Here is a 57,040-nt window from a genome sequence, read left to right as displayed (position 1 = left end):
CGACTTCCTCGTCGACGGCGGAATCTCGGGAGCGTACGTCACCCCCCTGTAGAGGGCACCTAGAGTGCCCGCATGAGCATGACGCCCCCACCCGGCTGGTACCGCGACCCCAAGGCCCCCCATCTGGAACGCTGGTGGGACGGATCCGCCTGGACCGACCACCGGCGCGTCCCCGAGGAGACCCTCGCGGTGCAGCAGGCCGCGGGGGCCTCCGGGCGGGCCAGGGCCGTCGCCGTCACCACGGCGGCGGCCGTGCTCGTGGCGGCCATCGTCATCGGCGCGGTGGTGCTCGGGCAGGACTCCGCCGACGACGACGGCACGCGGACCGTCACCGCGCCCGCGACCTCCGGGGCGGCACCCACCACGGGCACGCCGTCGCCCTCACCTTCCGAGAGCGACCCGGGCGTGGTCGTCGACGAACTCAACGGGATCACCCTGCCGCTGCTCGACGGCTGGGTCCGGCCCGAACACGTCACCCAGGACGACGTCGTGATGACCACCGACGGCACCTACGACTGCCCCGGCGACGACGGCGTCTGCCGCAGCGGCCTGGTCATCTCGCGGACGGTCACCTCGAACGACGAACGCTCACCCCGGGCCCTGGCCGAGGAGGACATCGAGGACGCCGCCGACACGGCCTACGACCGCGACGCCGTCGGCGGGCGCCCCTACGGCGGCATCGAGTCGCACGAGGTCGTGAAGTCCGGCCCGGTCGCGGTCGCCGGGCGCGCCGGGTACTTCGTGCGCTGGCGGGTCACCACGGCCGAGGGGCCCGGCGGCTACGTCCAGTCGACGGTCTTCTCCTCCAGCGTCGGCACCGAGTCCCCGGTCTGCGTCCGCTTCGTCTTCGACGCGGGGGCGGACGGTCCGCCGCTGGCCGACATGGACCGGATCACCAGGGGCATCCGGTCCGTCGACGACCCGGACGGCGGCGGAGGCGTGGGCAGCAGCGTGGAGCCCGGCTAGCCGGCGGTCCTCAGAGGAACGTGTGGCCCTCGCCCCGGTACGTCGGTACGGTCGCCGCCACCGTGTCGCCCTGCACCAGGTGCAACTGCGCGAAGCGCTCGCACAGTTCACCCGCCTTGGCGTGCCGGAACCACACCTTGTCGCCGATCAGCAGGTCGTCGGCGGGGGAGCCGAGCAGCGGCGTCTGCACCTCGCCCGGCCCCTCCTGCGGGTCGTAGCGCAGCCCCTCCGGGAGGTACGGCACCGGCAGCCGGTCCGGCCCGGCGGCACCGGAGGCCGGATAGCCGCCGCCCAGCACCGTCACCACGCCCACACCCGGCCGGCGCACCACGGGCTGCGCGAACAGCGCGGCCGGACGCCCGGTGAACGACGTGTAGTTGTCGAACAGCCGAGGCACGTAAAGACCCGAACCGGCGCCGATCTCCGTGACGCAGTCCTCGGCTGCGGTGAACTGCACACTGCCCGTGCCGCCACCGTTGACGAACTCCAGACCCGGCGCGACGGCCCGCAGCGCCCGCACCACCTCCGCGCGGCGCCGGGCCAGCTCCCGGCGCGCGGTGGACTGCATCAGCCGCACCGCACGCGAACGCAGCGGATGCCCGGCGACGGCGTCCCCGACACCGGCGACGTGCCCCTCGTACGCCATGATCCCCACGACCTCGAACCCCGGCCGGTCGGCGACGACCCGGGCCAGGTCGGCGACCTCGGCGGGGGAGTGCAGCGGCGAGCGCCGGGCGCCGACCCGGACCCGGCCCCCGAGGAGCCGCAGCGAGGTGTCCAGCTCCAGGCAGACCCGGACCGTCTCGCGCCCGCCGTCCCGGGCCTCGTCGATCAGGCGCAGCTGCGCCGGGTCGTCGATCATCACGGTCACGGCGGCCGCGAGCTTGGGGTCGGCGGTCAGCTCGGCGTACGCGGCGCGGTCCGCGGACGGGTAGGCGAGGAGTACGTCGTCGAAGCCGGAGCGGGCCAGCCAGAGGGACTCGGCGAGCGTGAAGGACATGATCCCGGCGAAGCCGTCCCGGGCCAGAACGCGTTCCAGCAGGGCACGGCAGCGTACGGACTTGCTCGCGACGCGGATCGGCTTGCCGCCCGCCCGGCGGAGCAAATCCTCCGCGTTGGCGTCGAAGGCGTCCAGGTCCACGATCGCGAGAGGGGCGTCGAGATGGGCGGTGGCCCTGTCGTAACGGGCCCGGTCGGCGGCGCGCGCAGTCATGAACGAAGCCTGCCAGACCTGATTACCGCAGGGTAGAGGGACGTTCCGGGCTAAAGCCCCGGGCTCGTGGACTGGTTCCCGCCGGACCGGCGTCAACCCGTAGAGTGACGCGCACGCCCATCGGGGCCGCACCCGCGCGGGATGCCGGCCCGGTCGTGCGGGTAGATGTGCCCGGAACACCGGCCGGGGGCGGCGGACGGGGCCCGAGGACGACGGACGGCCCGGGCGACAGGAAACGGGGGCGGCGCATGAACACCGACGCGCAACGCGCCTCCCACTCCCCGGACCAGCCGCCCGCGGACGAGGAGAACCGTCACTCCGCCCCGGAACGCCCGGCGGCCCCCGGCTTCCCGTCCCTCGGCCCCCCGCCAGGACGCGCCGACGCCCCGCCGGCGCACGCCGACACCCCGCCGGCGCACGCCGACACCCCGCCACCGCCCAAGGCATCCGCACGCTTCCCGGACACGGCCCCCGCGACGGGATCCCCGGACCACCCGGCCACGGTCCCGGCCACGGTCCCGGGCACGGCCCGGCCGGCCTCGCCTCCCGGCACGGCCCGGCCGGCTGCGGCGGAGCGCTCGGCCCGCGAGGCCGCGACGGACGGTACGGCGCAGGGTGCAGCGGCGACCCGGGCCACGGGGCGGCCCCCGGGCCCGTCGGCGTACACCGGAACTCCTCCGCGGCCCGAGTCGGCCCCGCGGGTACCGGCCGCGGTACCTCCGCGCCCGGACGCGGCCCCGCCCGCCGACACCGGTGTGCCGACCGGCCCGGCCTCGGCCGGGGTTCCCCGGCGCCCGGAGCAGGGTCCGTCGACAGCCGACGGCATACCTCCCCGCCCGGACTCGGGCCCGTCGGCCTCCGCCGGGAATCCTCTGCTCCCTGGGGCGGCCTGGTCGGCCGAAGACGACGTACCGGCCCGCCCGGCCTCGGCCCCGCCGGCCTCCGCCGGAGTCCCCCCGCGCCCCGAGTCGGCACCGTCGGCCTCGGCCGGGGCTCCGCCGCGCCCGGACTCGGCGCCCATGCCTTCCGGCGGTACGGCGTTCCGCGGCACCGACCTGCCGCCCGTACCCGGCGCCTCGTCCTCGCTCGACACCCCGTCGCGCCCGACCGGTACCCCGTCCGTTCCGTCCCGGCCCACGGGTACTGCATCCGTTCCGCCCCGGCCCACGGGTTCCAGGTCGATCCCGTCCCCGACCGAGCCCCGGTTTGTCCCCTCGCGGCCGACCGGCACTCCGCCGGCCCCTTCGCACCCGCCGACTGCTGACCCGTCGGTCCCGCAGCGGCCGACCGGCACACCGTCGGCTCCGTCGCCGGCCGGCGCCACGTCCGCCTCGTCGCCGACCGGCACCACGTCCGCCCCGTCGCGACCCGGGGCCACTCCCTCCGCCCCGTCGCGCCCCGCGGGCACCTCTTCCGTCGTCCCGCCCCGCCCTGACGCCCCGGCCGGTGCGACACCCCGCTCCGACACTCCCGCCGCCCCGCCTCATCGCCCCGGCGCCCCCGTGCCCGGCATACGCCCGGCCACGACCAGGGAGCGGCCCGCGTTCCCCGGCCCGCCCCGCGAGCCGCAGGCCCCGTCGGCGTTCCAGAGCCCGGCGCGGGAGCCGCAGGCCCCCTCCGGCCCGCCCCGCGAGCCGCAGGCCCCGTCGGCGTACCGGAGCAGCCCGCCCCGCGAGCCGCAACCCCCCTCCCTCTTCCAGCGCCCCGCGTGGGAGCCGCACACGGCCGCGGAATCGTCGCCGTACCCCCGGCCGGCCCGGGACGGGGCGGAGCCCGCCGGGGAGCGGGCCGCGTTCCCCGTCGCCGTACGCCCGCCGCGGGAGCCCGCGCCGCGGTACCCGGGACGGCACGGTGCGCTGGACGAGGCTCCCGTCGAGGCCCCCGCGGAGACCACCCGGCGCCTGCGGCCCGTCGTCGTCGAGCCCGAGGAGCGGGAGGCCACGCCGCCCCTGACGCCCGACCCCGCCCTCTCCTGGAGCGCGCCCGTGAGCCCCGCCGCCGGGCGGCCCGTCGTGTCGTTCGGGGAGCCCGAGGGCTACGACGGCGACGCGCGGCCCAGAGCCCTCCGCGGCCGGGGCCGGTCGCGGCTCGCCGCGGTGGCCGCCTGCCTCGTGCTCGGACTCGGGCTCGTCGGGGGCGCCGTCACGGGCAGCTGGCTCATCGGCGACTCCGAGGCCGCCGGGGCCGAGAACAGCTTCGTAGCCGCCCGGAGCCTGTGGCACAGCGTGCCCGTCGACCAGTTGTTCCCGCCCAGCGTCGCGGGCAGGGGCGCCGGACCCGGCGGAGCCGACCGCACCTGGACGCGGATCGCCGTAGCCCCCGACAGCGGCTGCAAGGACGCCTTCGACCCCCTGCTGCGCAAGGCGCTCGCCCCCGTCGGCTGCCAGCGGCTGCTGCGCGCCACCTACACCGACGCCACCCAGACCCACGTCACCACCGTCGGCCTGCTCTTCACCAAGGCCGAGGCCCCCGCCATGGTCTCCCTCGCCAAGCGCTTCACCGACGAGGGCCTCGACCGCCGCACCGACCTGATGCCCCGCCCGTACGGCCCCGGCTTCAAGGCCGGCCAGCGGGCCTCGTGGACGGTGTCCGTGCTCACCGACGCCCCCGTCGTCGTGTACGCCGTCTCCGGCTGGGCCGACGGCCGGGCCGTCGACGACCCGCAGCCCGCCGAGGACGCCATGGAGTCCGGCGCCACCACGGCCCCCGCCCAGGCCGGCCTCGGGCACGAGGCGAAGGGCCTCGCCGACCGCGTCGAACGCGCCCTGCGCAGACAGGTCGGCCCGTACGCCACGGAGCGGCCCTCGTGACCACCACCCGAGCCCGCCGCACGGGCCTGCTCAGCGTCCTGCTCGCCGCCGCCCTCGCCCTGGTCCCCTCGACCGCGGCGCACGCCGACGGCATACGCGCCCAGCAGTGGGGGCTGGAGGCCATGCACACCGCGGAGGCCTGGCGGACCACCAAGGGCGAGGGCATCACCGTCGCCGTCCTCGACACCGGCGTCGACGACGAACACCCCGACCTCGCCGGGAACGTCCTGGACGGCAAGGACATGGTCGGCTTCGGCGCCGAGCGCGGCGACGCGGCCTGGGCCGGCCACGGCACCGCGATGGCCGGCATCATCGCGGGCCACGGACACGGCTACGCCGACGCCGACGGCGTCATGGGCATCGCCCCCGAGGCCAAGATCCTCCCCGTCCGCGTGATCCTGGAGGACGACGACTCCGCCCGCGCCAAGGCCCGCACCACCCGGGGCAACGCCCTCGCCGACGGCATCCGCTGGGCCGCCGACCACGGCGCCGACGTCATCAACCTCTCGCTCGGCGACGACTCCAAGTCCGCCCACCCCGAACCCGCGGAGGACGAGGCCGTCCAGTACGCCCTGCGCAAGGGCGTCGCGGTCGTCGCCTCGGCGGGCAACGGCGGCGAGAAGGGCGACCACATCTCCTACCCGGCCGCCTACCCGGGCGTCATCGCCGCCACCGCCGTCGACAAGTTCGGCACCCGCGCCTCGTTCTCCACCCGCCGCTGGTACGCCACGGTCAGCGCGCCCGGCGTCGACGTCGTCATCGCCGCGCCGGACCGCAAGTACTACCAGGGCTGGGGCACCAGCGCCGCCGCCGCCTTCGTCTCCGGCGCGGTCGCCCTGATCAAGTCCGCGCACCCCGGACTGACCCCCGCGCAGATCAAGAAGCTGCTGGAGGACACGGCCCGCAACGCCCCGGCGGGCGGCCGTGACGACTCCCGCGGCTACGGCTTCGTGGACCCGGCCGCCGCCATCAAGAAGGCGGCCGGTCTCAAGCCGGAGAGTCTGAGGTCGAGCGCGTACGGCGACAAGTACTTCGGGGACGGCCCCGACGCCGCGCAGGCCGACGACGGAGCCACCGACTGGGCGGCGCCCCTCGCGGGCGGTGCCGGCGGCGTCCTGCTGGTGGCGTCGGTGATCCTGTGGCGCGGCCGCCGCAGGAACACCGAGGACTTCTAGGTCCGCCCCTCCACCGACGCCCCCGCGTCCGTCCCGAGCACCGACACCGCGGCCCGGGCCGCCGCCTCGACCAGGGCGATGCCCCCGTCCTTCGTCGCGTGGCCGTCCGACAGCACCGCCACCAGGCAGTCCCGGCCGTCCACGGTCACCCGCCCGACGCTGTTGATGTCCCACAGCCCGGTCGCGCTCCGCGGCAGCCAGCCGTTCTTCAGCGCCCACCCCGAACCGTCGGCCGCGGCCGACACCCCCCACCGCTGGCCGACGGCTATCCGCTCCATCAGCCCCCGGAGGTACGCCCGGGAGTCCTCGCTCAGCTCCGAGTCCTCCCCGAACACCTGCCGCAGCAGGGTGATCTGGTCCGCCGCCGTGGTCTGCGTCAGCCCCCACAGCATGCCGTCGCCGCCCTCGGTGTCCGTCAGCCCGAACCGCTCGTTCGCCGCGGCCAGCCCCTCGGCCCTGCCGATCGTCTCCCACAGCGCGGAGGTGGCGGCGTTGTCACTGTTCTCGATCATCGCGGTGGCGTACGCCTTCTCGGCCGCCGTCAGCGACCGCCCGTCGTCCTGCGCCCGCAGCAGCAGCGCCGCCAGCACGTCGACCTTCACCACGCTCGCGGTGTCGAAGGCGCCGTCCCCGTACGAGGCGCTCTCACCCGACTCCAGGTCCAGCACCGCCACCGACACCTCGGCGCCCTCCGCCACGGACACCGACCCCATCGCCTCGGCCAGCAGCGCGTCCCGGTCGACCTTCGGCCGTGCCACAGGTTCCACCGACGCCTCCCCGCCCACCGCCCCCACCGAGGGCGTCGCCGACGACGATACGGCGCCGTCGACGGCCCCGGGCGAGTGCGCCCGGGCCTGCACGTACACCGCCCCCGCGGCCGTACCGCCCACGACGGCGATCACGGCCACGGCCAGGTGCACGAGGGGAGGACGGCGGCGCCGGCGCGCTCTGGAGGACTCCATGCCCGCGATGCTCGGGGCGCCGGCTGTGCCCGCTGTGAGACGGAGGTTAGATCCTGGTCAGGGAAATCTGAGATTCCCGTGAACGGCGTCACGCGGGTGTTTCCGGGCCCGCACAGGCGCAGCGGCATCCCCCCTATAGGGTCGGGACCGTGGCGAACAAGAACATTCCCGACTCCCCCTTCTCCGACGACGACGGCACCGCCGACCCCCGGCTCGGCGCGGCGCTCGCCGCCTGGGCCGAGGACCGCGCCGCCGTGGCCCCGGTGCTCGAAGCACTCAAGGAGGCCCGGCTGCTCGTCCCCGTGGTGGCCGTGCTCGGCGAGGTCGAGGAGGACGAGAACGGGCTGCGCCGCGAGAAGACCAGCGACATGGCCGTACCCACCCTGCGGGCCGGCGACCGCAAGGCGCTGCCCGCCTTCACCTCCACCGACTCCCTCGCCCGCTGGGACCCGGCGGCCCGCCCCGTCGCCGTCGCCCTGCACCAGGCGCTGGAGGCCGCCGCGCACGAGAAGGCGGACACGGTCGTACTGGACCTGGCGGGCCCGGTGGCGTTCGAGCTGACCGGACCGGCGCTGCTGGCCCTCGCCGAGGGCCGCACCACGGCCGATCCGCTCGCCGACCCCGCGGTGGTGGAGGCGGTCCGGGCGGCCGTCGCCGCCGAGCCGTCCGTGCTCCGCGCCCATCTAGGCCCCGGGCAGGCCGACGGCACCCTCGCCCTGGTCCTCGACCCGGCCGTCGCCCCGGCCCCGGCCGCCCGGGCGGTGGCCGAGCGCATCGCCGCCGACGAAACACTGAGGGCCCGCCTGGTGCGCGGCCTCGACCTGGCACTTCTGCCGGCCGGAGCGACGCCCCCGGGCGAGCCCCTCTACGTGCGGTGACCGGCTAGCCGTAGATCGGGCCGGTGTACTTCTCGCCCGGCCCCTGGCCCGGCTCGTCCGGGACGAGGGACGCCTCGCGGAACGCCAGCTGGAGCGACTTCAGTCCGTCCCGCAGCGGCGCCGCGTGGAAGGAGCTGATCTCGGTGGTGCTCGCGTCGAGCAGCCCGGCGAGGGCGGTGACCAGCTTGCGGGCTTCGTCCAGGTCCTTGTACTTGTCGCCCTCCTCGGTCAGACCGAGCTTCACGGCGGCGGCGCTCATCAGGTTCACGGCGACCGTCACGATCACCTCGACGGCGGGGACCTCGGCGATGTCGCGGGTCATCTCGTCGAAGTCGGGCGTCTCGGGGCTGTCCGAGGGGGAGGTGTCACTCATGACGCCCACGATAGGCGCACCGCGGGCGCGGGCCCGACAGTGCCTCGGTTAGCTCCTCCCGACGGGAGCTGCTAACCTTGGGTGACGACCGGCTGGATACGCATGTGTCCGGCCCACAAGTGGAGGCTCCGAACTCCCACCCGACCGCCCTCCGGGACGGCGGGTCACCGGTCAGGCGGCCACCACCGTTCCGTACGGACGGTGGAGTCGCCCGATATCGCGCCCCGCGGCCACCGTGGCGGTGCTCCGGAATCATTGGAGCCCCTGCCTGTGTCCCGTCCGGGGCATTTTTCATGGCCTCCGACGGTTGGTCCAATGTCAACCAGACATGCGCGGCTGTCCGCCAGACGGTCGTGTGGTGCTATCGAGGAGGATCCATCAGCGCCGAGCCCCGCATCAACGACCGGATTCGCGTTCCCGAGGTGCGACTTGTCGGTCCCAGTGGCGAGCAGGTGGGCATCGTCCCGCTGGCCAAGGCACTGGAGCTTGCGCAGGAGTACGACCTGGACCTGGTCGAGGTCGCGGCGACCGCCCGTCCGCCGGTCTGCAAGCTCATGGACTACGGGAAGTTCAAGTACGAGTCGGCCATGAAGGCCCGTGAGGCGCGCAAGAACCAGGCGCACACGGTCATCAAGGAGATGAAGCTCCGGCCGAAGATCGACCCGCACGACTATGACACCAAGAAGGGTCACGTCGTCCGGTTCCTCAAGCAGGGCGACAAGGTCAAGATCACGATCATGTTCCGTGGTCGCGAGCAGTCCCGGCCCGAGCTGGGCTACCGACTGCTGCAGCGTCTCGCGGAGGACGTCCAGGACCTCGGTTTCGTCGAGTCGAACCCGAAGCAGGACGGCCGGAACATGATCATGGTTCTCGGTCCGCACAAGAAGAAGACCGAGGCGATGGCCGAGGCCCGACAGGCGCAGGAAGCCCGCAAGGCGGACGCGAAGGCCAACCCCGGCCGCTCGCAGAACGCCGCGGACGCCGACGCCGACGCCGCCGAGCCCGAGGCCGCCGAGGCCCCTGCCGAGGCATCCGCCGAGGCGTGATCCCCAGGGACGAGAGTCCCCGAGGATGTAACCCATACAAGAGCGACGCTCCACCGTGCCCGGTTTAACGACCGGGCACCGGAGCGCCACCGACGAGGAGATAACGGCGCTATGCCGAAGAACAAGTCGCACAGCGGTGCCAGCAAGCGCTTCAAGATCACCGGCTCCGGCAAGGTGCTCCGCGAGCGCGCTGGCAAGCGCCACCTGCTCGAGCACAAGTCGTCCCGCGTGACGCGTCGCCTCACCGGCAACGCCGAGATGGCCCCGGGCGACGCCGCGAAGATCAAGAAGCTTCTCGGCAAGTGACGTGACCGGCGCCCCGCGGGGCGCCGCACGTCAGGACCGGGACCCAATCGATTTCGGGCCGTGTGAGTCCAACCACGGCCCCGCTACAAGGAGTTAAACAAGTGGCACGCGTCAAGCGGGCAGTCAACGCCCACAAGAAGCGCCGGGCGATCCTCGAGGCGGCCTCCGGCTACCGCGGTCAGCGTTCGCGCCTGTACCGCAAGGCCAAGGAGCAGGTCACCCACTCGCTGGTCTACAACTACAACGACCGCAAGAAGCGCAAGGGTGACTTCCGCCAGCTGTGGATCCAGCGCATCAACGCCGCTGCCCGCGCCAACGGCATCACGTACAACCGCTTCATCCAGGGTCTGAAGGCCGCCAACGTCGAGGTCGACCGCAAGATCCTCGCCGAGCTGGCCGTCAACGACCCGAACGCGTTCGCCGCGCTCGTCGAGGTCGCCCAGAAGGCCCTCCCGAGCGACGTCAACGCCCCCAAGGCGGCGTGACACCGCGCAGGCTCTGAGCCGACGTGACCGAAGGACCCGCAGGTCTCACCGCCTGCGGGTCCTTCGTCGCTGTCCCCAGGGGGCGGCGGTCCCCGACGAGTGAGAACGAAGGTGAGCTCCACATGTCCCCCGTCAGCCCCGAGCTGATCTCCCCACGCTCCCCGCGCGTCTCGGCCGCCCGGCGGCTCGCGCGGCGGAACTTCCGGGGCAAGGAACGGCTGTTCCTCGCGGAGGGGCCGCAGGCCGTGCGGGAGGCCGCCGCACACGGCGAGGAGACCCTCGTCGAACTCTTCGCCACCGTCGAGGCCGCCGAGCGGTACGCCGACATCATCGGGGAGGCCAGGACCGCCGGCGCCCGCGTCCACCTCGCCGACGAGCAGGTCATCGCCGACATCTCCACGACCGTCACCCCCCAGGGCCTCGTCGGCGTCTGCCGGTTCGTCGACACACCGTTCGAGGAGATCCTGGCCGCCCGCCCCGCACTCGTCGCCGTCCTGGCGCACGTCCGCGACCCCGGCAACGCCGGCACCGTGCTGCGCTGCGCCGACGCCGCCGGCGCCGAGGCGGTCGTCCTCACCGACGCCTCCGTCGACCTCTACAACCCCAAGGCCGTACGCGCCTCCGTCGGCTCCCTGTTCCATCTGCCGGTCGCCGTCGGCGTGCCCGTCGAACAGGCCGTCGCCGGACTCAGGACCGCCGGGGTGCGCGTCCTCGCCGCCGACGGCGCGGGCGAGGACGACCTCGACGCCGAGCTCGACCACGGCACCATGGGCGGGCCCACCGCCTGGGTCTTCGGCAACGAGGCGTGGGGGCTCCCGGAGGAGACCCGCGCCCTCGCCGACGCCGTCGTGCGCGTACCGATCCACGGGAAGGCCGAGAGCCTGAACCTCGCGACCGCGGCGGCCGTATGTCTCTACGCGTCGGCCCGTGCACAGCGCGCCTCCGGAGGGTGCCGCTCCGTCACCGAGAGCTAGTAGGGTGGCCAGCTCGGGGCCCCTCGGGCGACTGAGAGGTGGGGTACGGGGATGAGCGTCGGCACCAGCAGAGCGCCGGGAGCACGGGAGGTGCCACGCCCGCCCGCGCCCCGGTCCGACGACCTGGCCGAATCCGGTGTGAACCCCGACGACCTCCCCGACGGCCTCGTCGTCGCCGACGAGAACGGCCGCGTCGTCTGCTTCAACGCCGCCGCGGAGCGGATCACCGCCGTCCCCGCCGCCGAGGCGCTCGGCAGCCGGCTGGAGAAGGCCCTGCCCCTGGAGGACCTGGAGGGCCGCCGCTGGTGGCAGCTGACCGATCCGTACGGCGGGCTCGCCATCCGGGTCCGGCAGCCCGAGCGGAACCTGCTGCTGCCCGGCGGACGCGAGGTCCTCGTCTCGGTCCGCTACGTGAGGGCCGAACCCACCGGCCCGGTCCGCCGCGTCGTCGTCTGCCTGCGCGACACCGAGGCCCGCCGCCGCACCGAGCGCAGCCACGCCGAGCTGATCGCCACCGTCGCCCACGAGCTGCGCTCCCCGCTCACCTCCGTCAAGGGATTCACCGCGACCCTGCTCGCCAAGTGGGCGCGCTTCACCGACGACCAGAAGCGGCTGATGCTGGAGACCGTCGACGCCGACGCCGACCGGGTCACCCGGCTCATCGCCGAGCTGCTGGACATCTCCCGCATCGACTCCGGGCGGCTGGAGGTCCGGCGCCAGCCCGTCGACATCGGCGCCGCCGTCGGCCGGCACATCCAGGCCTACGTCGCCGCCGGCCAGCCCGCCGACCGCTTCCTGCTCCGCCTGGAGCAGCCGCTGCCCGCGCTGTGGGCCGATCCCGACAAGATCGACCAGGTGCTCAGCAACCTGCTGGAAAATGCCGTGCGGCACGGCGAGGGAACCGTCACGATTGACGTCACGCCCACGGCGTCCCCCCGCGAGGGCGAGGACACCGGCACGTCGGTCACGGTGAGCGACGAGGGGTCCGGCATCCCGGAGGAGTCCATGAACCGCGTCTTCACCCGCTTCTGGCGGGGCAGCAAGCGCGGCGGCACCGGGCTCGGGCTCTACATCGTCAAGGGCATCGTCGAGGCCCACGGCGGCACCATCACGGTCGGCCGTGCGCCCGGCGGCGGCGCCGAGTTCCGATTTACGTTGCCCGTGGCCGCTCCGGCGTATCTCGCCTGACGGGCCACGGGCGCATCCGCACACCCTCACCCCGTTAGACTCGGCCTTTGGCACCTTTGTGTCCTGCACACGGCCCGCAGAAGAGTCTCAGCGCCGGTCACGGGGACCATCCGCCAGCTAATCGGAAGCACGGGAAGAGATGTCGGCACCGAATAAGTCGTACGACCCTGTCGAGGTCGAGGCGTTGAAACCGGAAGAGATCGAGCGCATGCGGGACGAGGCGCTCGCCGCCTTCGCCGCCGCGGACTCCCTCGACGCGCTCCAGGAGGCCAAGGTCGCCCACACCGGCGGCGCCTCCCCGCTGGCGCTCGCCAACCGCGAGATCGGCGCCCTGCCCCCGCACGCCAAGGCCGCGGCCGGCAAGCTGGTCGGCCAGGCCCGGGGCGCCGTCAACAAGGCGCTCGCCGGCCGCCAGAGCGAGCTGGAGGCCGAGCGTGACGCCCGGGTGCTGGTCGAGGAGGCGGTGGACCTCACCCTGCCGTACGACCGTGTACCGGCCGGCGCCCGCCACCCGCTGACCACGCTCTCGGAGCGCATCGAGGACATCTTCGTGGCCATGGGCTACGAGGTGGCCGAGGGCCCCCAGGTCGAGGCCGAGTGGTTCAACTTCGACGCCCTCAACATCGGCCCGGACCACCCGGCGCGCGGTGAGGCGGACACCTTCTTCGTCGAGGGCCCCGAGGGCGGCACCGAGTCCGGTGTGGTGCTGCGCACCCACACCTCGCCCGTGCAGATCCGCTCGCTGCTCGACCGCGAACTGCCGGTCTACGTGATCTGCCCCGGCCGCGTCTACCGCACCGACGAACTGGACGCCACCCACACCCCGGTCTTCCACCAGGTCGAGCTGCTCGCGGTCGACGAGGGCCTGACCATGGCGGACCTCAAGGGAACCCTGGACCACATGGTCCAGTCCCTGTTCGGGGAGGGCATGAAGACCCGGCTGCGGCCGAACTTCTTCCCGTTCACCGAGCCGTCCGCCGAGATGGACATGGTGTGCTACGTCTGCCGCGGCGAGTCCGTCGGCAACCCCGACCGGCCCTGCCGCACCTGCTCCAGCGAGGGCTGGATCGAGCTCGGCGGCTGCGGCATGGTCAACCCGAAGGTGCTGGCCGCCTGCGGGGTCGACCCGGAGAAGTACAGCGGCTTCGCCTTCGGGTTCGGTATCGAGCGGATGCTGATGTTCCGCCACAACGTCGAGGACATGCGAGACATGGTCGAGGGTGACGTCCGGTTCACCCGGCCGTTCGGGATGGAGATCTGATGCGGGTCCCGCTTTCCTGGCTGCGGGAGTACGTCGACCTGCCGGCCACCGAGACCGGCCGCGACGTGCAGGCCAAGCTCATTTCGGCCGGCCTCGAGGTCGAGACGGTCGAGCAGCTCGGCGACGGCCTCAAGGGCCCGCTCGTCGTCGGACAGGTGCTGACCATCGAGGAGTTGGAGGGCTTCAAGAAGCCGATCCGCTTCTGCACCGTCGACGTCTCCACCGCCAACGGCACCGGTGAGCCGCAGGAGATCGTCTGCGGCGCCCGGAACTTCGCGGTCGGCGACAAGGTCGTGGTCGTGCTCCCCGGCGCCGAACTGCCCGGCGGCTTCGCGATCGCCGCGCGCAAGACGTACGGCCGCACCTCGCACGGCATGATCTGCTCCAGCGACGAACTGGGCATGGGCGACGACGGCACCAAGGGCATCATCGTCCTGCCGCCGGAGACCGAGGTCGGCAAGGACGCCGTCGAACTCCTCGAACTCGTCGACGAGGTCCTCGACATCGCCGTCACCGCCAACCGCGGCGACTGCCTGTCCATCCGCGGTGTCGCCCGCGAGACCGCCATCGCCTACGGACTGGCCCTGCGCGACCCGGCGTTGCTCGACGTGCCGGCGCCGAACGCCTTCGGCTACCCGGTCGAGGTCTCGGACCCGATGGGCTGCGACCGCTTCACCGCCCGCACCGTCACGGGGCTGAGCCCCGAGGCGCGGTCCCCGATCTGGCTCAAGCGCCGGCTCCAGAAGGTCGGCATGCGCCCGATCTCGCTCGCCGTCGACGTCACCAACTACGTGATGATGGAGCTCGGTCAGCCGCTGCACGCCTACGACCGCGGTCTGGTCGAGGGCACCATCGGCGTCCGGCGCGCGGCGGAGGGCGAGAAGCTCAAGACCCTCGACGGCGTCGAGCGCACCCTGCACGCCGAGGACCTGGTCATCGTCGACGAGCGCGGCCCCATCGGCCTCGCCGGTGTCATGGGCGGCGCCAACACCGAGATCGCCGACCACGACGACGTGGAGAACGCCACCGGCGACGTGGTCATCGAGGCCGCGCACTTCGACTCGGTGTCGATCGCCCGTACGGCCCGCCGTCACAAGCTGTCCTCCGAGGCGTCCCGGCGCTTCGAGCGCGGCGTGGACCCGGCGGCCGCGTCGGCCGCCGCCCAGCGCACGGTCGACCTGCTGGTGCTGCTCGCGGGCGGTACCGCCGAGGCCGGGGTCACCGAGGTCGTCGCGCCGTCCGCTCCGCACACCGTCACGATGGCCGCGAACCACCCGGACAGGGTCGCGGGCGTGGTGTACGGCCGCGAGACCGTCGTACGCCGCCTCCAGGAGGTCGGCTGCGACGTGTACGGGCAGGACGAGCTGATCGTCACCGTCCCGTCCTGGCGGCCCGACCTCCAGGAGCAGAACGACCTGGCCGAGGAGGTCATCCGGCTGGAGGGCTACGAGAACCTGCCCTCCACGCTGCCGAAGCCGCCGTCCGGCCGCGGTCTGACGCACCGCCAGCGGCTGCACCGCCGCGTCGGCCGCGCGCTCGCCGGAGCCGGTTACGTCGAGGCGCCGAACTACCCGTTCATCGGGGAGCAGGTCTTCGACCAGCTCGGTCTCGAAGCCGACGACCCGGCCCGCCGGGTCGTGAAGCTGACCAACCCGCTCAACGACGAGGAGCCCGCGCTCCGTACGTCGCTGCTGCCCGGCCTGCTGGGCGCGCTGCGGCGCAACGACGGACGGGGCTCGCACGACCTGGCCCTGTTCGAGACCGGTCTGGTCTTCCTGCCCCGCGAGGAGCGGGCGGCCGCCGCGCACCTGCCGGTGGACCGCCGTCCCACGGACGAGGAGATCGCCGCGCTCGACGCGGTGCTGCCCGAGCAGCCGCGCCATGTCGCCGTGGTCCTCGCGGGCGCCCGCGAGCAGGCCGGCTGGTGGGGTGCGGGCCGTCCGGCCGGCTGGGCCGACGCGGTGCAGGCCGCGCGGGCCGTCGCCGCCGAGACGGGCGCCGAACTGGTCGTCCGGGGGGGCCAGTACGGGCCCTGGCACCCCGGCCGCTGTGCCGAGCTGGTGGTCGTCGCGGACGGCGTGGAGACGGTCGTCGGCCACGCCGGTGAGCTGCACCCGCGGGTGCTGAAGGCGCTGAGCCTGCCCGCGCGCACCTGCGCGATGGAGCTGGACCTGGACGCGCTGGAGCGGGCGGGCGACGGTACGCCGCAGGCGCCGAGCATCTCCTCGTTCCCGGTCGCCACGCAGGACGTCGCGCTCGTCGTCGACGTCTTCGTGCCGCACGCCGAGGTGGAGGACGCGCTGCGCGAGGGCGCGGGGTCCCTGCTGGAGGCCATCCGGCTGTTCGACGTGTACGAGAACGCGGAGCAACTCGGTGACGGGAAGAAGTCCCTGGCCTACGCGCTGCGCTTCCGCGCGGGGGACCGGACGCTGACCGTGGACGAGGCATCGGCCGCCCGGGACGCGGCGGTCGCCCTCGCGGGCGAGCGCACGGGGGCTGTGCTGCGGGGGTAGCGCCATCCCTGCGGGGGTGTGCTGTTGTGCGGCGGCTGCGGGTTCGTCGTGGCTGGTCGCGCAGTTCCCCGCGCCCCTGCCCCCCAGGGGGTCACCTCACTCGATCGGGTGAGGTTTCCGGGTGGGGTGGTCCCGTCGGTTTGGTGGTCGACAGAATCGGACCGGCCTTTCGAGGCCGGTCCGATTCTGTGTCCGACTGGGCCTGCTGGGGGGCCACCGGCATGATCCGTATCAAGGCTGTGCGTCCCCGCCGACCGCAGCAGCCGCGCGTCGCCGGACTGCGCGTCGCGGCGGCGCAGCTCCCCGCGGACCGGGGCGCCCGCGTCGGCGGCGACCTGTACGACGTCGTAGCCACCGCGCACGGCGTCCGTGTGGTGATGGGCGACGTCCGCGGGCACGGGACCTCCGCGGTCGCCGCGGCCGCCGCCCTCCTCGACGGTTTCCGCGCGGCCGTCCACGACGAACCCGACCTCGGCCGGGTCCTGAGCCGCCTGGAGCGCGCCCTGGCCCGGCACTTGGGCGAACGCGCCCGTCACGAGCACCCGGTGGCCGAGGAGTTCGCCACCGTCCTGCTGCTGGAGATCGACGGAGACGGCGCGGTACGCGGCCTCAACTGCGGCCATCCCTGGCCGTACCTGCTGAGCGAAACGAGCGTCGCACCCCTGACGTCCGCGGATCCGCTGCCACCCCTGGGCGTGTTCCCGCTGCCCTGCGATCCGCCGTTGGTCAGCGCGGGCCGACTGGCCCCGGGCGAGACACTGGTCCTCTACACGGACGGCGCCGAGGACGCGCGAGACGCCCACGGCCGCTTCTTCCCCCTGCGCTCCACCCTCACCACCGCGCTCCGCACCAGCCCCGCCCAGATCCTCCACACGGTCCTGAACTCCCTGACCCACCACACCCCCGGCACCCCCACGGACGACATCGCCCTACTCCTCCTCCGCAACGACCGCCCCGCCCCCACCAAGCGCCCCCGTTAGGCGCGCGGGGAACTGCGCGCCCAGCCACATCGAGCCAGCAGCCGACAACGCACCCTTGATCCAACCTCGTTGGAACGCCCTGCCGATCAGACGAACCCTTTAGGGGCGCGAGGAACTGCGCGATCAGCCACATCGAGCCAGCAGCCGACAACGCACCTGTGGCCGACCGGCGTTGCAACACCCCGAGCCGATCAGACGAACCCTTTAAGGGGCGCGGGGAACTGCGCTACTAGCCACATCGAGCCGCCAGCCGACAACGCACCCTTGAATGAACGGCGTTGGAACGCCCTGCCGATCAGGCGAACCCTTTAGGGGCGCGGGGAACTGCGCGCCCAGCCACGCCCAGCCGGCCGTCGACAGCGAAGCCAACACGCAACGGAGTCGAGTCGACCCGCCCAACCGGCGGAGCCGAAGGCGGGCCGCCGCACTGTACGAGGGGGAGCCGGCGGCCCGGCCGGCCTCTTTCGAGGCAATTCAGTCAACCGGCCGGAAACCCCCCGCAACAGTGCGCGCACCGCCCGGATCATGGCACTCCGTTCACACCCCGTGTGAACGCGGAACCATTACTCTGACGGCACCGAGCGACCCGGGGGGCATATATGCAGCCCAACACTCTGCTCGACGCGATCCTGGACGAGGCCGGGATCTCGCACGCGGGGCTGGCGGCACACGTGAACCAGGCGGGCCGCACACGCGGACTCGCCCTGCGCTACGAACACACCGCCGTGGCACGGTGGTTGAAGGGCCAGCGCCCCCGCGGCCAGGTCCCGGACCTGATCTGCGAGGTGCTCGCCGGACGGCTCCAGCGCCCCGTCACCCTCGACGACATCGGCCTCGGCGTCCCCGGTGAGCCCGCCGCCCACGGCACCTCCCTGTCCGGGTTCGTGGAGCGGGCCACCGCCCTGTGGCGCTGCGACGAGCAGCAGCGCCCGCACATCCTCGGCGCCCCCGCCGTCACCGGCACCCCCGCGGTGATGCCGGTGTGGGAGTGGGAGAACCCGCCCGAGGACACGGACGTCTCCCGCGGCGGCCGGCACCGGGTCACGTCCGCCGACATCAAGATGCTGCGGGCCGCCCGCGCCCACTACGAGCAGATGTACCGCAAGGCGGGCGGCATGGCGACCCGTACCCGGATCGTGGGCTTCCTCAACGCCGAGGCCGCCCCACTGCTGCGCGGCAGCTACACCGACGCGACGGGCCGTCAACTCCACCGCGCCACGGGCGGCCTGGTGGCCATCGCCGGGATCTGCGCCTACGACTCCGACGCGCACGGACTGGCGCAGCGCTACTTCCACCAGGCGCTGCGGCTGGCCAAGGCCAGCGGCGACCGCGGACTCGGCGCCTATGTGATCGCGCTGCTGGTCAACCAGGCCCTGTACATGCGGGAGTTCCGGCAGGCCGTCGCCTTCGCGGAGGCCGCGCTGCGCGCCGCGGGCAAGCACATCACGCCGGCGCTCGCCTCCGACCTGTACGCGATGCAGGCGAAGGCGTACGCCCATCTCGGCGACGGCACGGCCGCGTTGTCCTGCATCAGACGTGCCGAGCAGGCCGCCGAACGCATCCGGCGCGGTTACGAACCGGACGAGACGGGCTATGTCCAGCCGGGACTCGTCAACGTCCAGGTGGCGGAGGCGCTGCTCAGCCTGGGCGAGCTGGCGGCCGCGGCCGAGCACGCCGCGGCGGCCGTGGACAACCCCGCGCACGACCGGGGCCGGGTGCACCGGCTCGCGATGCTCAGCACGATCGAGCTGCGCCAGGGCCACGCCGACAAAGCGGTGGCCACCGCCGTGCAGATGGCCGAGCAGGCCAGAGGGATGGAGTCGCAGCGCCTGCGCGACAGACTCCGCGCGGTACGCGAACACCTGGTGCGCAGCGGCTGCGCGGGCACCTCCGAGGCCGCCGAACTCATCGACGGCGCACTGCGCGTACCGCTGTAGGCCGGTGCTCGGACACCGACAGCGCACAGTCCCTGCTGCGATATTGCCACTTACTCGACGGAAGGTGGCAGAACCGTGCAGTGGACGAAACAGAACGAACAAACTGTGTATGAAAACCGCTGGTTCACCGTCAACCTGGCAGACGTGGAGCTGCCCGACGGCCGGCACCTGGACCACTTCCTCATCCGGCTCCGCCCGGTCGCCGTGGCCACGGTGGTCAACGAGGCCAACGAGGTGCTGCTGCTGTGGCGGCACCGGTTCATCACCGACAGCTGGGGCTGGGAACTCGCGGCCGGAGTGGTCGAGGACGGCGAGGACATCGCCGTCGCGGCCGCCCGGGAACTGGAGGAGGAGACCGGCTGGCGGCCCGCCGGGCGGCTGTGCCACCTGATGACAGTGGAGCCGTCCAACGGACTCACCGACGCCCGGCACCACATCTACTGGGCCGACGAGGGTGAGTACGTCGGACACCCGGTGGACGACTTCGAGTCGGACCGCCGGGAGTGGGTCCACCTCAAGCTGGTCCCCGACATGATCGCCCGCGGGGAGGTGCCGGCCGCCAACATGGCGGCCGCGTTACTCCTGCTGCACCATCTCCGGCTGGGCCAGGACGCGCCCTGAGTTCAACGGCCCATCGCCTGCCAGACCGCGACCGCCAGGGCGCCCAGGGCGGTGAGGGCGGCGACCGCGGGCAGCGGCCAGCGCGCGTGTTCCAGGGTGTGGACCCGGGTCATCAGATCGTTCAACTCCTTGGCGGTTTCCTCGGTGCGGTGCGTCAGCAGTGCCAGTCCGCCCTCGACTCGGGCATGGCCCACGTCCAGACGGCGCCGTAACTCTGCGAGTTCTCCGTGTACTACAGGATGCTCGGGATCGGCGGTCACGTGTCCGCTCCCTTCGTGGTCGTCTCTCGTCCCTTGCATATGCGCAGCAAAGTGAACTCGCCTGGTGAGCGCGTGGGGAGAGTGTGCGCAGGGCATATGCGGGCCCGGGGTGCACACGGTGTGTGAACGCCGCGGGCCCGGCACCCATAGAGGTGCCGGGCCCGGGGAGTTGGCCGAATACTGACCGTCCGTAATCAGCCGTAGGTGTAGAAGCCGGAGCCGGTCTTCCGGCCGAGGCGGCCGGCGTCGACCATGCGCTGGAGCAGCGGGGGAGCGGCGTACAGCGGCTCCTTGTACTCCTCGTACATCGAATAGGCGACCGAGGCGACGGTGTCGAGGCCGATCAGGTCGGAGAGCTTCAGCGGGCCCATCGGGTGGGCGCAGCCCATCTCCATGCCGTTGTCGATGTCCTCGCGGCTGGCGATGCCCGACTCGAACATCCGGATCGCGGAGAGCAGGTAGGGGATCAGCAGCGCGTTCACCACGAAGCCGGAGCGGTCCTGGGCGCGGATCGCGTGCTTGCCGAGCACCTTCTCGGTGAAGGCCTGGGCGCGGCTGAGGGTGCCCTCGGAGGTGGTGAGCGCCGGGATCAGTTCGACGAGGTTCTGCACCGGCGCCGGGTTGAAGAAGTGGATGCCGACGACCTGGTCGGGCCGCGAGGTGGCGACCGCCAGCTTCACCAGCGGGATGGAGGAGGTGTTGGAGGCCAGGATGGCGTCCGGCCGGCTCACGACCTGGTCCAGCACCTGGAAGATCTCCGTCTTGACCTGCTCGTTCTCCACCACGGCCTCGATCACCAGATCGCGGTCGGCGAACTCGCCGAGGTCGGTGGTGAAGCTCAGGCGCGCCTGCGTCGCCGCCAGTTCCTCGGCGCTGATCTTGCCGCGCTCGGCGGCCTTGGTGAGGGAGTTGAACAGCCGGGTACGGCCGATCTCCAGGGCCTCGCCGGTGGTCTCGGCGACCTTCACGTCCAGGCCGGCCCGGGCGCACACCTCGGCGATGCCCGCTCCCATCTGGCCGCAGCCCACCACTCCGACGCGCTCGATGTCCACCACATCGTCCCTTTCGCTGTCACTTCGGCTGGGGGCAGGGCGCCGGGTCTCGGTGCCTGCTCCGTTCGTGCACGTTACCGCCAAGTATCGATGATCGATCGCCGGGGTCGGGCATCCTGGGGCGCGGAGACGGTCCGTGACGGCACGGATCCGCAGTGTGACTGGGGTGCAGAACATGGGGCGAGTCACCCGACGGGCCTTCACCGTGGCCGCTTTGGCGGCCTTCTCGACGGCCTCGACGGCCTCGACGGCCTCGACGGCGTCCGGGGCGTCGGCCGCGCCGCCGCGGCGGGCGGCGGCCGGACAGATGCGGGGCATGTGGCTGGCGACGGTGGCGGGCCGGGACTGGCCCTCCCAGGCCGGGCTGAGCGCACAGAGGCAGCGCGCCGAGCTGGTCGCCCACCTCGACTCGGCGGTCCGGCGCCGGCTGAACACGGTGATCTTCCAGGTGCGGCCGACCGCGGACGCGCTCTGGGCCTCGCCGTACGAGCCCTGGTCAGCGGTGCTGACCGGCACCCAGGGCAAGGACCCCGGCTGGGACCCGCTGGGCACGGCGGTCCAGGAGGCGCACGCCCGCGGCCTGGAACTGCACGCCTGGTTCAACCCGTACCGGATCGCCAACCACTCCGACCCGTCCCGGCTCGTCGCCGCGCACCCCGCGCGCAAGCATCCCGGGTGGGTCGTCCCGTACGGCGGGAAGCTGTACTACAACCCCGGGCTCCCCGAGGTCCGGGCCTTCGTGCAGGACGCCATGCTGGACGCGGTGCACCGCTACCCCGTGGACGCCGTGCACTTCGACGACTACTTCTACCCGTATCCGGTCGCCGGCCAGACCTTCGACGACGCGGCGGCCTACGACCGGTACGGCGGCGGCTTCCCGAACCGGGCCGCCTGGCGGCGTGCCAACATCGACCTGCTGATCGCCGAGACCGCGGCCCGCATCCGGCAGGCCCGCCCTGGCACCCGGTTCGGGATCAGCCCCTTCGGCGTGTGGCGCAACGCCGACACCGACCCGCGCGGCTCCGCCACCCGCGCCCTGCAGTCGTACGACGACCTCCACGCGGACACCCGCAGATGGGTCCGGGAGAACTGGATCGACTACATCTGCCCCCAGCTGTACTGGCACATCGGCAACTCCGCCGCCGACTACGCCAAGCTCCTGCCCTGGTGGGCGGAGGTGGCCCGGGGCACCGCGACCCGGTTGTACGCGGGCGAGGCCCTGTACCGCGCGGGAGACCCGGCCCAGGCCGCAGCCTGGCAGGATCCGGCCGAACTCTCCCGCCACCTGACCCTGGCGGCCCGCCACCCGGAGGTCGGCGGCCACGTCTACTTCGCCGCGCGCGAGATCACGCAGGACCGCATCGGCGCGATGACCCGGGTCGTCACCGACCACTACCGGCAGCCGGCGCGAGCACCCCGCTGACGTCGGGGGAGCAGCGGGCCTCCGCGCTCCCGGACGAGGTGCGCGGGCCGGGGCGGCCCGCGCGGTGGGTCAGCGAGGGGGCATCTCGTGATGGCGGATCTCGGTGTCGGGGCCGGGGGAGCACAGACCCTCGTGACCGTCCTGGAAGCGGACGCGGTACGGGGGATTGCCCTGATCGCCGAGCACCTCGACGATCTCACCGACCTTGTCGTGCTGTCCGACCACCCTGCCGTGCTGGACAAGCTGGTCGCCCACGGTTGCGCGCATCTGGGGCCTCCTCGGCGAAAGCGGGAGCAAGCGGTCCGTGGCCTCGGTCCCACGGCCCGGGGCGGCCGCGGGACGCGGGCCGTACGGCCCGGTCAGCCCCGCGCCCGTTGGGTGACGGCGATGCACACGAGCACCGCCGCGGCCGTGAGGGGGGCGGCCACTGTCAGATGCTCGCCCAGCAGCAGCACCGACCACACCAGTGTGAGCAGGGGCTGGGCCAACTGCAACTGGCTGGCCTTCGGAATGCCGATGGCGGCCATGCCCCGGTACCAGACGACCAGTCCCAGGAACTGCGAACCCGCCGCCACCCACAGCATCCCGGCCACGCTGTGCGCGGTCAGCTGGACCGGCTCCTGGGTCAGGGCGACGGCGGCGGCGGGCAGGGACAGCGGCAGGCACAGCACCACCGCCCAGCCGGTGACGTGCCAGCCCGGCATGACCCGGGCCAGCCGGCCGCCCTCGGTGTAGCCGGCCGCGCACACCAGGAGCGCCGCGAACAGATACAGGTCGGCGGAGGTGAGGCTGCCGCCGCTCTGCTGCACGGTGAAGGCGATCACGACGGCGGCACCGGCCAGCGCCGCCGCCCAGAAGGTGCGCGAGGGCCGGGTGCCCATCCGCAGCGCGGAGAACAGGGCCGTGGTCAGCGGGAGCAGACCGACCACGACGGCCGCGTGCGAGGTGGTGGAGGTCTGCAGCGCGAGCGTCGTCAGCAGCGGGAAGCCGACGACGACCCCGGCCGCCACGACCGCGAGGCCCGCCCAGTGCCGACGGTCCGGCAGCGGCACCCGCAGCGCCAGCAGACAGCCGCCGGCGAGCAGTGCGGCGAGGACACCGCGCACCGCCACCAGCGACCAGGGGCCGAAGCCCTCAAGGCCCCACGCCGTGGCCGGGAAGGTCAGCGAGAAGGCGATCACGCCGAGCGCGGCGAGGAGGGTGCCGGTGGCGGCCGTGGGACCGGAGGGGGAGCCGGACCGGGCGTCGACTGCTATCCCCGTCGGTGCGGTAGCGCTACTCTGTGCTCTCATGCACGAGCGTAGCAGCGTGGGTGAACTGGCGGAACAGCTGCGAAGGGAGCTGGACCGCTACTCGCATGGTGAGAAGCTCCCGTCGAGCCGGACACTCGTCGAACGGTTCAAGGTGAGCCCGGTGACCGTCTCCCGGGCCCTGTCCCAGCTGGCGGCCGAGGGCCTCGTCGTCACCCGGCCCGGCGCCGGCGCCTTCCGGGCCGCACCGCGTGCCGCCGCCGCGCCCGCCGGGGACACCTCCTGGCAGGAGGTGTCGCTCAGCGCCGACAGCGCCACCGAGCTGGTGCCGCGCTCGGTGGACGCCTCCGGTGTGCTGGTCTCGCTCGCCGCCCCGCCGCCCGGCGTGATCGAGTTCAACGGCGGCTATCTGCACCCCTTGCTCCAGCCCGAGCGGGCCATGGCGGCCGCGCTGTCCCGGGCCGGGCGGCGGCCGGGCGCCTGGGGCCGGCCGCCCATGGAAGGGCTGCCGGAGCTGCGCGAGTGGTTCGCCAGGAGCATCGGCGGCGCGGTCACGGCGGCCGAGGTCCTGGTCACCTCCGGCGGCCAGTCGGCGCTGACCACCGCCCTGCGCGCGCTGGCACCGCCCGGCGCCCCGGTGCTGGTGGAGTCGCCCACCTACCCCGGCATGCTGGCCATCGCCCGCGCGGCCGGCCTGCGCCCGGTGCCCGTCCCGGTGGACCCCGACGGGGTGCGCCCCGGGCTTCTCGCCGACGCGTTCCGGGCCACCGGCGCCCGGGTCTTCGTCTGCCAGCCCCTGTTCCAGAACCCCACCGGCGCCGTGCTCGCCCCCGGCCGCCGCGCCGAGGTGCTGCGCATCGCCCGCGCGGCCGGCGCCTTCGTCGTCGAGGACGACTTCGTACGGCGGCTGGTGCACGAGGACGCCGGGCCGCTGCCCCGGCCGCTGGCCGCCGACGATCCCGACGGGGTCGTGGTGCACGTCTGCTCCCTCACCAAGGCGACCTCGCCGAGCTTCCGGGTGAGCGCGCTCGCCGCGCGGGGGCCGGTGCTGGAGCGGCTGCGCGCCATCCAGGTCGTCGACACCTTCTTCGTGCCCCGGCCACTCCAGGAGGCGGCCCTGGAGCTGGTCGGCTCGTCGGCCTGGCCGCGCCATCTGCGGGCGATCTCGGCCCAGCTGCGGGTGCGCCGGGACGCCATGACGGCCGCCCTGCTCAGGGAACTGCCCGAACTGGCCCTGCCGCACATCCCCTCCGGCGGCTACCACCTGTGGCCCCGGCTGCCCGACGGCACGGGCGGCGCCCCGGCCTTCGGCTCCGGCCGGGAGGCCGCCCTCACCGCGGCCGCCCTGCGCGCCGGCGTCGCGATCACCCCGGGCCGCCCCTACTTCAGCGCCGAGCCGCCCGCGGCCCACCTCCGCCTGAGCTTCGCGGCGGTCGCCGGGACGGGGGAGATCGACGAGGGCGTACGGCGGCTGCGGTCCGCCTTCGAGGAGGTCGCGCGCACCGGGGCGGAGTGATCTTCGCTGCCTTTTGGGCTGATTCGTCCGGCTGGTCCTGACCTGGAAGTAAGTTTTTGGGCACCTCGGACAACTCGGAGGCCATGCCTCTTGACCTGCACACTCCCGCGAATCACCATCACCGCATGTCACTTCGGGTCACGTTCGTCGCCGCGGCGCGCTGCTCCTCGCGGCTCGCGGAGCGTTTCGAGGACGACCGTCCGCTGGACCAGGCCGGCTGGGACGAGGTGCAGCATGTCGCGCACGATCTGGTGGCGCTGTCGGCGGCCGAGCTGCGGTACTGCTCGCCCACCCCGCGCAGCCGCGCCACCGGCGACGCCCTCGGCTACGCGCCCCTGGTGCAACTCGCGCTGCGCGACTGCGACATGGGCCGTTGGCGCGGGCTGACGCTCGGCGAGGCGATGGCCCGTGAGCCGGACGCGGTGGACGCCTGGATCGCGGACCCGCGCGGCACTCCGCACGGCGGCGAGTCACTGCTCGCCTTCATCGGCCGGGTCGGCTACTGGCTGGACACCCGGCCCGTAGAGGACGGCCGGATCGTCGCCGTCGCCGAGCCCTCCGTGATCCGCGCCGCGCTGGTGTACGCGCTGAAGGCGCCGCCGTCGATCTTCTGGCACCTCGACGTCCACCCCCTGTCGTCGACGACCGTCATCGGCCGGGTCGGCCGCTGGAGCCTGCGTCTGGACGGGGTGCCGCTGCGGGCCACGCAGCCGTAGGCACCGGCACCCACACGATCAGGTCCCGGCTTCCCCGGCCCCGGTGGCGGGCTCGCGCGTGTAGTCGGTGGTGAGGACGAGGTCCTTCGCGGGGCCGCGTACCCGCCACAGGGTCCGCCAGTGGTGCTCGTCGAGGACCGTGAACTCGCCCCGGTAGAGGTCGGCCGAGCACGGGTGGTCCGTGACGTGATGGCCGTGGGACAGGTCCAGGTCGTGGAAGGGCCGGCCGTCGGCGAAGTGGACGTCGACCGTGCCGGGCGCGCTCCCGGGCAGGAAGCGCAGGGTCCGCTCGGCCGGCCGCGCCACGCCCTGCCAGCGGAACCGGCCGGACTCCTCGTGCAGCAGCCCACCGCCCTCCAACGGGCCGAAAACCGTCGTACCGGTGAACTCGCCCAGGTCGCCGCTGCCGAGGTCCCGCACCGAGCGCGTGACCCGCCAGGCGCCCCGCAGATAGCCGAGCGTGTCCCGCACTGGCCAGAACTCGCCCATAGCGACCCCGACTCCGTCCCATCCGTTGCTGCGCGACCCATTGACGCGTTCCTGCCCCCTCCCTATCTTGCCGTTCGAGCTACGGATCAGCGTCCGAAATTCCGAACGAGATCTCGAACGGGCCCCTCCCGGGGGTCGCATCGACCGCACCGCACCGCACCGAACCGCATCGCACCGAACCGCATCGCACCGAACGATCGACATTCGAACATCGAGCCGCGGAGTATCCATGTCACGCACCCGCACCCGTACCCGCTGGAGACTCGGTCTCGGCGCCACCGCCCTCCTGCTGGCGGCCGGCGGACTCGTCCCGGCACCCGCGCACGCCGAGGACGTCACCGACTACGCGATCACCGTCGACCCGGCGGCCCGGGGCGCCCGCATCGACGACACCATGTACGGCGTCTTCTTCGAGGACATCAACCGGGCCGCCGACGGCGGTCTGTACGCCGAGCTCGTACAGAACCGGTCCTTTGAATACTCCACCGCCGACAACGGCTCCTACACCCCGCTGACCTCCTGGGCCGTCAGCGGCACGGCCCAGGTCCTGGACGACTCCGGCCGGCTCAACGAGCGCAACCGCAACTACCTCTCGCTGGGCGCCGGTTCGACCGTCACCAACAGCGGCTACAACACCGGCCTGAGGGTCGAGCAGGGCAAGCGGTACGACTTCTCGGTGTGGGCCCGCTCCGAGGCCGGCAGCACCCTCACCGTCAGCCTGAAGGACGCGGCCGGCACCCTCTCCACGGCCCGGCAGACGGCCGTGAGCGGCGGCTGGAAGAAGTACACCGCCACCTTCACCGCCAACCGCACCAGCTCCCACGGACGGCTGGCCGTCGCCTCCTCCGGCGCCGCCGCCCTCGACATGGTCTCGCTCTTCCCGCGCGACACCTACAAGCGCCAGTCGAACGGACTGCGCAAGGACCTCGCCGAGAAGATCGCCGCGCTCGACCCGTCGTTCGTCCGCTTCCCCGGCGGCTGCCTGGTCAACACCGGCTCCATGGAGGGCTACAGCGAGTCCTCCGGCTGGCAGCGCAAGCGCTCCTACCAGTGGAAGGACACCGTCGGCCCGGTCGAGGAGCGCGCCACCAACGCCAACTTCTGGGGCTACAACCAGAGTTACGGCCTCGGCTACTACGAGTACTTCCGCTTCTCCGAGGACATCGGCGCGATGCCGCTGCCCGTCGTCCCCGCCCTGGTCACCGGCTGCGGCCAGAACCGCGCCGTCGACGACGAGGCACTGCTCCAGCGGCACATCCAGGACACCCTCGACCTCATCGAGTTCGCCAACGGGCCCGTCACCAGCACCTGGGGCGCCGAGCGCGCCGCGATGGGCCACCCGAAGCCCTTCGGCCTGACCCACCTCGCCGTCGGCAACGAGGAGAACCTCCCCGTCGAGTTCTACGCCCGCTTCGAGAAGTTCCGCGCGGCGATCGAGGCCCGGTACCCCGGCATCACCGTCATCTCCAACTCCGGCCCCGACGACTCCGGTTCGACCTTCGACACCGCCTGGCGGCTCAACCGCGAGGGCGACGTCGACATGGTCGACGAGCACTACTACAACAGCCCGCAGTGGTTCCTGCAGAACAACGACCGCTACGACTCCTACGACCGCGGCGGCCCCCAGGTCTTCCTCGGCGAGTACGCCTCCCAGGGCAACGCCCTCAAGAACGCCCTCGCCGAGGCCGCCTTCATGACCGGCCTCGAACGCAACGCCGACATCGTCAAACTCGCCTCCTACGCCCCCCTGCTCGCCAACGAGGACTACGTCCAGTGGCGGCCCGACCTGGTCTGGTTCAACAACCACGCCTCCTGGAACTCCGCCAACTACGAGGTCCAGAAGCTGTTCATGACCAACGTCGGCGACCGCGTCGTCCCCTCCACCGCGACCGGCACCCCCACCGTCAGCGGCCCGATCACCGGCGCCGTCGGCCTGTCCACCTGGGCGACCGCCGCGGCCTACGACGACGTGAGGGTCACCGCCGCCGACGGCACCGCCCTGTTCGCCGACGACTTCTCCGGCGACGCCGGCCGGTGGACCCACAACGGCACCGGGAGCTGGAGCGTCGAGGACGGAGCCTACGTCCAGAGCGACGCCGCCGCCGAGAACACCATGGTCACCGCCGGCGACCCCGCCTGGCACGACTACGACCTGCATGTGAAGGCCACCAAGAAGTCCGGCAAGGAGGGCTTCCTGGTCGCCTTCGGGGTCAAGGACACCGGCAACTACTACTGGTGGAACCTGGGCGGCTGGAACAACACCAGCTCCGCCGTCGAACAGGCCGTGGACGGCGGCAAGTCGACGCTGATCACCAAGGCCGGGTCGATCGACACCGGCCGCGCCTACGACATCGACGTCAAGGTGCGCGGCCGCCAGGTCGAGCTCTACCTCGACGGCACCCTGTGGGGCAGCTTCACCGACGACAAGCCGGCCGAGCCGTTCCGCCAGGTCGTCACCGAGGACACGGCCACCGGCGACCTGATCGTCAAGGTCGTCAACGCCCAGTCCGCCGACGCCCGTACCACCGTCGACCTCGGCGGCGCCCGGGTCGCCTCCCGGGCCCGGGTGACCACGCTGGCCGGCGAGCCGGACTCGGTGAACACCGAGACGAACACCCCGGTCACACCCGTGACGTCCACCTTCACCGGAGTCTCCGCGAAGTTCGAGTACACCTTCCCGGCGAACTCGGTGACCTTCCTGCGGATCAGACAGAGGTAGCCGCTCCGTCCGGGCCCTGCCCCGCCAGCAGGGCCCGGCACTGGTCTGTCAGCGAGTCCATGCCGAGCGACTCGGCGGTGGCCAGCGCCGACCGCAGCAGCGGGACCGGATCGGTGTCCCGGGCGCCGGGCGCCAGCCGCAGCAGCGTACGGGCCTGTTCGGCGCGGGCCCGCGCGGTGTGCGGCGGGGAGGAGCCGACCACCAGCCGCTCCGCCTGCCGGAACCGGCCGAGGGCGGCGGCCGGGTCACCCGCCACCAGGTCCAGCAGCCCCACCGCCCGGTCCGTCGGCCCCAGCAGCACCACCGGCCAGCCCGCCAGCGCGAGCCCCTGCGGCACCCGGCCCAGACGCCGCCGCAGCGCGGGCACCACCTCCGCCAGCGTCGCCTCGTGACCGCCCCGGGCGTCGAGCGCCGCGCACACCTCGGCGAACAGGAACAGCGCGGGCACCGTCCAGCCGTCCGGCGGCACCCGGGTGAAGCCCGCGCTCTCCCGGGCGAACGCCAGCAGCCGGTCCGCCGCCTGCCCGTGCTCGCCGACCTCGCACAGCGCGAAGGCCAGCCCGGCCCGCCAGACGGGGAAGTAGCCGTGCGTCTCCACCCCCTCGGCCAGCTCCGAGCTGAACAGCTCCGCCATCCGCCCGCGCTCCCTGAGCAGCCAGAACGCCTGGCCCAGCCGGGTCTGCGCGAGGGTGTCGGCCGGTACCGAGAAGTCGGCCTCCAGAGCGGCGACGACGGTCCGCGACTCGCCCGAGATCCAGTCGCCCGCCGAGTCGAACCTGCCGTACCAGAGGTCGAACAGGGTGCCCAGGGTGCACTGCTGCCAGCGGGCCAGGGTGCTGTGGGTGCGGGCCGCGTGCCGCGCGTGCTGGGCGCGGGTGCCGGCGGCGCCGTGCACCCGGCCGACCCGCAGCTGGTCGACGGCGAGCGCGATGAGCGCCTCGCCGCGGAAGTACGGCGAGGTGCCGCGCATCGCCGAGTCCAGCAGCCGCAGCGACAGTGCCAGCGCCTCCGAGGCCGGTACGAAGTCGTACAGGCCCCAGCGGCACTCGGTGAGGACCTCGCAGCGGGTGCCGTCGTCGAGGCCGGGTGTGCCGAGCCCGTCGAGCGTCCGGCGGGCCAGCTCCGCGCCCTGGCCGGGGCCCGCGGACCGCCAGGCGGTGTCCTCGCTGATGCCCATGGACAGCTTCTTCGCCAGATGGGCGTTGAGCTGGAGCCGCAGCCCGGCCGCGACCGGCCCCTCGGTGCCCGCCAGCGCCGTCAGGCTGCTGCGCAGCAGGTGCAGCAGCTCGTGGTCCACCCGGCCGGGGTCCGACCAGCGCCGGGCCAGGCGGACCGCGGCCGTCGCACGGGCCTCGGGGTCCGGCCCGGCCAGCCGGGCCGCCTCCCGGTAGTGCTCGTCCGCCTCCTCCATCCGGCCGGCCAGATAGCGGTGGTCGCCGCGGTCCAGGCGCCGCTGGAACTCCGTACCGGAGGTGCCCGCGCGCGGCGCGCTCCGCGGCCGGGTCCCCGGGGCGCCCGCCGAGGGCCTCCGGCGGGCCGGGTCCTGCGGCTTGTGACCGGTGTCCGGCCCGGCATCCGCCACCAGGGCCACGAGTTCACCGTGCGCCCCCAGCACGGTGTCGCACAGTTCCGCCAGGTCGCGGGAGACACGGCGGTGCCCGTTCTCGATGCGGCTGAGGAAGCCGCGGCTGAAGTGGACCAGCGCCGCCAGGTCGGCGAGCGACAGGCCCGCCGCCATCCGGCGCTGCCGTAACGCACGGCCGAACAGGCGCGCGTCGTCCTCCACCTCGCTCATGTGCCCCCCAACCCGGTCCTCGGCTGTTGCCAAATATGCCCTGGCAACACCCGACCGCTCCCGGCCTGCGCGGGATCGGAGGAACCTGGCTGGAAGGCGCACCTGTACGCGCCTGGTTCGAGGTACGGGGGCGGGCAATGGGGTCGAGGAACGGACACGGCCGGCCGGGGAGCCGGGTACGGCGGGGGCTGCCGGTGAACCGGCCGGCCGACACAGGGGAAGCCTGTTCCCCCGACCCCATTGCCCGAACCGTTCAGGGAGTGAACGGAGTGGCACGAGAACGCGGCGGCGATCTCGAATTCGCCGATCTCTCTCCGCGTGAACAGAAGAAATGCATCCGCATTTACACGGCGGAATTAGACGGTGATCAATTCCGTAAGGCAAATGACTTCGTGCATTACGGCCATGTGCTGTGGGGGCCGTATTTCTTCATGTCCTACGACGCCTCGGTGATGGCCCGCGCCGCGCTCACCGCCCTGCGCAGGGCGTGGTTCCTGCGCCGCGTCACCGCCCGGCACGGCGGAGCCCGCCTGCCCTGGCCGCCCGACCTCGACGGCTAGTCCCCTCCGCAGAGCGCCCGCGCGAGGGCCTGTGACACGGGCGCCCCGGTCAGCTGTTCCACGAAGAGGAACGAGCCCTGGGGGTTGATCTCCAGGAAGACGTACTCGCCCTCGGGCGTCAGCCGCAGGTCGGCGGCGCCGTAGCGGAGCCCGAGCCGCTCGCGCAGGGTGTGCAGGCCCGACTCGACCTCGGGCGGAAGCTCGTACGGGGTGAAGCGGACCGTCTGGTCCAGCCGCCAGTCGAGGGGGCTGGAGCCCTCCTGGCTGTGGATCGCGGTGCCGAAGGTCCGCCCGCCGACCATCGTGACGCGCAGGTCCAGCGCGGCCGGGACCAGGCGCTGGAAGAGCGTGGCCACCGGCACGCCCGCGCGCAGGGCGGCCAGGTCTGCCCGGCGCACCCTGCGGGTGGGCAGCGGCGTGCCGAGCGTGAGCGCGGGGCGCGCGGCGACCGCCTTCACCACGACCCGGCCGTCCTGCCGCTCCCAGAACCCGGCCAGCTCCTCGGCGTCGCTGCTCACCAGGGTGGGCGGCACGGTCAGCCCGGCCGTGTGCGCGAGGGCGAGCTGACGCATCTTGTGATCGGCGGCGGCCTCGGCGACGGGGGAGTTGAACCAGCGTGCGGGGCCGGCGAGCAGCGAGCCCACCAGCGGCGCCTCCGCCTCGGCCCGCGCGAACTCGGCGTACCGCGCGCCGAGCGCCTCGGGCGCTCTGAGCAGCGTCTCCACGATCCGGCCGTCCGGCGCGCGCCGCATCCCCGGGCGGTAGAGCACCCCGCCCACGTCCCGTACCGGAAACCGGGTGTCGCCCCAGGCCAGCCAGGGGTCGCCGGGGTCGGTCAGGTCCCAGGTCAGCCGGAGCCCGCGGCGCAGTCCGTCGTCGTCGACGAAGACCACCCGCCCGTCGGGAAGGTGCCGGCGCACCGCCAGCGCCTCGGCGTGGTCGCTGCGGCTGAGGATGAGAACGCGGGCCGTGCCGCCCATTTCCTGGTCCCCTCGTGTCGTCTCGGAGGCCCCGCGGCCGGGTGGGGCTCCGGCGTGCGCACCCCCGTTCGAGTCGCACGCCGGAGCCCCGGGCGGCCGGTGGCCGGCTCAGATGGTCGGGCCCTCGAACGTCAGGCCCGACGCGCCGTCGGCGAGCGCGGCGTCCGTCAGCGTCTCGACGTCGATCTCGGCGCCGGCGTACCGGGACCGGATGCCCTCGGGCAGCCGGACCGTCGGTGAACCCGCCAGCAGCACCACGAAGGGCTCCGCCCGCAGCGATTCGTTCATCCTGGTGTTCCTCCTCCCTCTTCCTCGGTGGTCCGCGGACCTTCTTCCTTCAGCCAGCCCGAGGAGAGCACCATGCGCTCGCCCCGGGTGACTTCGGTGACCGCGTGCCAGGCGTCCCAGGGGAACAGGACGACGTCCCCCGCCCGCGCGGCCACGGTCTGCTCGGTGGGGGTGCGCACCTGGAAGGCACCGCCCTCGAAGTCGATCCCGCGCCGGGACAGGTGCAGGACGGCGATGACGGGCGGGGCGCCCGGCCCCGTGTCCGTGTGCCAGTCGATGCGGCCGCCGCTCGGCATGCTGATCAGCGAGGTGCACAGGCGCTCCCGCGACCGCCGCTGGCCCGCTCCCCCCGGGAGCCGGCCGGCCACCCGGCCGCGGAAGTCGGTGAACCTGCGCACCAGCGGGGCGTGCGGCACGGCGTCGTGGCACCGGGCCACGTACGTCAGCATGCGCACGCCCGCGCTGGGGCCCGTCGCCTCCCGGTAGAACACCGGGCTGCCCGACCAGACGGTCGTGCCCACGGGCGCGGGCTCGCGCTCCCGGGAGATCTCCCGCTCCAGCGCCTGTCGCAGGACGGTCGTCTCCGCGTCCGAGAACAGACCCCGTACGACACTGAATCCACGCCGGTCCCAGAAGCGAAGAGTTTCGTCAATTTTGCTCTCGTAAAGATCTGTCAAGTCGATCCCCCCTAATACCAGGAGACGGTATCGCCGGAAAATGCGGCCCACAAGTCCTCGCCGGAATATGGCGCCCGGAATACGGGGCGGGATAATCTGAAGGCGGTGCCAGGGCGTCATCGTGGGGGGAATCATGCGCTGTCCGGTGAGGCATCCGGTCGTGCTGCTGCCGGGAATTCTCGGCAGTGTGCTGGAGGGGCCCGCGGGTCCCCTGTGGGCGCCGGGACTGCCGGTGCTCAGGGCGCTCGCAGCGCTGCGCGACCCGGGGGCCGCCGGACACCCGCTGAACCCCGATCCGCAGGGGCCGCCGGTCACGGCGTCAAGACTCTTTCCCGACGTCGCCGTGCTGCCCGGCCTGATCAGGATCAGGGGCTACTCCCAGACCGAGGCATGGCTGCGCAGACACTTCGCCGTCCACGACGTCCCCGGCGGCGGGCTGCTGACCTTCCCCTACGACTGGCGGCTCGACAACCGGGTGCACGCGCACCGCCTCGCCAAGGAGATCGACGCCCATCTGCGGGCGTTCCGCGAGCGCACCGGGGCCGGGGAGGCCAAGGCGGTCATCGTGGCCCACAGCATGGGCGGGCTGATCGCCCGGTACTACCTGGAGGTGCTCGGGGGCTGGCGGGACTGCCGGGCCCTGATCACCCTCGGCACCCCGCACCGCGGCTCCCCGCGCGCCCTCGACGCGCTGGCCAACGGCCACCGCCATCTGCCGGGCGTGGCCGCGCTCACCCGCCGGCTGCCCTCGGTCCACCAACTCCTGCCGGTGTACCCGGTCCTGGACGCCGGACCGGGTCACCGCCGGCTCGCCGAGGCCGGCCCGCTGCCCGGTCCGGATCCCGAACTCCTCGCGGACGCGGTGGAGTTCCACCGTGAGATCGAGACGGCGACCGGCGGTCCCGCCCAGGGGCCGCGGGTCCTCGTGCCGGTCGTCGGCACCGGTCAGCGCGCGACGCTCCAGTCCGCCCGGCTCGACGGCGGTGCGGTGCGCTGCACGACCGACCCGCCCGGACCCCGGGTCCCCGCCGAACTCGCCGACGGGGACGGCACGGTGCCCCGGCTCTCCGCCATGCCGGCCCGGCTGCCGGAGTACCGGTGCCGCTTCGTCGCGGAGGCGCACGGCGCCCTCCAACTGCCCAGGGTGCTGACCGGACAGCTCCTGGAGCTCGTGCGCCACCTCCAACTCCCCGACCTGCGCGACATCCTGGGCCCCGCAACCGCGCCCGCCGCCCCGGTGCCGGCCGCGATCAGCAGCGAACTCGACGACGCCTACCCGGGCACCGCCCCGGTCCTGCTGCGCGCCCGCGCGGTCGGCGGAACCCGGCCGCCCACCCGCCTGCACGCCTCGGTCACCGGCGACGACGGGGCGGCGTACGAGGTGGACCTGCGCCGGACCTCGGAGGTCGGGGACACCTGGTACGAGGCCGAACGCACCCTGCCGCCGGGCCTGTACGGCGTCCTGCTCACCGCCGACTCCGGCGCCCCCGAGCCCGATCCGGTGCGGGACTGCTTCGCGGTCCTGCCGGACGGCGCGGAAGACCGGGGCCCTTCCGGCGGATCCCCGTACCGGGCGTCGCGAGGCCACGGATCCGCGTCGGAACGGCCCTAGGGGCGCCGCCGTGCGGGACCTCGTCTGGTACCGGGGGTCGGACACCTCGCTGGCCGCCCTGGTCAGCGCGGACGCCCGGCATCTGCTCGGGGACCTGGGGACCGGGCCCGACCCGGACACCCCCGAGCACATCGTGCCGCTGGTGCGCGCGCTGTACGAGAAGCTGTCGCGGCGGGGCGTCAGCTGGTCGCCCAAGCCGTTCCGGGTCTCGGAGGTCGAGCACGGGGTGCGTTCGGCCTCCGCCGTCCTGGAGGGTGACCGGCGGGCCTCCTGCCTGGACATCTCCCTGCTCTTCGCCGGCTGCTGCCTGGGCTACGGACTGGTGCCGCTGCTCGTCGTCCTGGAGACGCACGCCCTGGTGGCGGTCTCACTGCGGCACCGCATCGACCCGACGGCACTGGAACAGCGCACCGAGATCAACGTCGGCGGGGTGTGGCGGGCGCACCAGGAGGCCGCCTTCCGCGCCGAACTGGGCTCCGCCGATGCCGGCAGGTACCTGCTCGTCGAGTGCACCGGCGCCGTCCGGATGGGCGCCCCCGACCACCCCGGCAACCCGGCCACCCCCGAGACCGCGGACCGCGAGGACGGACTGCTCTCCTTCGAGGCGGCCCTCGTCGCGGGCCGCCGCCAACTGGACGTGGCCGACCGCGGGTTCCAGTTCGCCCTGGACCTGTTCGTGCTCCGTGACTACCTGCGCATGGGCGACGCCCCCCTCCTCGGCGGCTACCCCGGCGAACGGCCGGCGGTCGGCGACGCGGTCCGCGCCCTCGCCGCCTTTGGGCCCAGCGGCCTCACCCCCGGACAGCTCGGCACCCTCGCCGACCAGCAGGCCCGCACCCTCCCCGGCTACCAGGCGTACTGCTTCGCCGACTGGCGGCTGCGGCGCGCCGCGCACTTCGACCCCGCGCTGCCCCGGATGACGGTCCTCTCGGAGAGCGAGTACGGCACCCGGCTCACGGCCGCCTCCGAGCGGACCTTCCACAGCCTGACCGATGTGCTGGACACCGCGACCGCCGAGGTGTTCGTGCTGCTCGGCCCGCCCGGCAGCGGCAAGTCGACCCTGCTGCACCAGGCGCGCGCCGAGTACGGTCTGCGGGCCCTGCGCCGGCACGACTCCGCCGTCGCCGTCCTCGCCCCGCTCCGCAACCACCGCTCGGCCGAGCCCCCGCTGCGGTGGCTCGACGGCGTGCTGCGCGGCCGCCACCCCGAACTTCCGCCGCTCACCGACGTGCTCGACCAGGGCAACGTCCTGGTCCTCCTCGACGGCCTCAACGAACTGACCGGCCCGCCCGACCTCCCGCGCGAGGAACTCCTGGCGGGCTGGCGCCGGGCGGTCGAGGAGATCGTCGCCCGCGGCCCCGGCAACCGGGTCGTCGCCTCCTGCCGCAGCCTCGCCTACGACACGGGCCTGGGCGGCGAGGACCACCGCACCGACCACCTCACCCTGCACGCCCCCGCCGCGGAGGACGCCGCCAGGGCCCTGCGGGAGGCACTGCCCGGGCTCGCTCTCACCGAGCCGTGGCTGCGCCAGGCGGTCGGCCTGGCCGGCACCCCGTACACCCTGCGCCTGCTGGCCGAACTCCTGCGCGACGGCGAGGGGATGGCCTCCGACCGGACCCAGCTCTTCGGCGGCATGCTGCGCGCCGCACTGCGCCGCGAGTACCACCGGGACGGCCGGGAGCGGCTGCTGGGCAGCCTGATCACGGACCTGGACCGCCGACGGCTGGCCCGCCCGGCAGCACCCCGCGATCACCGACTGCCCGGCCGGGAGCACCTGTTCCCCGCCTACGAGGAACTCGCGTTCGCGATGCAGCGGCACACCGCGGGCGGGGCAGGCGCCCCCGCGGTCCTGCTGGAGCGGTCCGAGGCGGACCGGCTGCTCGGCCCGAACGCCCCGGCGCTGGTGCGGCTCGGCTTCGATCTGGGCGTTCTCGACGAGGACCTCGACTCGGGCCACCTCGGCTTCACCCACCCCGCGCTCCAGGACTTCTTCTCGGCCCGCGCCCTGGTCCGCCGCGGCGACGTGCCCGGCGTGCTCGGCGGCCGGTCGCCGGAGACGGACGGCTCCGGCGACGCCGCGCCCTGGGAGCCGCTCGGCCCGCTGCCGGCCGACCCCTGGAGCGAGCCGGTCGTCCTCGCCACCGTCATGAGCGACCCGCAGGACGGCCTGGTCGCGCGGATCATGGACGCCGATCCGCTGACCGCCGCCCGCTGCGTCCTGGAGCCGGGGGTGGCGGTGGGTGAACCCCTCAAGGACGAACTGCGCCGCCGGCTGCTCGCCACCATGACGTCCGAGGCCGACCTGCGTCTGCGGGTGACCTCGGGCCTCCTCCTCGGCCGGCTCGGCGACCCCCGGCTGCCCCGGCGCGAGGGCCCGCTCGGCCCGTACATCGAGCCGTCGATGGTCGCGGTGCCCGGTGGACCGGGGCCCGTCGGCTGGATCGGGGAGGCGGAGTCGAGCCCGGTCTCCACCGTCGACGTGGCGCCGTTCGCGCTGGGCCGGCACGCGGTCACCAACGCGGAGTACGCCTGCTTCCTCGACGCCGGCGGCTACGACGACCCGCGCTGGTGGCCGACCCGGGCGGCCCGCCGCTGGCTGCGCGGCCGGGAGACCCGCCACGGGCACCGGGCCCACCTGGAGATCCTGGCGCGCCTGGTGACCGAGGAGGACCTGCTCGACCGGCAGCGGCTGGGCATGCTCTCGCCGGCCGAGCGGGAGGAGATGCTGGAGTACTGCCGCGCCGACCCGGGCCGGCGCGCGCGACTGACCGCCCAGCGCTACCCGGACGTGGTCCTGCGTGCCCCCGAGCACTGGAGCGACCCGCGGCTCAACGGGCCCAACCAGCCCGTGGTCGGCCTGTCCTGGTACGAGGCCACCGCCTACACCCGGTGGCTCGGGGCGCAGACCAACGTCGCCTACCGGCTGCCCACCGAGGCCGAGTGGGAGTCCGCCGCCCGCGGACCCGAGGGCCGGGACCGCCCCTGCGCCGACCACACCCGCCCGGCCCACGCCAACACCCTCGACCTGCGGCTGCGGTGCACCACACCGGTGGGCATGTTCCCGCACAGCGCGGCTCCCTGCGGCGCCCTGGACATGTGCGGCAACACCAACGACAGGACCAGCAGCATCTACGGCCCGCTCTTCACCGACCCGCCCTGGAAGGGCTACGCCTACCCCTACGACGCCGCCGACGGACGGGAGGCCGCGGACACGCCGGTCACCCTGTGGCGGGTGGTCCGGGGCGGCAACTGGCGCCACGCCGACCTCGTCGCCGGGTACCGGGTGGCCGGCAACCCCACCAGCAGGGGCTCGGAGACCGGCCTGCGCCTGGCCGGACCCGTCGAGGCGGCACGGTGACCGGCCCGGCCGAGTTCGACGCGCTGGCCTGGTTCTACGACCGGTACTGGGGCCCCGAATACGCCGCCGCGGTGATCCGCCCGCTGCGCGGTCTGCTGCTGGCACACCTCCCGCGCGGGCGGCCCCTGCTGGACGCCTGCTGCGGCACCGGCCATGTCACCGCGCTGCTCGCCGGGTGGGGCTACCGCACCGCCGGGTTCGACCTGTCGCCGGCCATGCTCGCGCGGGCCCGGGCGAACGTCCCCGAGGCCCGGCTGTGGACCGCCGACGTGCGGCGCTGCGGGGCGCGCTCCGGTGCCTTCGGGGCGGTGGTGTCGACGTACAACAGCCTGGATCACCTGCCGCGCGCCGGGGGCGGTCCGCGGCGGGCGCTCGCCGAGCTGGGCCGGGCGCTCGAACCCGGTGGGGTGCTCTTCTTCGACCTGAACACCGCCGAGTCCGCCGCTCCGGCCTGGCGGGGCTCCTTCGTGGACCGCCGGGCCGACGCGGTCTGCCGCACCGAGTCCGGCTTCGACCCCGTGACCGGCACCGGACGGGCCCGGTTGACGATCACCCGGGAGGGGAAGTCCGAGGAGGCGACCGTCACGCTGACCGTGCACCCCCTCGGGGAGGTCCTCGCCGCGCTGGACCGCGCGGGCCTGCGGTGCCGCCGTGTGTTCACGGCCGCCGAGCTGGGTCTGGGCGCCCTGGGGCCGAGGCTGTTCGTGCTGGCCGAGCGGCCCCGGGAAGAGATTGCATAAACGTGCACTCGCACGTATAGTCATGCCCTCTAGGAGGAGGATTCCATGACGGTACGTGCGGCGGTGGCCGGAGCGAGCGGATACGCGGGAGGCGAACTCCTGCGCCTGCTCCTGACCCACCCGCAGGTCGAGATCGGTGCCCTGACCGGCAACTCCAACGCCGGCCAACGGCTCGGCGCGCTCCAACCGCACCTGCTGCCGCTGGCCGACCGCGTCCTGGAACCCACCACCGCCGAGGTCCTCGCCGGGCACGACGTCGTCTTCCTCGCCCTCCCGCACGGCCAGTCCGCCGCCGTCGCCGAACAGCTCGGCCCGGACGTGCTCGTCGTCGACATGGGCGCCGACTTCCGGCTGACCGACCCGGCCGACTGGGAGACCTTCTACGGCTCCCCGCACGCCGGCACCTGGCCCTACGGCCTGCCCGAACTGCCGGGCGCCCGCGCCGCGCTGGAGGGGTCCAAGCGTGTCGCGGTGCCCGGTTGCTACCCGACCGCCGTCTCCCTCGCCCTCCTCCCGGCCTACGCCGCCTCGCTCGCCGAGCCCGAGGCCGTGATCGTCGCCGCGTCCGGCACCTCCGGCGCCGGCAAGACACCCAAGGCGCACCTGCTGGGCAGCGAGGTCATGGGCTCCATGACGCCGTACGGCGTCGGTGGCGGCCATCGGCACACCCCCGAGATGAGCCAGAACCTCAGCGCCGCCGCGGGCGAGCGGGTCAACGTCTCCTTCACCCCCACCCTCGCGCCGATGTCCCGCGGCATCCTCGCCACCTGCACCGCCAAGGCGAAGCCCGGTGTCACCGCCGAGGCCGTCCGCGCCGCCTACGAGAAGGCCTACGCCGACGAGCCCTTCGTCCACCTGCTCCCCGAGGGACAGTGGCCCGCCACCGCGTCCGTCCACGGTTCCAACGCCGTTCAGGTGCAGGTCGCGTACGACGCGGCGGCCGGGCGCATCATCGCGATCAGCGCCATCGACAACCTGACCAAGGGCACCGCCGGCGGTGCCGTCCAGAGCATGAACCTCGCCCTCGGACTCGACGAGACCACCGGGCTGACCACGATCGGAGTTGCGCCGTGAGCGTGACGGCAGCGAAGGGATTCACGGCGGCGGGCATCGCCGCCGGGATCAAGGAGAACGGCAACCCCGACCTGGCCCTGGTGGTCAACACCGGGCCCCGCCGCGCCGCCGCGGGAGTCTTCACCGCCAACCGCGTCAAGGCCGCGCCGGTCCTGTGGTCCCAGCAGGTCCTCAAAAGCGGCGAGTTGACCGCGGTCGTCCTCAACTCCGGCGGCGCCAACGCCTGTACGGGCGCCAAGGGCTTCCAGGACACCCACGCCACCGCCGAGAAGGCGGCCGAGGCGCTGCACATCGGCGCGGGCGAGGTCGCCGTCTGCTCCACCGGGCTGATCGGCGTGCTGCTCCCCATGGACAAGCTGCTGCCCGGCGTGGAGACGGCCGCCGCCCAGCTCTCCGAGCACGGCGGCGAGAAGGCCGCCATCGCCATCAAGACCACCGACACCGTCCACAAGACCGCGGTCGTCACCAAGGACGGCTGGACCGTCGGCGGCATGGCCAAGGGCGCGGGCATGCTCGCCCCCGGCCTCGCCACCATGCTGGTCGTCCTCACCACCGACGCCGACCTCGACAGCGCCGCCCTGGACGCGGCCCTGCGCGCGGCCACCCGCACCACCTTCGACCGGGTGGACTCCGACGGCTGCATGTCCACCAACGACACCGTGCTGCTCCTCGCCTCCGGCGCGGCCGAAGTCACCCCGGCCGCCGAGGAGTTCGCCGAGGCCGTCCGGGCCGTCTGCGACGACCTGGGCCAGCAGCTCATCCGGGACGCCGAGGGCGCCAGCAAGGACATCCGCATCGAGGTCGTGGGCGCCGCCACCGAGGACGACGCCGTCGAGGTGGGCCGCTCCATCGCCCGCAACAACCTCCTCAAGTGCGCCATCCACGGCGAGGACCCCAACTGGGGCCGCGTCCTGTCCGCGATCGGCACCACCCGGGCCGCCTTCGAACCGGACCGCCTCAACGTCGCCATCAACGGCGTCTGGGTCTGCAAGAACGGCGGTGTCGGCGAGGACCGCGACAAGGTCGACATGCGCTTCCGCGAGGTCCACATCGTCGCCGACCTCGCCGCCGGTTCCGAGACGGCCACCATCTGGACCAACGACCTCACCGCCGACTACGTCCACGAGAACAGCGCGTACTCGTCATGAGCACCACCCGCAAGCACACCGCGCTGCCCAAGGCGCAGATCCTCATCGAGGCGCTGCCCTGGCTGGTCCGTCACAACGGCAAGACCGTCGTGATCAAGTTCGGCGGCAACGCCATGGTCGACGAAGAGCTGAAGTCCGCCTTCGCCCAGGACGTGGTCTTCCTGCACCACGCCGGGCTCAGGCCCGTCGTCGTGCACGGCGGGGGCCCGCAGATCAGCGCCGCCCTCGACCGGCACGGCATCGTCAGCGAGTTCAAGGCCGGCCTGCGCGTCACCACCGAGGACGCCATGGACGTCGTACGGATGGTGCTCGCCGGACAGGTCCAGCGCGAGCTGGTCAACCTGCTCAACGAACACGGCCCGCTGGCCGTCGGACTGACCGGCGAGGACGCGCACACCATCTCCGCCACGAAGCACCGGCCGGAGATCGACGGCGAGTTCGTCGACATCGGGCGGGTGGGCGAGATCACCGCCATCGACACCGGCGCCATCGAGGCGCTGCTCGCCGACGGCCGTATCCCCGTCGTCTCCTCGATCGCCCGCAGCGAGGACGACGGCCACGTCTACAACGTCAACGCCGACACCGCGGCCGCGGCGCTCGCCGCCGCGCTCGGCGCGGAGACCCTCATGGTCCTCACCGACGTCGAGGGCCTCTACGAGGACTGGCCGAACTCCGACGAGGTGATCAGCCGGCTGACCGCCTCCCAACTGGAGAAACTGCTGCCGGAGTTGTCGGCCGGAATGGTGCCGAAGATGGAGGGCTGCCTGCACGCCGTCCGCAACGGCGTGCACACCGCCCGCGTCATCGACGGCCGGGTCCAGCACTCGATCCTGCTGGAGATCTTCACGGACTCGGGCATCGGCACGATGGTCGTGCCCGACGGAACCGAACAGGGGGAGTCGTGAGCAACCAGGAGCTGACCGCCCGGTGGCAGGGCGCGCTCATGAACAACTACGGCACGCCCAAGCTGCCGCTGGTGCGCGGCGAGGGCACCAGGCTGTGGGACGCCGACGGCAGGCAGTACCTCGACTTCGTCGGCGGCATCGCGGTCAACGCCCTCGGCCACGCCCACCCCGCGGTCGTGGAGGCCGTGAGCCGGCAGATCGCCTCGCTGGGCCACGTCTCCAACCTCTTCGTCGCCGAACCCCCGGTCGCGCTCGCCGAACGGCTCCTGCAGCACTTCGGCCGCGACGGCAAGGTCTACTTCTGCAACTCGGGCGCCGAGGCCAACGAGGCCGCCTTCAAGATCGGGCGGCTGACCGGGCGGGGCCATGTCGTCGCCACCCACGGCGGCTTCCACGGCCGGACCATGGGCGCCCTGGCGCTCACCGGCCAGCCCGCCAAGCGGGACCCGTTCCTCCCGCTGCCCGGCGACGTCACCCACGTCCCCTACGGCGACGCGCAGGCGCTGGCCGCCGCGGTCACCGAGGACACCGCGCTGGTCGTGATCGAGCCGATCCAGGGCGAGAACGGCGTGGTCGTCCCCCCGCCCGGCTACCTCAAGGCTGCCCGCGCGATCACCGCCGCGACCGGCGCGCTGCTCGTCCTGGACGAGGTGCAGACCGGCATCGGACGGACCGGGCACTGGTTCGAGTACCAGGCCCACGACGGTGTGCTGCCCGATGTGGTCACCCTCGCCAAGGGCATCGGCGGCGGTCTGCCGCTCGGCGCGACGGTCGCCTTCGGACGGGCGGCGGAGCTGCTCGGGCCCGGCCACCACGGGACGACGTTCGGCGGCAACCCGGTCGTCTGCGCGGCGGGACTCGCCGTGCTGGACACCATCGCGAACGAGGGACTGCTGGAGAACGTCAAGCGGCAGGGCGAGAAGCTGCGCGACGGAATCGAGTCCCTGGGCCACCCGCTGGTCGACCATGTCCGGGGCGCGGGCCTCCTGCTGGGTATCGTGCTCACCGAGCCGCTCGCGCCACAGGTGCAGCAGGCGGCTCAGGACGCCGGCCTCCTGGTGAACGCGCCCGCCCCCGATGTCGTACGACTGATGCCGCCGCTGAACCTGGCGGACGGGGAGGTGGACGCCTTCCTCAAGGCGCTGCCCGGCGTCCTGGACCAGGCCCAAGGGGAGCACGGATGATCCGGAGAATGAAGCGACGATGAGTCAGGCGCAGGATCACGAGCACGCCCAGGGCAGCGGGCCCGCCGTGCCGCAGACCCGAACGGCCCGCCACCGCCGGATCGTTGACATCCTCAACCGGCAACCGGTGCGGTCGCAGAGCCAGCTGGCCAAGCTGCTGGCCGACGACGGGCTGACGGTCACCCAGGCCACGCTGTCCCGGGACCTCGACGAGCTGAACGCGGTCAAGATCCGCAACACCGACGGCGACCTGATCTACGCGGTGCCCAGCGAGGGCGGATTCCGTACCCCGCGCGCGCCGCTGGGCGGGTCGGCGAAGGAAGAGCGCATGCGGCGCCTGTCGCAGGAGCTGCTGATCTCCGCCGAGGCCTCGGCGAACCTCGTGGTCCTGCGCACGCCTCCCGGCGCGGCCCAGTTCCTCGCCTCGGCGATCGACCAGGCGGAACTGCACGACATCCTGGGCACGATCGCCGGCGACGACACCCTGCTGCTGATCAGCCGCGAGCCGACCGGCGGCCAGGCCCTGGCGGAACACCTGCTGCGCCTGGCCCAGAACGGCCACTGAGCCCTGCCGGGCGGTGCGAGGCGGGGGGAACCGTTCGCACGGTTCCCGCCCCCCGCGGCCCGGTGCGGTACCCGCGCCCGGGGGGTTCGCGGGGCTTCGCCCCGGCGGAGGCCGCGGCGAGCTGCTCGAACGGCGCCGCGCCCAGGGGCTGATGGCCCGGCCCGACGGGGTGCGGCGCTCGAATGGTGCCGCACCTAGGGGCGTGTCCCGGCCCGGCAGGGCATCAGCAAGCCGGCGGGGTCCGGTGCGTGCCGGTGCGGTTCTGCGCCCAGGTGCGGTCCGTGATGCCGGCTCGCGCGGTGCGCACGCCGTGGTGCGGTCCGTTGCTGCTCCTACGATGCCACCCGCAGCTCGGGGTCCGGGCTCGTGAGCCTCAGTGACCCAGCGGGGCAGTGCTGTGTGCTGGTGCGGTGTCACATCCCGTGGCCTGTACGGCTTCCGGGCCCCGGCGCAGCCGGTCGCGCCCGCGCCCTCACGTCGCCGAAGCCCGCGTTCCGGGTGGAGGCCCGAGCTCCCGCCGAAGCCCGCATGCCGGGCCGACGCCCGTGCCGCACTCCGAAGACCGTGCTCCTGGGCCGATGAGGGGCCCCGGGCCGACGCTCCCGGCACCAGCCGCCTTTGTGACCCGAGGCCGGACAACCGTGCCCCACTCCGAAGGCCGTGCCCCGCACCGACAACCGGGCCTTGGGCCAACCCTCCTCGGGGGCCGGCCGCGTCCGTGCCCCGGGCCGACAGCCGGGCCCACTCCGAGGGCCGTGCCCCGCGCCGACAACCGGCCCCGGGCCGACACCCCCCGGCACCGGACCGGTTCCGTCCGTGCCCCGCACCGACATCTCCGGCGCCGGCCGCGTCCGTGCCCGTCGCCCCCCCCTTCAGCCGAGGCGGGACGCCAATCCTCCCGTGCAGCGGACCTCGTCGCCTGCCGTGATGAGCAGTGCCTCCACGCCCGGCAGCGCCTCCAGCCAGCGCAGCGCGTCCCGCGAGCCCATCGCGAAGGCGGCCGTCGCCCAGCAGTCCGCCCAGGTCACGGTGGGGGCCACCACGGTCACCGCGAGCAGGTCCGTCACCGCGGAGCGGCCCGTGCGCGGGTCCACGATGTGCGCCCCCCGCTCCGCCGTCCCGGACGTGGCGATCGCCAGCTCACTGGCCCCGGCCGCCGAGATCACCGCCGCCAGCCCTCCGGGCCGCAGCGGGTCCGACACCCCCACCCGCCAGGGCCGGTCGCCACCGGGCACGCCCAGCAGCTGCACATCGCCGCCGCCGTTGACGCTCACCCCGCTCGCCCCGGCCCGCGCGAGCAGCCGTGCCGCCTGCTCCACGGCCCAGCCCTTCACGACCCCGGTCGGGTCCAGGCGCCCCTCGTAGGAGGTGCTGAACCACCCGTCGCTGACCCGGGACGCCTCCGCTCCCAGCTCCAGGACCGCGGCCACCTCGGGGGAGCACTCCGCGAGGGAAAGCTCCCCGCGGTCCAGCCGGGAGATCTCGCTGTCGTCCCGGTAGGTGCTGAACACCTCGTCCACCCGGTGCAGTCCGGCCACGGCCTCGGCCAGCGCCGCGCGCACCGCGTCCGGGTCCCCGCCGCGGACGTCGAAGGAGAAGACGGTTCCCATGACCTCCTCCACATGACGCGTGACGGCGGGAACCTTCGCCGACTCGGTCACGGTCTCAGCCACCGGCCTGGTCCAGTGCCGACTGGAGCGACTGCTTGTAGCCGGCGCTGGTGTAGGTGGCGCCGGAGACCGCGTCGATGTCGGCGCTGCCGGCCGCCACCGCGGCGGCGTTGAGCTTCGGCACGGCGTTGCCGTTGATCCGGGTGCTCTGCCCGCCGCTCGGCGACTGCACGGCCTCCGCGGCCGTGATCTTCCCGCCCTTGACGGTGATCCGCACCTGGACCGGCCCGTACTCCGTCTGCACGGTCTCACCGGTGACGGTCCGCGCCTGGGCGGCACCCGCGTCCCCGGCACCGTCCCCGGCACCCGCACCGTCCCCGGCCCCCGGGTCGGTCCCGGAACCGGAACCCGCACCGGCCCCCGCACCCGCCCCGGCGTCCGCCTCCGAGCCGCCCCCGGCCTTCTCCATCTGGTCCAGTGCCGACTGCAGCGACTGCTTGTACCCGGCGCTGGTGTAGGTCGCCCCGGTGACCGTGTCGATCTCCGCGTTCTGCCCGGCGAGCGCCGCCTGGTTCAGCCGGGGCACCGCCATGTTGGTGACCTCGGTGCTGCGGCCGCCGCTCGGCGCCTGCACCGCCTCCACCTTGGTGATCTTGCCGCCGCCGACGGTGAGCCGCACCTGCACCGGCCCGTACTCCGTCTGCACCGCCTTGCCGGTGACCGTCCCGGCCTGCCCCGAGTTGCCGCCCTGCGCAGACTCCTGCGCCGCCGCGGTCTGCTGGGGTGCCGCGCCCGCCGCCGCCGACGCCGGGTCGGAGGACGGCTTCAGCGACAGCAGCAGCACGATCCCGGACACGGTGGCGGCGCCCGCGAGCACGACACGCCGGATGGGGTGACTCTTCCTCATCGCTTCAACAGCTCCTGAAGTCCCGTCGCTCACATCTCGAACGACTCGTGATGGATGCGGCGGGCGGGCACTCCCGCCCCGCGCAGTGCTTCGTACACGGACTGCGCGAAGCCGGGCGGCCCGCACATGAAGACGTCGTGCTTGTCGATGTCGGGCAGCTTCTGCTGGAGGCGCTCCGCGGAGATGTCGGGACGTTCCCCGTCCGGACTGTTCACCGCGTACATCAGCCGCGCGCCCCGCTCCTCGGCGATCGCGGACAGCTCGTCCCACAGCGCCAGGTCCTGCGTGCTGTTGGCCCGGTACAGCAGGGTGATGTCACCGGAGGCGCCCGGCAGCGTCTCGAACAGCGCCCGCATGGGCGTGATCCCGACCCCGCCGGCCACCAGCAGCACCTTGCCCCGGCTGCGCCGCTGGGCGGTGAGCGCGCCGTAGGGCCCCTCCGCCCACACCTTCGTCCCGGGCTTCAGCTCGCGCAGCCCCTCGCTGTGGTCGCCGATCGCCTTGACCGTGATCCGGAGCATGTCGGGGCGGGGCGCCGCCGACAGCGAGTACGGGTGGGAGCTGAACCGCATCCCCGGCGCCAGGAACCGCCAGCGGAAGAACTGCCCGGCCTCCGCGCCCATCCGGTGCAGCTTGCGCCCGCCGATCAGCACCGACACCACACCGGGCGTCTCCTCGATGACCGCCTCGACGTACATCCGGTGCCGGAGGTTGAGCCGGATCGGGGTGAGGATCCGGTACCAGAGGACCAGCGCGGTGACCACGCCGTACAGCCCGTACCAGAAGGTCTTCGCGGAGGGCTCGACGGCGAACTCGTTGCCGGTGGTGATCTGGTGCCAGAACGTCAGGTACACGGCCGCGTAGGTGAGCAGGTGGACGTGGTACCAGGAGTCGTAGGGGATCCTGCGGCGGATGCCGCCGATCGACAGGAAGGCGATGAGGAACAGCAGTCCCGTGCCGATGGCCGCCTTGCCCATGTCGGGCAGCGTGTTCACCGAGTCGATGGTCTGCTGGACGATGTCGCCGAGCGTCCTGCCCGCCTGGAGCGCGTACGCCCACATGGTGAGGAAGACGTGCGCGATGACCAGGCAGATCGTGTAGCGGCCGCTCATCGCGTGCCAGCGCGCCACCCGGTCGGAGCCCACCCGGCGCTCCAGCGCGGGCACCCGGGCCATCTGGAGCACGACCAGCGCCATCAGGTACCCGGCGAGCAGACCGGTGATCCGGCCCGCGGCGAGGATCCTGGCGGTGTTGTCCGCGAGGGACGGGGTGTTGTCCCACCACAGCCAGAGCACGGCGGCGGCGCCCGCCCACAGGGCGATCACCAGCGGGACGGCCGGGGAGCGGCGCGGACGGATGCGGCGCATCGTCTGGCGGCGGGCGGCACGGCCGCCTGCGAGCGTGGTGGTCACGGTTCCTCCGGGTCCGGACAAGGGGAGTGGCGTGGTCCCTCGGCCCAGAGGTACGTGCGGGGCGGCCGGAGTGTTCAGTACCTGGTGATCGCGGTCGGCCCGGATCTCGTGCCGACGGCGATGTGCGGCTTTCGGGCGGGATCGGCCCACCGCAGGATCCGCCGCATGTCACCGGCGGGCACCGAGACACAGCCGGCGGTGGCGCCGGAACCGTTGACGTGGAGGAAGATCCCGGCGCCCCGGCCGCGCACCGGCTCGTCGTAGTTGAAGCCGATGACGAGGGCGTGCGCGTACTGGGCGGTGTAGGTGATCAGGTGCTCGGACTCGGCGGCCCGGCAGTCCGCCGCGCGCGGCTCGCTCCAGCGGTTGTAGCTGCGCGAGTCGTTGTCCTGGCACCACCAGGAGTGCCGGCGCACCGGACGGTACGCGTACGCCGTGCCGCGCGGCGCCGCCTCGATGCCGAAGGCGTACGGCAGCCGGTAGAGCCCGGTGGGTGTGGTGCTGGTGCCCTGGCGCCGGGCGGTGCCCTCGACGAGGCCGTTCGCCCCGAAGCGGGCGGGCGCGGAACCGGATCTGACCCAGCGTCCGCCGCGCAGGTCCCACCAGGTGACCGTGCCGGTGGTGGAGCCGGTCCGCGCGGCGACGGCGGTGATCAGCTGGGTGCCGCCGCCCGGGTCCGCCATCCGCGCCGGCAGCGGCCGCTCACCGGGAGGCGCGGCACCGAGCAGCAGGAGGGAGGCGGAGGCGAGGGCGACGACACCGGGGCGCATGGCTCAGACCGTAGACGGCGGCAGCGGCAACGGCAGCCCGGGTAGGCCGTCCAGGCTGGTGGCCACATGGTCCTTCTTGGTGAAGTAGGCGTTCAGCGACTCGTCGTCCTCGCGCGCGAACCGCTTGCCGTGCAGATCGCGGTCCTCGTCGTACGACATGAAGGGCACCGCGTACCCGCAGGTGTCGCGGACGAGTTCGGCCGTGACGACGATGATCGCGCGCAGTCCGTGCTGACCGGGGTCGATGCCGGGGAAGCGGGCGAGCAGCCCGGCGAAGCGCGGGTCGTCGCGGAAGACGGGCTCGCCGCGGCCGTGCACCCGCACGATGGTCGGCGGGCCCTGGAAGGCGCACCACATCAGGGTGATCCGGCCGTTCTCCCGCAGGTGCGCGATGGTCTCGGCGTTCGACCCGGCGAAGTCCAGGTAGGCCACGGTCAGTTCGTCCAGCACCGCGAAGGAGCCGGTGAGGCCCTTGGGGGAGAGGTTGACCGTGCCGTCGCCGGCCAGGGGCGCGGTCGCGGTGAAGAACAGGGGCTGTGCCTCGATGAAGGAGCGGAGTCGGCCGTCTATGCGCTCATAGGTCTTTCCCATGTCACATGATTATGCGGGCGAATATTTCGCTTGTCTAAGGACTTTCGTCCCAGGGCTTTCGTCCCAGGACTTTCGGGGCTCTCGGGCTCCCGGTAGGGCCGTGGCCGCCCCGGCCGGCGCTCCAACGGGGCGGCCACGGTCGCCTGTCACGTCACTCGGTGAGCGTGCAGGCGGCCAGGGAGTTCAGGCCCTGGGGCTTTTCGGCGGTGCGGCCGATGGAGATGGCGATGCGGTCGATGGCGGCGGTGCGCTTGCTCGCGAGGGGGCCGAGGATGGCGTTCTGGACGAAGTTGGGTCCGCCCTGGCCGACGGTGTCGACGAGTCGCTTGTTGGCTTCGTCGATCTGGGTCTGGAGGAGGGCGAGGTTGCGGTCGACCTCCGCCTGCGCGCTCGCCGGGATCGCGGGGAGCTGCGAGGCGACGTCCGGGCAGCTGATGGCGCCGACGCCGGCGTCGCCCCCGTCCGCCGGAGCGGTGGCGCCGGCCGTGGGTTCGGCCCCGCCGCCCTCGCCGCCCGCACCGGCACCGGCGTCCCCGCCTGGCTCGGCTGCGCCCTCCGCGTTCAGCGTGCAGGCGGCCAGGGAGTTGAGGCCCTGGGGCTTTTCGGCGGTGCGGCCGATGGAGATGGCGATGCGGTCGATGGCGGCGGTGCGCTTGCTCGCGAGGGGGCCGAGGATGGCGTTCTGGACGAAGTTGGGTCCGCCCTGGCCGACGGTGTCGACGAGTCGCTTGTTGGCTTCGTCGATCTGGGTCTGGAGGAGGGCGAGGTTGCGGTCGACCTCGGCCTGCGCGCTCGCCGGGATCGCGGGGAGCTGCGAGGCGACGTCCGGGCAGTTGATCGTGCCCGGGCCGGCCAGGGTGCGCGCGTCGCTCCCGGACGACTCACCCGCCAGCGCGGAGTTGACGATCACGGCTCCGGAGAGCGCCAGCGCGGCGGCGCCGCCGATCAGCGCGACACGACGCTTGTTGTACTTCGGAAGGGCCCTGGACATGCGGAAGCCTCACTCGGGTCTGATGTGCGCGGAGTTGTCGTGTTGGGCGGACGCGGCGCCTGCGTCCGGCGAGGAGTACGTGAAAGCGGTTTCCCGCGTTCAGATCCACTCCAGATTGACGATTCATGCAGAGATCTGCATACTCATGCATAGCGCGGAACGTACGGGTGGAACGCGGAGGAGACCGGCCGGGGCGGGCGGTCCACTCCGCCGACCCGGCCCCGGTCCCCGGCCGGTGCCGCCCGACGGCCGCCTCCCCGTTCACGTCACGGGCAGCCGGTGCCACATCCAGATCCCCCGAGGAGCAGCAAGTGAGCAGCAACAGCGGAGACGTCCGGCTCTGGGGCGCGCGTTTCGCCGACGGACCCGCCGAGGCCCTGGCACGCCTGTCCGCCTCGGTCCACTTCGACTGGCGGCTGGCGCCGTACGACATCGCCGGGTCGCGGGCCCACGCGCGCGTGCTGCACAAGGCGGACCTGCTCACGGACGACGAACTGACCCGGATGCTCGCGGGCCTGGACCAGCTGGCCGCCGACGTCGCGGACGGCAGCTTCGTCGGCACGATCGCCGACGAGGACGTCCACACCGCGCTGGAGCGCGGCCTGCTGGAGCGGCTCGGCCCCGACCTCGGCGGCAAGCTGCGCGCCGGACGCTCCCGCAACGACCAGGTCGCGACCCTCTTCCGGATGTACCTGCGGGACCAGGCCCGTTCCGTCGCCGGTCTGATCGCCGACCTCCAGGACGCCCTCGTCGGGCTGGCCGACGCCCACCCGGACGTCGCCATGCCCGGCCGCACCCACCTCCAGCACGCCCAGCCCGTGCTCTTCGCCCACCACGTCCTCGCCCATGTGCAGGCCCTGTCCCGGGACGCCGAGCGGCTGCGCCAGTGGGACGCGCGGACCGCCGTGTCGCCCTACGGCTCGGGCGCGCTGGCCGGCTCCTCCCTCGGTCTGGACCCGGAGGCGGTCGCCGCCGACCTCGGCTTCGAGCACGGCTCCGCCGCCAACTCCATCGACGGCACGGCCTCCCGTGACTTCGTCGCGGAGTTCGCCTTCATCACCGCGATGATCGGCGTGAACCTCTCCCGGATCGCCGAGGAGATCATCATCTGGAACACGAAGGAGTTCTCCTTCGTGACCCTGCACGACGCGTTCTCGACCGGCTCGTCGATCATGCCGCAGAAGAAGAACCCGGACATCGCGGAGCTGGCGCGCGGCAAGTCGGGCCGTCTGATCGGCAACCTCACCGGACTGCTGGCCACGCTCAAGGCGCTGCCGCTCGCGTACAACCGCGACCTCCAGGAGGACAAGGAGCCGGTCTTCGACTCCTGCGACCAGCTCGCCGTGCTGCTCCCCGCCTTCACCGGCATGATCGCCACGCTCACCGTTCACCGGGAGCGCATGGAGGAACTGGCCCCGGCCGGCTTCTCGCTGGCCACCGACGTCGCCGAGTGGCTGGTCAAGCAGGGCGTGCCGTTCCGGGTGGCGCACGAGGTGGCCGGCGCCTGCGTCAAGGAGGCGGAGGCCGAGGGCAAGGAACTGGACGAGCTGACGGACGACCAGTTCGCGAAGATCTCCGAGCACCTCACCCCCGAGGTCCGCACGGTCCTGAACGTCCCCGGCGCCCTGGCCTCCCGCAACGGCCGCGGCGGTACGGCCCCCGGCGCGGTGGCGGTGCAGCTCGCCGAGGTCAAGGCGGACCTCGCGGTGCAGCACGAGTGGGCGGCGGCGAAGAAGTAGCGGCGAGGACGGTCCCAAGGGCGCCGGGCACCGCGCGACCGTCACGACGCACCGCGCACCGCCCCTCGCAGGCTCCGGGGCGAAGGTCATCACGGGTTACGTTGGTCGGGCCCTACCGGAACCGACCGAACGGAGCCCGCGATGCCCTTCGCCCGACTCGCGACCGCCACGACCCCCACCTGCCACATCGGCCTGGGCCTCGCCGCGGTCGGTCGCCCCGGTTACATCAACCTGGGCCGGGACCAGGACCTCGGGGCGGACCGCAGCGTCGAAGCCCTGCGCGAGCGCACCCACGAACTCCTCGACGCCGCCTACGCCCAGGGCGTCCGCTACTTCGACGCCGCCCGCTCCTACGGCCGCTCGGAGGAGTTCCTCGCCGACTGGCTGCGCGCCCGGCCCGGCGTCGACGACATCGTCGTGGGCAGCAAGTGGGGCTACACCTACACCGCCGACTGGTCCACCGAGGCCGAGCGCCACGAGATCAAGGACCACGGTCTCGCGACGTACGAGCGTCAGCGCGCCGAGTCCGACGCCCTGCTCGGCGACCGGCTCGACCTCTACCAGATCCACTCGGTGACCCCGGACTCTCCCGCCCTCACCGACAAGGACCTGCACGGCAGGCTCGCCGAGGCGGCCGCCGGCGGTCTCACCGTGGGCTTCTCCACCAGCGGCCCCGCCCAGGCCGACGCGATCCGCGCCGCCCTCGCCGTGACGGTCGACGGCGAACCCCTCTTCCGTACCGTCCAGTCGACCTACAACCTCCTGGAGACCTCGGCCGCCCCCGCCCTCGCCGAGGCGCACGACGCCGGGCTCACGGTGATCGTGAAGGAGGGCATGGCCAACGGCCGCCTCGCCGGGCCCCACGCCCCGGACGCGCTGAAGACGGTGGCCGCCGAGAACTCCCTGGGCACCGACGCCGTGGCCCTCGCCCACGTACTGCGCATGCCGTGGGCCGGGGTCGTCCTCTCCGGCGCCGCCACCACCGCCCAGCTCGCCTCCAACCTGCACGCGGCCGTGGTGGACCTGGACGAGGAACAGCGGTCCCGGCTCGCGGCGCTGGCGGAGGAGCCCACCGCGTACTGGGGGCACCGCGGGCAGCTTCCCTGGCACTGACCGGCCGCGGACAGCCGTCCAACCGACCACGAACAGCCGTCCATGTGAGACGCGTGTGCCCGCAGTGAGACATTGGTGTCTCACATGCGCTAGCGTTGTCTCATGGCTGTCGATCGTGACCTCGTGCTGCGCAGCGCGGCCGCCCTGCTCACCCGGAAATCCACGTCCACCATGGACGAGGTCGCCAAGGCGGCCGGGATCAGCAGGGCGACGCTGCACCGCCACTTCGCGGGCCGGGACGCCCTCGTCCGCGCCCTGGAGGCGCTCGGCATCGCGGAGTGCGAGGCCGCGCTGGACGCCGCCCGCCTCGACGAGGGCAGCGCCACCGAGGCCGTCCGCCGGCTCGTGCGGGAGATCGAGCCCGCGGCCGGACTGCTCGCCTTCCTCTACACCGAGAACCAACTCTTCGAGGGCGAGGCGCAGAACGCGGGCTGGGCCCTGCTCGACACCCGGATCGCCGCGCTGTTCCGGCGCGGCCAGGAGTCCGGCGAGTTCCGCATCGACCTCACCCCGGCCTGGCTCACCGAGGCGCTGTACGGCCTGATGGCCTCCGGCGCCTGGGCGGTCCAGGAGGGCAGGGTCGCGGCCAACGACTTCACCCACATGATCGTCGAGCTGCTGCTCGGCGGTGCGCTACGGAGAGAGGAACCATGACCAGCACCCTGCAGGCGGCGGACCAGGCCGAGGCGGTGAAGCGCCCCGGCCGCTGGCTCGCGCTGTCCGTCCTCGTGCTCGCCGTGCTGCTGGTGGCCGTCGACGCGACCGTCCTCGGTCTCGCGACCCCCTACATCACCGAGGACCTCCAGCCCTCCGGCACCCAGCTGCTGTGGATCGGCGACGTCTACTCCTTCGTCATCGCCGGACTGCTGGTCTCCATGGGCAGCCTCGGCGACCGGATCGGCCGCAAGAGGATCCTCCTGGTGGGCGCCACCGCGTTCGGCGCGATATCCGTGCTCAACGCCTACGCGACCACCCCCGAGATGATGATCGTGGCCCGGGCGCTGCTCGGTGTCGCCGGCGCCACCCTGATGCCGGCCACGCTCGCCCTGATCCGCAACCTCTTCCACGACCCCCGCGAACGCAGCCTCGCCGTCGGCATCTGGGGCGCCACCGCCTCCGCCGGCACGGCGGTCGGCCCCATCGTGGGCGGCTTCCTGCTCGAACACTTCTGGTGGGGCTCGGTCTTCCTGATCAACCTGCCCGTGATGGCGGTCCTGGTCGTGGTCGGCGTCAAGACCCTCCCCGAGTCCCGCAACCCCCGGCCCGGCCCCTGGGACCTGCCCAGCGTGCTGCTCTCCCTGGTCGGCATGATCGCCGTCGTCTACGCGGTCAAGGAGACCGCCTCCCACGGCGCGGCCCGGGAGCCGCTCGCCGTGGGCCTGCTGGGCGCCGCCGCCCTGTACGGCTTCGTACGCCGCCAGTTGACGCTGCCGACCCCGCTGCTGGACATGCGGCTGTTCCGCAGCCGTGGCTTCAGCGGCGCGGTCCTCGCCGATCTGCTGACCGTGCTCGGCATGTCCGGCCTGGTCTTCTTCCTCTCCCAGTACCTCCAGCTGGTCCAGGGCCGCGGCCCCTTCGAGGCGGGCCTGGCGGAACTCCCCGCGGCCGTCGGCGCGGTGGCGGCGGGCCTGGCGGCCGGGCGTACGGCGCGCCGCTACTCGGTGCGCGCGGTGGTCTCCGGCGGCCTGGCGGCGGTCGGCCTCTCCCTGGCCGCCCTGACAGTCCTGGACCGGTCGACCGGCTACCCCCTGCTGGGCGCCGCCCTCCTGGTCGTCGGCATCGGCGCCGGCTTCTCCTTCACGGTCACCGCGGACGTGATCCTGTCCTCCGTACCGAAGGAGCGGGCGGGCTCGGCGTCGGCGGTGTCGGAGACGGCGTACGAACTGGGCGCGGCCCTGGGCATCGCGGTCCTGGGCTCGATCGTCACGGGCGTCTACCGAGACTTCACGGGCCCGGCGGGCACCCCGGAAGCCGCCCACGAATCACTCGGCGGCGCGGTGGAGGCGGCGGGCGGCATGCCCGCACAGAACGCCGAGCCCATGCTCGACGCGGCCCGCCAGTCCTTCGTCGACGGCCTCGCCCTCGCATCGGGCGTAGGCGCGACAGTCCTCCTACTGGCAGCAACAGCGGCCTGGTTCATGCTGAAGAACCAAAAACTGGAGACCCACCCCTAGACCAAGGCGCCGCACCCGAACAACCCACAGCGGCGGCGCCGACCCCAAGGGGCGCGGGGAACTGCGCGATCAACCCCCACGGCGCCGCAGCCGGATACCCCACAGCGGCGGCGCCCACCCAGGGGCGCGGGGAACTGCGCGACCAGCCCCCACGGCGCCGCACCCGAAAAACTAGGCCGCTTCCTTCGCCTTGGTCGCGTACATATCCACATACTCCTGCCCGGACAGCCGCATGACCTCCGCCATCACAGAATCCGTGACCGCCCGCAGCACATACCGATCCCGGTCCATCCCGTCATACCGGGAGAACTCCATCGCCGGACCGAACCGCACGGTGACCCGGCTCGGCCGGGGCATCCCCGCACCCCCCGGCTGAATCTTGTCCGTACCGATCATCGCGAACGGCACCACCGGCGCCCCCGTCATCAGCGTCAGCCGCGCGATCCCGGTCCGCCCCCGGTACAGACGCCCGTCGGGCGAGCGCGTGCCCTCGGGGTAGATACCGAAGAGCTTGCCCTCCTCCAGGATCCGACGCCCGGTCATCAGCGCGGCGACCCCGCCCCGCCCACCGTCCCGGTCGACCGGGATCATGCCGACCCCGGTGAAGAACCAGGCCATCAGCCGGCCCTTGAACCCCTTCCCGGTGACGTACTCGTCCTTGCCGATGAAGAAGACCTGCCGGTCGCAGACGAGCGGCAGGATCATCGAGTCGATGAACGTCAGGTGGTTGCCCGCGAGGATCACCGGACCGTCGCCCGGGATGTGCTCCACGCCCTCCACCCGGGGGCGGAACATCAGGCGCATGATCGGTCCGAGCACTGCCTTGATGAGCGCGAAGCGGGACAACGGGCCCTCCGGTGTCGAGTCGATTCGAGGGGAATCGAGGGGGTCGGACAAGTCTGTGCAGGTGAGGACGATACTCGCGGTTCCCGGGATCGCGCACATCGGGTTCACCGAGGTCTTACGCACTGTTGACGCTGGTTTACCTGCGACGCCGTGCCGCCGCCCGCCGGTAACCCGGCCGGAACGGTGTGACCGACGTCGCGCCGGCCCGGGCCGGGAGCGTCCGCCTCACGCCTACCCTGAACCATGCGCCCGATACCGACGGCCCGTCAGAAATCCGTCCCCACCGGACATCCGGTGTCACCCGCGTGTTCGACCGGCGGTCTCCCGCCGGTCATGGGCGCCCCCCTACCATCGGCCCGCACCGAAGAGCCGAGGCCGGGAGGGCGCTCATGGGAACGCAGGATCAGGGGCCGGACGAGCAGACGCGCGGCACGGGACGGCGGGCGCTGCTGGGCGCGGCCGTGCTCGGCGCGGGCGGCGCGGTCCTCGGACTGCCCGGTACGGCGGGCGCGGCGGGCGCCGGTCACGGGGGCGGCGGCGTGAAGAGCCTGCCCGTGCCGACGATCATCGGCCACCGCGGGGCCAGCGGCTACCGCCCCGAGCACACCCTCGCCGCGTACCGGCTCGCCCTGGACATGGGCGCCGACATCGTCGAGGCCGGCGACCTGGTCCCCACCAAGGACGGCCACCTGGTCTGCCGCCACGAGCCGGAGATCGGCGGGACCACCGACGTCGCCGACCACCCCGAGTTCGCGGCCCGCAGGACCACCAAGCTGCTCGACGGTGTCTCCACCACCGGCTGGTTCACCGAGGACTTCACCCTCGCCGAGCTCAAGACGCTCCGCGCGGTCGAGCGCATCCCCGCCAACCGCCCGCACAACACCCTCT

At 73.2% G+C, this 57,040-nt stretch carries 52 protein-coding genes (2 of these 52 only partly in view); 33 read left to right on the top strand and 19 right to left on the bottom strand.

The genetic code is table 11. The features are described from left to right. Both ABT296_RS22585 and ABT296_RS22580 read left to right on the top strand, forming a co-directional pair. Positions 1-52 carry the end of a 3-oxoacyl-ACP reductase gene (locus tag ABT296_RS22585; RefSeq protein WP_351930135.1) on the top strand. The gene continues 704 nt to the left of window position 1, outside the view, so 52 of the gene's 756 nt are visible here — the last part of the coding sequence; the start codon falls outside the window, past its left edge; its stop codon occupies positions 50-52. A 26-nt stretch (positions 53-78) separates the two neighbouring features. Beyond that, positions 79-966, top strand: coding sequence for a DUF2510 domain-containing protein (locus tag ABT296_RS22580; protein ID WP_351930133.1), 888 nt, complete (start codon positions 79-81; stop codon positions 964-966). Between the two features lie 10 nt (positions 967-976). Here ABT296_RS22580 and ABT296_RS22575 read toward each other — a convergent pair whose 3' ends face one another. Continuing rightward, positions 977-2,179 (bottom strand): amino acid deaminase/aldolase, encoded by a 1,203-nt coding sequence (locus ABT296_RS22575; protein ID WP_351930053.1) that lies wholly within the window; start codon positions 2,177-2,179, stop codon positions 977-979. A gap of 1,502 nt (positions 2,180-3,681) precedes the next feature. Between ABT296_RS22575 and ABT296_RS22570 the strand changes: the two genes are divergently transcribed. Together ABT296_RS22570 and mycP are read left to right on the top strand one after the other, a co-directional pair. Then, positions 3,682-4,989 (top strand): hypothetical protein, encoded by a 1,308-nt coding sequence (locus ABT296_RS22570; RefSeq protein WP_351930052.1) that lies wholly within the window; start codon positions 3,682-3,684, stop codon positions 4,987-4,989. Beyond that, complete coding sequence (gene mycP, locus ABT296_RS22565; RefSeq protein WP_351930050.1) at positions 4,986-6,164, top strand: type VII secretion-associated serine protease mycosin; 1,179 nt, start codon at positions 4,986-4,988, stop codon at positions 6,162-6,164. Before ABT296_RS22570 ends, mycP begins: the two co-directional genes overlap by 4 nt. On the opposite strand, the gene ABT296_RS22560 is transcribed toward mycP, so the two are convergent. Then, the gene (locus ABT296_RS22560) at positions 6,161-7,126 is read right to left on the bottom strand and encodes a serine hydrolase (protein ID WP_351930048.1); all 966 of its coding nucleotides are present in this window, start codon (positions 7,124-7,126) and stop codon (positions 6,161-6,163) included. The two genes, mycP and ABT296_RS22560, sit on opposite strands and share 4 nt — an antisense overlap. Before the next feature lie 149 nt (positions 7,127-7,275). On the opposite strand from ABT296_RS22560, the gene ABT296_RS22555 reads away from it, so the two are divergent. Beyond that, positions 7,276-8,004, top strand: a complete 729-nt coding sequence (locus ABT296_RS22555; RefSeq protein ID WP_351930046.1) for an SseB family protein — start codon at positions 7,276-7,278, stop codon at positions 8,002-8,004. A 4-nt stretch (positions 8,005-8,008) separates the two neighbouring features. Here ABT296_RS22555 and ABT296_RS22550 read toward each other — a convergent pair whose 3' ends face one another. Continuing rightward, entirely contained in the window at positions 8,009-8,377 is a 369-nt protein-coding gene (locus ABT296_RS22550; protein ID WP_351930044.1) for a DUF1844 domain-containing protein, read from the bottom strand. Between the two features lie 353 nt (positions 8,378-8,730). Here ABT296_RS22550 and infC point away from each other — a divergent pair, with 353 nt between their 5' ends. The 10 genes from infC to ABT296_RS22500 all read left to right on the top strand — a co-directional run bounded on the left by infC (position 8,731) and on the right by ABT296_RS22500 (position 19,688). After that, on the top strand, positions 8,731-9,423 hold the full coding sequence (gene infC / locus ABT296_RS22545; protein WP_351930131.1) for a translation initiation factor IF-3: 693 nt from the start codon (positions 8,731-8,733) through the stop codon (positions 9,421-9,423). Between the two features lie 111 nt (positions 9,424-9,534). Beyond that, entirely contained in the window at positions 9,535-9,729 is a 195-nt protein-coding gene (gene rpmI / locus ABT296_RS22540; RefSeq protein WP_003977225.1) for a 50S ribosomal protein L35, read from the top strand. Between the two features lie 101 nt (positions 9,730-9,830). Continuing rightward, positions 9,831-10,214, top strand: coding sequence for a 50S ribosomal protein L20 (rplT, locus tag ABT296_RS22535; RefSeq protein ID WP_351930042.1), 384 nt, complete (start codon positions 9,831-9,833; stop codon positions 10,212-10,214). 122 nt (positions 10,215-10,336) lie between these two features. Further along, on the top strand, positions 10,337-11,188 hold the full coding sequence (locus ABT296_RS22530) for a TrmH family RNA methyltransferase (protein WP_351930040.1): 852 nt from the start codon (positions 10,337-10,339) through the stop codon (positions 11,186-11,188). Between the two features lie 51 nt (positions 11,189-11,239). Beyond that, on the top strand, positions 11,240-12,376 hold the full coding sequence (locus ABT296_RS22525) for a sensor histidine kinase (RefSeq protein WP_351930038.1): 1,137 nt from the start codon (positions 11,240-11,242) through the stop codon (positions 12,374-12,376). A gap of 139 nt (positions 12,377-12,515) precedes the next feature. After that, on the top strand, positions 12,516-13,637 hold the full coding sequence (pheS, locus tag ABT296_RS22520; protein ID WP_351930036.1) for a phenylalanine--tRNA ligase subunit alpha: 1,122 nt from the start codon (positions 12,516-12,518) through the stop codon (positions 13,635-13,637). After that, positions 13,637-16,150 carry a phenylalanine--tRNA ligase subunit beta gene (gene pheT / locus ABT296_RS22515; protein WP_351930034.1) on the top strand — a complete coding sequence of 838 codons (2,514 nt, stop codon included), beginning with the start codon at positions 13,637-13,639 and terminating at the stop codon, positions 16,148-16,150. Before pheS ends, pheT begins: the two co-directional genes overlap by 1 nt. A 221-nt stretch (positions 16,151-16,371) precedes the next feature. After that, a complete protein-coding gene (locus ABT296_RS22510) occupies positions 16,372-17,130 on the top strand; it encodes a PP2C family protein-serine/threonine phosphatase (protein ID WP_351930032.1) in 759 nt (252 codons plus the stop codon). A gap of 599 nt (positions 17,131-17,729) precedes the next feature. Then, a complete protein-coding gene (locus ABT296_RS22505) occupies positions 17,730-19,067 on the top strand; it encodes an NsdA family TPR-like regulatory protein (RefSeq protein ID WP_351930030.1) in 1,338 nt (445 codons plus the stop codon). 75 nt (positions 19,068-19,142) lie between these two features. Then, on the top strand, positions 19,143-19,688 hold the full coding sequence (locus ABT296_RS22500) for an NUDIX hydrolase (RefSeq protein WP_351930028.1): 546 nt from the start codon (positions 19,143-19,145) through the stop codon (positions 19,686-19,688). A gap of 2 nt (positions 19,689-19,690) precedes the next feature. On the opposite strand, the gene ABT296_RS22495 is transcribed toward ABT296_RS22500, so the two are convergent. Together ABT296_RS22495 and ABT296_RS22490 are read right to left on the bottom strand one after the other, a co-directional pair. Further along, positions 19,691-19,948 carry a hypothetical protein gene (locus ABT296_RS22495; RefSeq protein WP_351930026.1) on the bottom strand — a complete coding sequence of 86 codons (258 nt, stop codon included), beginning with the start codon at positions 19,946-19,948 and terminating at the stop codon, positions 19,691-19,693. Between the two features lie 194 nt (positions 19,949-20,142). Beyond that, positions 20,143-21,003 (bottom strand): 3-hydroxybutyryl-CoA dehydrogenase, encoded by an 861-nt coding sequence (locus ABT296_RS22490; protein ID WP_351930025.1) that lies wholly within the window; start codon positions 21,001-21,003, stop codon positions 20,143-20,145. A 172-nt stretch (positions 21,004-21,175) separates the two neighbouring features. Here ABT296_RS22490 and ABT296_RS22485 point away from each other — a divergent pair, with 172 nt between their 5' ends. After that, on the top strand, positions 21,176-22,423 hold the full coding sequence (locus ABT296_RS22485) for a glycoside hydrolase family 10-like protein (protein WP_351930023.1): 1,248 nt from the start codon (positions 21,176-21,178) through the stop codon (positions 22,421-22,423). Positions 22,424-22,492: 69 nt separating this feature from the next. Here the strand turns inward: ABT296_RS22485 and ABT296_RS22480 are convergent, their stop codons facing one another. Then, on the bottom strand, positions 22,493-22,690 hold the full coding sequence (locus tag ABT296_RS22480; protein WP_351930022.1) for a DUF1918 domain-containing protein: 198 nt from the start codon (positions 22,688-22,690) through the stop codon (positions 22,493-22,495). Positions 22,691-22,782: 92 nt separating this feature from the next. Next, positions 22,783-23,715 carry a DMT family transporter gene (locus ABT296_RS22475; RefSeq protein ID WP_351930020.1) on the bottom strand — a complete coding sequence of 311 codons (933 nt, stop codon included), beginning with the start codon at positions 23,713-23,715 and terminating at the stop codon, positions 22,783-22,785. Between ABT296_RS22475 and ABT296_RS22470 the strand changes: the two genes are divergently transcribed. Together ABT296_RS22470 and ABT296_RS22465 are read left to right on the top strand one after the other, a co-directional pair. Then, positions 23,714-25,189, top strand: coding sequence for an aminotransferase-like domain-containing protein (locus tag ABT296_RS22470; protein WP_351930018.1), 1,476 nt, complete (start codon positions 23,714-23,716; stop codon positions 25,187-25,189). The two genes, ABT296_RS22475 and ABT296_RS22470, sit on opposite strands and share 2 nt — an antisense overlap. Before the next feature lie 125 nt (positions 25,190-25,314). Further along, entirely contained in the window at positions 25,315-25,905 is a 591-nt protein-coding gene (locus ABT296_RS22465) for a histidine phosphatase family protein (protein ID WP_351930016.1), read from the top strand. Between the two features lie 18 nt (positions 25,906-25,923). Here the strand turns inward: ABT296_RS22465 and ABT296_RS22460 are convergent, their stop codons facing one another. After that, a complete protein-coding gene (locus ABT296_RS22460; RefSeq protein WP_351930014.1) occupies positions 25,924-26,394 on the bottom strand; it encodes a DUF6314 family protein in 471 nt (156 codons plus the stop codon). Between the two features lie 229 nt (positions 26,395-26,623). On the opposite strand from ABT296_RS22460, the gene ABT296_RS22455 reads away from it, so the two are divergent. Further along, a complete protein-coding gene (locus ABT296_RS22455; RefSeq protein WP_351930012.1) occupies positions 26,624-29,113 on the top strand; it encodes an alpha-L-arabinofuranosidase family protein in 2,490 nt (829 codons plus the stop codon). Here the strand turns inward: ABT296_RS22455 and ABT296_RS22450 are convergent. Then, the gene (locus ABT296_RS22450) at positions 29,100-30,908 is read right to left on the bottom strand and encodes a helix-turn-helix domain-containing protein (protein ID WP_351930010.1); all 1,809 of its coding nucleotides are present in this window, start codon (positions 30,906-30,908) and stop codon (positions 29,100-29,102) included. The two genes, ABT296_RS22455 and ABT296_RS22450, sit on opposite strands and share 14 nt — an antisense overlap. 269 nt (positions 30,909-31,177) lie before the next feature. On the opposite strand from ABT296_RS22450, the gene ABT296_RS22445 reads away from it, so the two are divergent. After that, positions 31,178-31,468 (top strand): hypothetical protein, encoded by a 291-nt coding sequence (locus ABT296_RS22445; RefSeq protein ID WP_351930009.1) that lies wholly within the window; start codon positions 31,178-31,180, stop codon positions 31,466-31,468. Here ABT296_RS22445 and ABT296_RS22440 read toward each other — a convergent pair. The 3 genes from ABT296_RS22440 to ABT296_RS22430 form a co-directional block, all read right to left on the bottom strand. Continuing rightward, positions 31,465-32,448, bottom strand: coding sequence for an MvdC/MvdD family ATP grasp protein (locus ABT296_RS22440; RefSeq protein ID WP_351930007.1), 984 nt, complete (start codon positions 32,446-32,448; stop codon positions 31,465-31,467). The genes ABT296_RS22445 and ABT296_RS22440 overlap by 4 nt on opposite strands. 108 nt (positions 32,449-32,556) lie before the next feature. Continuing rightward, positions 32,557-32,736, bottom strand: a complete 180-nt coding sequence (locus ABT296_RS22435; protein ID WP_351930005.1) for a hypothetical protein — start codon at positions 32,734-32,736, stop codon at positions 32,557-32,559. After that, a complete protein-coding gene (locus ABT296_RS22430) occupies positions 32,733-33,413 on the bottom strand; it encodes a 2OG-Fe(II) oxygenase (RefSeq protein ID WP_351930003.1) in 681 nt (226 codons plus the stop codon). Before ABT296_RS22430 ends, ABT296_RS22435 begins: the two co-directional genes overlap by 4 nt. 133 nt (positions 33,414-33,546) lie before the next feature. Here ABT296_RS22430 and ABT296_RS22425 point away from each other — a divergent pair, with 133 nt between their 5' ends. From ABT296_RS22425 to ABT296_RS22390, 8 genes are read left to right on the top strand one after another with little or no spacing between them, the layout of a single operon-like run. Then, positions 33,547-35,025, top strand: a complete 1,479-nt coding sequence (locus ABT296_RS22425; protein WP_351930001.1) for a lipase/acyltransferase domain-containing protein — start codon at positions 33,547-33,549, stop codon at positions 35,023-35,025. 10 nt (positions 35,026-35,035) lie between these two features. Continuing rightward, positions 35,036-38,383, top strand: coding sequence for an SUMF1/EgtB/PvdO family nonheme iron enzyme (locus tag ABT296_RS22420; protein ID WP_351929999.1), 3,348 nt, complete (start codon positions 35,036-35,038; stop codon positions 38,381-38,383). Then, positions 38,380-39,123: a class I SAM-dependent DNA methyltransferase gene (locus ABT296_RS22415; protein WP_351929997.1), complete on the top strand. Its 744-nt coding sequence runs from the start codon at positions 38,380-38,382 to the stop codon at positions 39,121-39,123. Before ABT296_RS22420 ends, ABT296_RS22415 begins: the two co-directional genes overlap by 4 nt. Positions 39,124-39,168: 45 nt before the next feature. After that, complete coding sequence (argC, locus tag ABT296_RS22410; protein ID WP_351929995.1) at positions 39,169-40,197, top strand: N-acetyl-gamma-glutamyl-phosphate reductase; 1,029 nt, start codon at positions 39,169-39,171, stop codon at positions 40,195-40,197. Next, positions 40,194-41,345: a bifunctional glutamate N-acetyltransferase/amino-acid acetyltransferase ArgJ gene (gene argJ / locus ABT296_RS22405; RefSeq protein ID WP_351929993.1), complete on the top strand. Its 1,152-nt coding sequence runs from the start codon at positions 40,194-40,196 to the stop codon at positions 41,343-41,345. The genes argC and argJ overlap by 4 nt, the downstream gene beginning before the upstream one ends. Then, complete coding sequence (gene argB / locus ABT296_RS22400) at positions 41,342-42,250, top strand: acetylglutamate kinase (RefSeq protein WP_351929991.1); 909 nt, start codon at positions 41,342-41,344, stop codon at positions 42,248-42,250. The genes argJ and argB overlap by 4 nt, the downstream gene beginning before the upstream one ends. Continuing rightward, the gene (locus tag ABT296_RS22395; protein ID WP_351929989.1) at positions 42,247-43,434 is read left to right on the top strand and encodes an acetylornithine transaminase; all 1,188 of its coding nucleotides are present in this window, start codon (positions 42,247-42,249) and stop codon (positions 43,432-43,434) included. The genes argB and ABT296_RS22395 overlap by 4 nt, the downstream gene beginning before the upstream one ends. Before the next feature lie 19 nt (positions 43,435-43,453). After that, positions 43,454-43,999 carry an arginine repressor gene (locus ABT296_RS22390; protein WP_351929987.1) on the top strand — a complete coding sequence of 182 codons (546 nt, stop codon included), beginning with the start codon at positions 43,454-43,456 and terminating at the stop codon, positions 43,997-43,999. Positions 44,000-44,871: 872 nt separating this feature from the next. Here ABT296_RS22390 and ABT296_RS22385 read toward each other — a convergent pair. The 6 genes from ABT296_RS22385 to ABT296_RS22360 form a co-directional block, all read right to left on the bottom strand. Then, the gene (locus tag ABT296_RS22385) at positions 44,872-45,672 is read right to left on the bottom strand and encodes an FAD:protein FMN transferase (RefSeq protein WP_351929985.1); all 801 of its coding nucleotides are present in this window, start codon (positions 45,670-45,672) and stop codon (positions 44,872-44,874) included. Beyond that, positions 45,665-46,516, bottom strand: a complete 852-nt coding sequence (locus ABT296_RS22380) for an FMN-binding protein (RefSeq protein WP_351929983.1) — start codon at positions 46,514-46,516, stop codon at positions 45,665-45,667. The genes ABT296_RS22385 and ABT296_RS22380 overlap by 8 nt, the downstream gene beginning before the upstream one ends. A gap of 29 nt (positions 46,517-46,545) precedes the next feature. Beyond that, positions 46,546-47,928, bottom strand: a complete 1,383-nt coding sequence (locus ABT296_RS22375; RefSeq protein ID WP_351929981.1) for a ferredoxin reductase family protein — start codon at positions 47,926-47,928, stop codon at positions 46,546-46,548. A 74-nt stretch (positions 47,929-48,002) separates the two neighbouring features. Beyond that, positions 48,003-48,698 carry a L,D-transpeptidase family protein gene (locus tag ABT296_RS22370; RefSeq protein ID WP_351929979.1) on the bottom strand — a complete coding sequence of 232 codons (696 nt, stop codon included), beginning with the start codon at positions 48,696-48,698 and terminating at the stop codon, positions 48,003-48,005. Between the two features lie 3 nt (positions 48,699-48,701). Beyond that, entirely contained in the window at positions 48,702-49,289 is a 588-nt protein-coding gene (locus tag ABT296_RS22365) for a pyridoxamine 5'-phosphate oxidase family protein (protein ID WP_351929977.1), read from the bottom strand. 151 nt (positions 49,290-49,440) lie between these two features. Continuing rightward, positions 49,441-50,280 carry a hypothetical protein gene (locus tag ABT296_RS22360; protein WP_351929975.1) on the bottom strand — a complete coding sequence of 280 codons (840 nt, stop codon included), beginning with the start codon at positions 50,278-50,280 and terminating at the stop codon, positions 49,441-49,443. Positions 50,281-50,591: 311 nt separating this feature from the next. Between ABT296_RS22360 and argH the strand changes: the two genes are divergently transcribed. The 4 genes from argH to ABT296_RS22340 all read left to right on the top strand — a co-directional run bounded on the left by argH (position 50,592) and on the right by ABT296_RS22340 (position 55,306). Beyond that, positions 50,592-52,019, top strand: coding sequence for an argininosuccinate lyase (gene argH / locus ABT296_RS22355; RefSeq protein WP_351929973.1), 1,428 nt, complete (start codon positions 50,592-50,594; stop codon positions 52,017-52,019). Positions 52,020-52,160: 141 nt separating this feature from the next. Continuing rightward, positions 52,161-53,132: an aldo/keto reductase gene (locus ABT296_RS22350; RefSeq protein WP_351929971.1), complete on the top strand. Its 972-nt coding sequence runs from the start codon at positions 52,161-52,163 to the stop codon at positions 53,130-53,132. A gap of 102 nt (positions 53,133-53,234) precedes the next feature. Further along, entirely contained in the window at positions 53,235-53,786 is a 552-nt protein-coding gene (locus ABT296_RS22345) for a TetR/AcrR family transcriptional regulator (protein ID WP_351929969.1), read from the top strand. Beyond that, a complete protein-coding gene (locus ABT296_RS22340) occupies positions 53,783-55,306 on the top strand; it encodes an MFS transporter (protein ID WP_351929967.1) in 1,524 nt (507 codons plus the stop codon). The genes ABT296_RS22345 and ABT296_RS22340 overlap by 4 nt, the downstream gene beginning before the upstream one ends. 171 nt (positions 55,307-55,477) lie before the next feature. Here the strand turns inward: ABT296_RS22340 and ABT296_RS22335 are convergent, their stop codons facing one another. Further along, positions 55,478-56,152, bottom strand: coding sequence for a lysophospholipid acyltransferase family protein (locus ABT296_RS22335; RefSeq protein WP_351929966.1), 675 nt, complete (start codon positions 56,150-56,152; stop codon positions 55,478-55,480). 389 nt (positions 56,153-56,541) lie between these two features. On the opposite strand from ABT296_RS22335, the gene ABT296_RS22330 reads away from it, so the two are divergent. Beyond that, positions 56,542-57,040, top strand: the beginning of a protein-coding gene (locus tag ABT296_RS22330; RefSeq protein WP_351929964.1) for a glycerophosphodiester phosphodiesterase. 674 nt of this gene lie beyond the right edge of the window; the window shows 499 of its 1,173 coding nt (coding positions 1-499); its start codon is at positions 56,542-56,544; its stop codon lies off the right edge, out of view.

Source organism: Streptomyces sp. NPDC000983 (assembly GCF_040299205.1).
Lineage (GTDB): Bacteria > Actinomycetota > Actinomycetes > Streptomycetales > Streptomycetaceae > Streptomyces.
The sequence above is the reverse complement of the archived record's forward strand: the minus strand, read 5'-3'. Positions and strand labels throughout refer to the sequence as shown.

What these genes read in the sequence shown, in the direction of transcription:
- ABT296_RS22365 (WP_351929977.1), bottom strand. Translation starts at nt 49,289, where the DNA reads ATGGGAAAGACCTATGAGCGCATAGACGGCCGACTCCGCTCCTTCATC.
- ABT296_RS22390 (WP_351929987.1), top strand. Translation starts at nt 43,454, where the DNA reads ATGAGTCAGGCGCAGGATCACGAGCACGCCCAGGGCAGCGGGCCCGCC.
- ABT296_RS22480 (WP_351930022.1), bottom strand. Translation starts at nt 22,690, where the DNA reads ATGCGCGCAACCGTGGGCGACCAGCTTGTCCAGCACGGCAGGGTGGTC.
- ABT296_RS22530 (WP_351930040.1), top strand. Translation starts at nt 10,337, where the DNA reads ATGTCCCCCGTCAGCCCCGAGCTGATCTCCCCACGCTCCCCGCGCGTC.
- argC (WP_351929995.1), top strand. Translation starts at nt 39,169, where the DNA reads ATGACGGTACGTGCGGCGGTGGCCGGAGCGAGCGGATACGCGGGAGGC.
- ABT296_RS22340 (WP_351929967.1), top strand. Translation starts at nt 53,783, where the DNA reads ATGACCAGCACCCTGCAGGCGGCGGACCAGGCCGAGGCGGTGAAGCGC.
- ABT296_RS22470 (WP_351930018.1), top strand. Translation starts at nt 23,714, where the DNA reads ATGCACGAGCGTAGCAGCGTGGGTGAACTGGCGGAACAGCTGCGAAGG.
- ABT296_RS22380 (WP_351929983.1), bottom strand. Translation starts at nt 46,516, where the DNA reads ATGAGGAAGAGTCACCCCATCCGGCGTGTCGTGCTCGCGGGCGCCGCC.
- ABT296_RS22560 (WP_351930048.1), bottom strand. Translation starts at nt 7,126, where the DNA reads ATGGAGTCCTCCAGAGCGCGCCGGCGCCGCCGTCCTCCCCTCGTGCAC.
- ABT296_RS22485 (WP_351930023.1), top strand. Translation starts at nt 21,176, where the DNA reads ATGGGGCGAGTCACCCGACGGGCCTTCACCGTGGCCGCTTTGGCGGCC.
- ABT296_RS22525 (WP_351930038.1), top strand. Translation starts at nt 11,240, where the DNA reads ATGAGCGTCGGCACCAGCAGAGCGCCGGGAGCACGGGAGGTGCCACGC.
- ABT296_RS22475 (WP_351930020.1), bottom strand. Translation starts at nt 23,715, where the DNA reads ATGAGAGCACAGAGTAGCGCTACCGCACCGACGGGGATAGCAGTCGAC.
- ABT296_RS22450 (WP_351930010.1), bottom strand. Translation starts at nt 30,908, where the DNA reads ATGAGCGAGGTGGAGGACGACGCGCGCCTGTTCGGCCGTGCGTTACGG.
- ABT296_RS22575 (WP_351930053.1), bottom strand. Translation starts at nt 2,179, where the DNA reads ATGACTGCGCGCGCCGCCGACCGGGCCCGTTACGACAGGGCCACCGCC.
- ABT296_RS22550 (WP_351930044.1), bottom strand. Translation starts at nt 8,377, where the DNA reads ATGAGTGACACCTCCCCCTCGGACAGCCCCGAGACGCCCGACTTCGAC.
- ABT296_RS22440 (WP_351930007.1), bottom strand. Translation starts at nt 32,448, where the DNA reads ATGGGCGGCACGGCCCGCGTTCTCATCCTCAGCCGCAGCGACCACGCC.
- ABT296_RS22465 (WP_351930016.1), top strand. Translation starts at nt 25,315, where the DNA reads ATGTCACTTCGGGTCACGTTCGTCGCCGCGGCGCGCTGCTCCTCGCGG.
- ABT296_RS22460 (WP_351930014.1), bottom strand. Translation starts at nt 26,394, where the DNA reads ATGGGCGAGTTCTGGCCAGTGCGGGACACGCTCGGCTATCTGCGGGGC.
- ABT296_RS22510 (WP_351930032.1), top strand. Translation starts at nt 16,372, where the DNA reads ATGATCCGTATCAAGGCTGTGCGTCCCCGCCGACCGCAGCAGCCGCGC.
- ABT296_RS22435 (WP_351930005.1), bottom strand. Translation starts at nt 32,736, where the DNA reads ATGAACGAATCGCTGCGGGCGGAGCCCTTCGTGGTGCTGCTGGCGGGT.
- argB (WP_351929991.1), top strand. Translation starts at nt 41,342, where the DNA reads ATGAGCACCACCCGCAAGCACACCGCGCTGCCCAAGGCGCAGATCCTC.
- ABT296_RS22425 (WP_351930001.1), top strand. Translation starts at nt 33,547, where the DNA reads ATGCGCTGTCCGGTGAGGCATCCGGTCGTGCTGCTGCCGGGAATTCTC.
- ABT296_RS22350 (WP_351929971.1), top strand. Translation starts at nt 52,161, where the DNA reads ATGCCCTTCGCCCGACTCGCGACCGCCACGACCCCCACCTGCCACATC.
- ABT296_RS22345 (WP_351929969.1), top strand. Translation starts at nt 53,235, where the DNA reads ATGGCTGTCGATCGTGACCTCGTGCTGCGCAGCGCGGCCGCCCTGCTC.
- ABT296_RS22360 (WP_351929975.1), bottom strand. Translation starts at nt 50,280, where the DNA reads ATGTCCAGGGCCCTTCCGAAGTACAACAAGCGTCGTGTCGCGCTGATC.
- ABT296_RS22370 (WP_351929979.1), bottom strand. Translation starts at nt 48,698, where the DNA reads ATGCGCCCCGGTGTCGTCGCCCTCGCCTCCGCCTCCCTCCTGCTGCTC.
- pheT (WP_351930034.1), top strand. Translation starts at nt 13,637, where the DNA reads ATGCGGGTCCCGCTTTCCTGGCTGCGGGAGTACGTCGACCTGCCGGCC.
- ABT296_RS22505 (WP_351930030.1), top strand. Translation starts at nt 17,730, where the DNA reads ATGCAGCCCAACACTCTGCTCGACGCGATCCTGGACGAGGCCGGGATC.
- ABT296_RS22455 (WP_351930012.1), top strand. Translation starts at nt 26,624, where the DNA reads ATGTCACGCACCCGCACCCGTACCCGCTGGAGACTCGGTCTCGGCGCC.
- pheS (WP_351930036.1), top strand. Translation starts at nt 12,516, where the DNA reads ATGTCGGCACCGAATAAGTCGTACGACCCTGTCGAGGTCGAGGCGTTG.
- ABT296_RS22580 (WP_351930133.1), top strand. Translation starts at nt 79, where the DNA reads ATGACGCCCCCACCCGGCTGGTACCGCGACCCCAAGGCCCCCCATCTG.
- rpmI (WP_003977225.1), top strand. Translation starts at nt 9,535, where the DNA reads ATGCCGAAGAACAAGTCGCACAGCGGTGCCAGCAAGCGCTTCAAGATC.